This window comes from Thiocystis minor, assembly GCF_016653465.1.
Lineage (GTDB): Bacteria > Pseudomonadota > Gammaproteobacteria > Chromatiales > Chromatiaceae > Chromatium > Chromatium minus.
In genome coordinates this window covers 1-57371 of the sequence record NZ_NHSQ01000047.1, presented here as the reverse complement: position 1 = coordinate 57371, position 57371 = coordinate 1, and the positions used below count along the sequence as shown (strand labels likewise).

The window sequence follows — 57371 nt, the reverse complement described above, 5'->3', positions numbered from 1 at the left end:
CTTGCACTCCACCCTCGGGTACACCTCACCGGTTCAGTTCCTGAAAGACTGGATCAGCACCCAGCGGGGAGAAAAACAGGTCGCATGAGCACACTCCCTTGGAAGACGAAAAACCGAGGGAACCTCAGATCGAGAATTTCCGGATTCACGATCTACGGCACACCTGCGCCGCATGGTTAGTGACGGCGGGCGTACCGTTGGCGGAAATTCGAGACATTCTCGGTCATAGCACGATCCTAATGACGGAGAAATACGCGCATCTGGCGCCGGACAACCTGCGCAGCGCAATCGCTCGCCTCGATACACCGCGTCACGTTTGTGTCACGTCGCCGTCTGACGGCAGACAGAAAAGCCGGTAAGTCATTGGTGCGCGAGGGGGGACTCGAACCCCCACGGATTGCTCCACTGGAACCTAAATCCAGCGCGTCTACCAGTTCCGCCACCCGCGCAAGTCGGGGAATATTACAATGGATTGCTGAAAAGCGGTATGTCTTGTGATCGGTCGTCGACCTGATTCTTGCGGCGTCAGGCGCCGATTCTTCGCCGCAACACCGTCGGCGCGATGCGATCAACCGTCGGTGTTTCATGCCTTGCCGAGCATCCTGCCGAAGACATACCATTCAGGCATTCCCTCATCACGGGCGATCTGATGGACGGACCCCGCCCGCGCTCCGGCTATCGGCCATGCCATGTCCTCTCCAGGGATGTGGATTTCGATCCTCAATCTCAGGGGAAGACGATGGCCGGAACCGTGATCGAGGAGATTCTGGAACGCTTGCGAGCGACCCAGCAGGAATTGGATCAGGAAATCGATCGTCTGCTCACGGAAAGCCGCGAGCAGTTTCGTTATTCGCTGCACTATGGGAAAGTCGTCTTCGCGCACGGCGTGCGGCTTTTGCATCTACGCCAGCGCACTGGTGTCTGGCGGTATCTCAGGCGGGCTCCGGTCGCCTATCTTCTGTCGGCCCCGCTGATCTACGGCATGATCGTGCCCTGGCGATCATGGATGTCTCTTTTACGCTGTTTCAGCATGTCTGCTTTCGTCTCTACGGCATCCCGCGGGTGCGCCGCTCCGATGACCTGATCATCGATCGGCATCACTTGGCGTATCTCAACTGGATCGAAAAGCTGAACTGCGTCTACTGCGGTTACGGCAACCAATTGATCGAATACGTTCGCGAGATCGCCGCTCGAACCGAACAATACTGGTGTCCGATCAAGCATGCGCGGCGCACCCTGGATCCGCATCGGCGCACGTTGCAATTCTTCGAATACGGCGATGCTCAAGCGTATCGTCAGAAACTGCATACCTTGCGCGACGAGTGGCAAACGACTGACAAGAGGATCGAATAAACCAGAAATTGGGACGGGGCCAACAGCCCCGTTCAATTTCCCGCGAACCGATCCGAACCGCTCAGGGCGTGATGGTGGTGAGCCCCACGCTAACCCAGTCCTGCATGCCGCCGCGATACCACTTCAGTTTGTGCACGGGATAGCCGATGCCGACCAGGGTCTTGAGGTTGGCGGTGGATTGCGGGCACCAGATACCGTTGCAGAAGAGCACTAGCGTCTTGGCGTCGCTGAAGTTCCAGCCTCCGGTGGCGGGGTTCCGGCTGACGCCGAATTCGTCTTCCAGGATGTGATGAAAGCTGTCCGACTCGGCCGGGGTCTCGAAGGTGCCGGCGGTGTCTCGATTGATCTTGTTCCAGGGGATGTTGACCGAGCCTGGAATGGTGCCGCGCATGACCCAGTCCGGGGTGCGCGAGTCGATGATCAGGATGTCGGACTCGCCTTGGTTGATCCGGTGCAAAAAATCGAGAACTTCAAGCTCGCCCACGGTTTCGATTCCGGGGGCGGCGAGCATGGGCTCCACGCAGAATGGGGGGCAGCCGCGATCGGTCTTCTGGAAGATCTCCGGCAGGGTGGCGTTGCGGTCATGACCGCGCTTGATGGTCACGGTCGCGCCATTATGGACGACATCGACGCTTTCGAGGGTCGGGGTGATCTTGTTCTCCGCGGCAATGGCGCTGGAAGCACTGGCCAAAAAGATAATCAGCGTGACGGCGGCCAACGGCGTTTTGAGTTGCATGATGCGGTTCTCCTGAGCGAGGTGATGGGGGAGTTCAAGGGCTCGATGACGCTGGGCGGTCACGGCTTCTTCGCGACATAGGATGGAAAGCTCGCGCCTTTTTCTTTCAGCGCCTGCTCATACCCCAGTGCGCCTTGCCGTGCCGCCTGATTGGCCAGTTGGATGGCCTCGTTATATTGGCCTGACTTGGCGAGTCCCTCGGCGTCCTTGATCATCTGCGCGGTATCGCGCCATTCGCCGCCCACGGAATCGGCTTTCTTGCGCGCCGCCTCCGCCGCAGCGATCGCTTCCTTGGCTTTGCTGGCTGCGCCGGCGTCCGCAACCTTGCCGCTGGATGCCTGTTCGTAGGCGAAGCGATCCTGTATTTTCGCCTTGTCGGCGATTTCGACCGCCTTGGTGTATTGGCGCGAGGGGAGCAGCCCCTCGGCTTCCTCGATCATCGCGGCGGTGTCGGGCGAGGCTGCCTGGACGGACGCCGCCTGCTCATGGGCGGCTCTGGCCGCGGCGATGGCCTGCTCGGCCTCGGAACGGTGGGTTGCCCAGGCGGCGGGTATGACCATCATCAAGGCCGCGATCAGTGCGCCCACTGAAAGACTACGATTTTTCATCTGGTTCAAACTCCTCTCTCGTCTCTTATGCGTACGGGAGGAACGCAAGCGCCTCCCGGCGAAGGTGGACTGGCCGAATTATTTACGCGCGGCGGGGCCGTTGAGTTCCAGCCCATTGTTGACATAGGTCAGGAAAAATTCGAGGTTGCGATATTCCTCGCCCTGCGCTTCGAATGCCTTGGCGCGCACCTGTTCGTTACAGCCGGAGAAGCGACGGTGCAAGGTGCCCATCTCGCCCCATTTTGACCGATAGACCGGCCAGTGTGTCGTGTGGCCGAGGGCCGGGCTGAGGATCTCGGTGCGCAGCGTGGTGCCCGAGTTGCCGAAGTGACAGTGGGCACAGGAAAAGTTCAACTGACCACGACGGGCGAAGTAGAATTCACGGCCTTTTTCATAGGCGGCGATGGCGCGAGGATCGTCGCTCGGGATCTCGACGTTGGTGATCTGGCCGCGCGACTCGAAGGCCATGTACGCAAGCAAGTCGGCGATCGGACCCTTCTTGTAGGATAACGGTTTCTCGCTATTGGCCTCGCGGCACTGGTTGATCGCCAGCGGCAGGGTCATGACCTGGCCCGCTTGCCGATCCCAATGCGGGTATTTGTTTGCGATCGCCGGGCCATCCGGGAAACAGTCCTGATAACTCTTGCCATTTGCGAAGGGCGTGTTCCACAGGGTTTCGCCACTGCTGATGGCGTTCTCGTAGGGCGGAAATTCCTCGATCGCTTCCCAGTTTTCGCGCCCGATTGCATCAATGGCATAGGCGCCGTTCTTGAAGTCATCTTCCGGGACATTCGGAAAGCGTTGCTTGAAATAGGACTGGAAGGTGGCCTTGTCCTCTTCCGGAGTGGTGGCGATGGCGGGAGTTGCGATGGCGCCGATCAACGCTGCGGCGATCAGCGAAAGATGGATCTTTTTCATTGTGCTGCCTCCGGTGGCGATGGCTTAGAGAGACCAGATGTACTCGACGACATCGACGAACTCTTTTCGGGTCAGGATCTCATGCTTGCCAAAGGGCGGCATGACCACTTCCGGGGTTTTCGCGGTGGCGTCCCAGATCTGGGTCGCGAGCGCCGTTTTGCTCGGATAACGGGTCTGCATCGCGATCAGTACCGGTCCGATCGCGCCGGGTTCCTTGGCGCCCGGCATCGCGTGGCAGGCGACGCAATTGCCCTTGGCGCGGTCGTTCGCCACGAGTTTTCCGGCGGCGGCATCGCCGGAGAGTTCCAGGTCCGCGGGCAGTTGCGCGAATGCCCCGCCGCTCGTCAGGGTCGAGAGCCCCAGCGACAGGGCGAGCAGGCGCGGACGGGATAACGACATCAAAGACATGAGAATAGCCTCCTTAAGTTCTAGCGAGAGCAAAGCCGTGGGAGCGGATGGCTCCGATCCCCGGCGATTGTTATTGGTTTACAGCCGGTCCAGGATGGCGTGACACCGGTATTGGTTCACATGATCCATGGAATCGTCGTGGCCGAATCCTAGCACGGGCTCAGGTGAATGCACGACTCCGGCGATGGGGCTTTTGCCCTGAAAATCGCGCTGCGGCCGATCCTCCTGTCCCTCTCCCCCTGGGAGAGGGCCGGGGTGAGGGGGCGCACTTGGCGAGCCGGCGCTTTCAATGCCCGGGGTCGCGGCTCGCCATGCGCGGTTAGCGCGGACTGCGCCCACCTTGACGTCATCCGACCAGGCCGTCTCTGGTATTTCGGGCGCGAGTCCAGACATACTGGCATGGCTGGCCCGCAGACTGGCGCAATGCCTTCATCCCTAAACGATCCATCGGAGGAATCGATCCAATGTCACTTTCCCGACGTGAATTCATCAGACTCATGGGGCTGGCCGGCGCGGCTGGCATGCTGCCCACATCCGCGTTTGCCGCCAGGCGCCTGCCCGCGGATCTCTACGAAGTGCCCAAATTCGGCAACCTGACGCTCCTGCACATCACCGATACGCATGCCCAACTGAATCCGATCCATTTCCGTGAACCGAATGTGAATATCGGAATCGGTGGCGCCTTCGGCAAGGCGCCCCATCTGGTCGGCGAGGCGTTTCTGAAACACTTCGGCATCGAGTCCGGCGGGATCGAGGCGCACGCCTTTACCTACCTGAACTTCGACGAGGGTGCCGCGAAATTCGGCAGCGTCGGCGGTTTCGCGCATCTGAAAACGCTGGTGGATCGTCTGCGCGCCGAGCGGGGCGACGGCAACAGCCTGCTGCTCGATGGCGGCGACACCTGGCAGGGCTCGGGCACCGCCTACTGGACGCGCGGCATGGACATGGTCGGCGCGACGAATCTGCTCGGCGTCGATGTCATGACCGGGCACTGGGAGTTCACCTATCGGGATGACGAGGTCATCCGCAACATCGGCGCCTTCAAGGGCGATTTCGTGGCGCAGAACGTCAAGGTTCGCGAGGAGGCGCTGTTCGATTATCGCTTTGCCGACTTCGGCGGCTTCGACGAGGATCTGGGGTTGGCCTTCAAGCCTTACACGGTCAAGGAGGTCGGCGGGGTCAAGGTCGCCATCATCGGTCAGGCGTTCCCCTATACCCCGATCGCCAATCCGCAGCGGTTCATCCCGGACTGGACCTTCGGCATCGAGGACGGACGGATACAGGAAATGGTCGACAAGGTGCGCGAGGAGGAGACGCCGGATCTGGTGGTGGTCCTCTCGCACAACGGCATGGATGTGGATCTGAAGATGGCCTCGCGGGTCACCGGGATCGATGTCATTTTCGGCGGACACACCCACGACGGCATGCCGGCGCCGACCCTGGTCGAGAACGCGGGCGGCAAGACGCTGGTGACCAATGCCGGGTCCAATGGCAAATTCCTGGGCGTGATGGATCTGGACGTGAAGAACGGCAAGCTGCGCGACTTCCGTTATCGACTGCTGCCCGTCTTCTCGAATCTGCTCAAGCCCGATCAGGGGATGCTCGACTACATCGCCGGAGTGCGCGCGCCCTACCGGGACAAACTCGAAGAGAAACTCGCCACCGCGGGCGAGACGCTGTTCCGGCGCGGCAATTTCAACGGCACCTTCGATCAGGTCATTTGCGATGCGCTCATCAAGGTGCATGACGCCCAGATCAGCCTCTCGCCCGGCTTTCGCTGGGGCACGACCGTGCTGCCCGGTCAGGCGATCACCATGGACAACGTCATGGACCAAACCTGCATCACCTATCCCGAAACCTACCGTCGGGAGATGACCGGCGCCGAGATCAAGATGATCCTGGAGGACGTGGGCGATAACCTGTTCAATCCCGATCCCTACGTCCAGCAGGGCGGCGACATGGTGCGGGTCGGCGGTCTGGACTATGTCTGCGATCCCACGGCGAGCATGGGCGAGCGGATTCAGGAAATGACGCTGAACGACGGAACCCGCATCGAGGCCGAAAAAAAATACGTTGTCGCCGGCTGGGCCACGGTCGGCAGTCAGGCACCAGGAGAGCCGATCTGGGAGACGGTCGCGACCTATCTGAGGGATGTCAAGACGGTCAAAATCGCGCGGCTGAATACGCCGAAGCTCAAGAATGTCGCGGGGAATCCGGGGATTTCCAGCTATCCATCAATGGCTTGATGGCGTTGATCCGCCGGCTGGGTGACAGGGAGCGTAACCCGGCTGGGCTGACGCGCACAAGGCGTTGGGACGCCGCGTCAGGCGCGGCGATTCATCGCGCTCATAAATAGCTTGCAGACTCAATTCGCCGCCAACCGATGTCAGGATCAGAGTCTCGTCTGGACGCTGATATTCCGTCAGTAACCAGCGGTGATCCACTTGGCGAGCGTAATGCTCGATCCGGCATTCGTTTTTGGCGACCAGCAGATAATCCTGTAGGGATGACAGTGTGCGGTAATGCAGAAATTTGACGCCGCGATCATAGCCTTCGGTGGAATCCGAAAGCACCTCAACGATCAGCACCGGATTGAGCAGCGTGTCGATCTGCGCATCCTCGAACTCCGGCTTGCCACAGGCCGCGACGATGTCGGAATGGACAGGATTAACAGGATTGCTCAGGATGGACAGGATTTCGTCAAAAGCTGTTTTCAATCCTGTGAATCTTGAAAAATCCTGTTAATCCTGTCCATTTTGCAGCCTTGGGCATTGGTATGAGCTTTCCCGGAAATCGCCTAACCACTAACCACTAACCACTAACCGCTGCCCAGGGACATCCCTGTCCCGAATAGTCTCAGCCGTTAGTGACTCGCGCCTCCCTCGGCACCAATACCCGTCTCGCAACGGATCCGCTGCGCATCGAACGCGGCCCGATCGATCTTGGCACGCTCGGAATTATCGAGGATCGAGAACAGCCAGATGCAGGCGAATGAGATCGGGATCGAGACGATTGCCGGGTTGTTCAGCATGATCAGGCCGACCGACTTGCCGTCCTCGCCCACGTTGCCGAGCACGTCGCCCCACACCGCCTTCGACATGACGGTCAACACAAAGGCGCTGATGAGTCCGGCGAAACCGCCGATCAGCGCGCCGCGCGTAGTCATCTTGCTCCAGAAGATGGAGGCGACCAGCACCGGGAAGTTGGCGCTCGCCGCGATCGCGAAGGCCAGACCCACCATGAAGGCGACGTTCTGACTCTCGAAGGCGATGCCAAGTCCAATGGCGACCAGTCCCAGACCGAAGGTGGCGAACTTGGAGACGCGGATTTCGGTGGTTTCGTTGCTGCGACCGCGCGCGATGACGCTGGCGTAAAGGTCATGCGAGATGGCGGAGGCGCCGGCCAGGGTCAGACCCGAGACCACGGCAAGGATGGTGGCGAAGGCCACGGCCGAGATGAAGCCGAGGAAGAGATCGCCGCCGACCGCTTTGGCCAGATGGATGGCGACCATATTGGTTCCGCCATTGATGCCGCTGACAAGCTGACCCTGGATGACCGAGCCATCTGCCGCCAGCGCCGCCGGCTTGAAGAACTCGGGGTTTTGAGCCAGCAGCACGATAGCCGCGAAGCCGATGATGAAGGTCAGGATGTAGAAATAGCCGATGAAACCGGTGGCGTAGAAGACCGATTTACGCGCCTCCTTGGCATCCGGCACGGTGAAGAAGCGCATCAGGATATGCGGCAGACCGGCGGTGCCGAACATGAGCGCCAGACCGAGCGAGATGGCGTTGATCGGGTCCGTCACCAGCGATCCGGGCGACATGATGGCGCCAGCCTTGGGATGCGTCTCGACCGCCTGCCGGAACATCTCCTCGGGCGAAAAATTGAAGGCTGAGAGCGCCGCGATGGCCATGAAGGTCGCGCCGCACAGCAGCAGCACCGCCTTGATGATCTGTACCCAGGTGGTGGCGGTCATGCCGCCGAAGATGACATAGACCATCATCAGGACGCCGACGATGACCACCGCCATCCAATATTCCAGGCCGAACAGGAGCTGGATTAGCTTACCGGCGCCGACCATCTGCGCAATCAGGTAGAAGGCGACCACGACCAGCGAGGAGATCGCCGCCATGGTGCGGATCTGGGTCTGACCGAAGCGGTAGGAGGACACGTCGGCGAAGGTGAACTTGCCCAGGTTACGGATCTGCTCGGCGATCAGGAACATGATGATCGGCCAGCCGACCAGGAAGCCGATGGAATAGATCAGACCGTCGTAGCCGGAGGCGAACACCAGGCCGGAGATGCCCAGGAAGGAGGCGGCGGACATGTAGTCGCCGGCGATGGCCAGACCGTTCTGGAAGCCGGTGATGCCGCCGCCCGCGGTATAGAACTCCTTGGCGGTACGGGTGCGCTTGGCCGCCCAGTAGGTGATGCCCAGGGTTGCCGCGACGAACGCGACGAACATGTAGATGGCCGTCATGTTCACCGACTGTTGCTCGACGGCGCCGGAGAGTGCCGGCGCGGCCACGAGCATGAAGGGGGTCAGCAGGGCGAGCAGGACGCCCCAGATCGCGAAGCGCTTCATTGGAGATCCTCGCGGATGGCTTTGGTCAGGGCATCGAACTTGCCGTTGGCCTTGGAGACGTAGAGTCCGGTCAGGATGAACGAGGCAACGATGATGATGACGCCGACCGGGATGCCGACCGTGGTCACGGCGCCCTCGGAGATCGGGGTGCCCAGCAGGCTAGGCGCGAAGGCGATGACCAGGATAAAACCGTAATACATCGCCAACATGAGGACCGTCAGGTTCCAGGCGAAACACTTGCGTGAACACACCAGCTCCTGATAGCGAGGATGCGCCTTGATGGCGTCGACCGAGGCTTGCTGCATTGGGTAGTCCTAAAATGAAGTGAATGGGATGATCGAGAGTCAGGCGGCGCAGCGGAATCCCGGCCCGGGATTCCGCTGAAAAACACGCGCGCGCAGTGTCGCCCCGCGTACTCGTGAGACGAGTACGACGCCTCTCTGTGATGTTATTGTTGATTGCGCACGCGCGATCCGGGCAGGGGGCGATTGTGTTGGTGCGTCGTGCAAAGAGTCAATGGGTGGAGCGCTTCTATTTATCTATCCGTTGTATTGGTTTCGTCGCGCGCGCCGGGATCGGCGCTTGGCAACTGCTCATTTTCCGTTCCCGATTTCTGAGCAGCATCGTTGTCGTTGTCGAACTGATTCTTCAATCGTCACTTTCGTCCCCTTGGGAGCGGGGCGTTCCGCCTTCGCTCCCAAAGCGATGAGTCTCTAAACCCGCACGCCCGATGAGATGCTGTAGCTGTCCAGGACGTTGAGATAATTGGCGCGCTCGAATTCGGCCGGATTGGGCACCGTCAGCGCGCTGACACGGCCACGGAAATCGTCGACGGACTCGAACCCCTGTTCGGTCATCCAGTCCTGGATTCCGGTCAGAATCAGGGCGGTATACGCCGGCCCCTTCTGCAGCAGGACGCTACACAGATGCACCACATCGGCGCCGGCGAGCAGCAGCTTGATGGCGTCCTCGGCGGTATGGACGCCACCGGTGGCGCCGAGCGAAAGACCTTCGTGACGTCCGTGGAGGATGGCGATCCAGCGCATCGCGAGCAGGATCTCCGCCGAGGTCGAGGGCCGCAGGGTCGATTGCAGCCGCAAACCCTGAATGTCGATATCCGGCTGATAGAAGCGGTTGAAGAGCGCAACGCCGTTGGCGCCGGCCGCGGCCAGTCGGCTGACCATGTTGCCGACCGAGCTGAAGGCGGAGGAGAGTTTCATGTTGATCGGGATCTGGACATGGCCGCGCAGCTCGCGCAGCAGGCTCAGATAACGCTCCTCGACCTGGGCGCCGGTCTGTCCGATATCGCCGGCGACATAGTAGACATTCAATTCCAGCGCGTCGGCCCCGGCCTGCTGAAGGTCGGTGGCGTGCTTGATCCAGCCGCTGGGGGTGACGCCGTTGAGACTGGCGATGACCGGAATCTCCAGCGCTTCCTTGAGCTTGCGGATGTGCTCCAGATATTGGTCGAGCGCGTTGTCGAAGTCCTGATGCGCGGGCAGGAAACCATCGCTGATCTCGGCGAAACCCGTATCCTGTTGATGCAGAAAGCGCACCATGGATTCGGATTCGGCGGTGATGGCCTCCTCGAACAGCGACCACATGATGATGGCCGCCGCGCCGTTGTCCTCCAGTTCGCGCGCGATGCTGACGCTTTTCGACAGCGGGGAGGCGGAGGGGACCAGCGGATTCTTGATCGTCAGTCCGAGATACTTGGTCGTCAGGTTCATGGCTGGCTAAACCTCATGGTTCCGTGAATTAGCGTGAGCGAAAAAGCGTGCGGCGGGCGCTCCAGGCTCCCATGGCCCTAGGGGAGGGCGGGGGAGGCTGAGCGCGTCCGACCAGCCGCCGACAGGGAGTCGGCGTCACGGCTGGCCGGGTGCCTGAACGTGTCTTGGCCAGGATCGACTGGCCATTCATCGGGCAGCCCGCCTATTCGGTCGGGGGCACGGACGACTTTTGGACCGCCAGATGCGCCAACTGCTCGTAGAGCGTGAAGTGCGTCTGCACATGCTTCTGCGCCAGTTGCAGATAGCGTTCGGCGGCCTCGGGATGGGTCCGGTTCAGCAGGCTGAAACGGGTCTCCGAGGCGACGAAATCCCGATAGGGAATGCTCGGCGGCTTGCTGTCCATCAGCAGCGGATTCTCGCCCTTCGCGGCGCGGCGCGGGTCGTAACGGAACAGCGACCAGTGACCGGAGTTCACCGCCATGTCCTGCTGGCGCAGGTTGTTGGACAGATCCACGCCGTGGGCAATACAGGGCGAGTAGGCGATGATGACCGAGGGTCCGTCATAGGACTCGGCCTCCAGGAAGGCGCGCACGGTCTGCACGTCTTTGGCTCCAAAGGACACCTGGGCGACATAGGCGTTCTCGTAGGCCATGGCCATCATGGCCAGATCCTTCTTGAAGGTCGGCTTGCCGCCGGCGGCGAACTTGGCGACCGCGCCCATCGGGGTGGCCTTGGACTTCTGTCCGCCGGTGTTGGAATAGACCTCGGTGTCGAGGATCAGCAGGTTGACGTTGCGTCCGCTGGCGAGCACATGGTCGACGCCGCCATACCCGATGTCGTAGGCCCAGCCGTCGCCGCCGATGATCCAGACGCTGCGCTTGACCAGTTGCTCGCAGATTGCCGCCAGGGTGCGTGCTTCCGGGGTATCAAGACCCTTGATTTTCTCTTTCAGCGCCGCGACCCGTTCGCGCTGGTCATGGATGCCGGCCTCGCTCGACTGATCGGCGCTCAGCAGCCCCTCGACCAGTTCGCCGCCGATCTGGCTCGCCAGTTGGGTCAGCAGTTCGCGCGCCTGTTCGGTCTGTTTGTCTACGGCCAGACGGATGCCGAGCCCGAATTCGGCGTTGTCCTCGAACAGCGAATTGTTCCAGCTCGGACCGCGCCCCTCGGGGTTGGTGGTGTAAGGCGTCGTCGGCAGATTGCCGCCATAGATGGAGGAACAGCCGGTGGCGTTGGCGACCAGCATGCGATCGCCGAACAACTGGGTGGCGAGCTTGATATAGGGTGTCTCGCCGCAGCCCACGCAAGCCCCGGAGAACTCGAACAGCGGCTGCATCATCATCGCGTGCTTGATCTTGCTCGGGTCAAGGCTGGCGCGGTCGAACTCGGGCAGGGTCAGGAAGAAGTCCCAGTTGGCCTGTTCCGCGTCGTGGATCTCGGTCGCCTCCACCATGTCGAGCGCCTTGTGACTCGGATCGGTGCGATCGCGGATCGGGCAGACATCCGCGCAGAGTCCGCAACCGGTGCAGTCGTCGGGGGCGATCTGATAGGCGATGCGATGGCCTTCGGGGAAATCCTTGCCTTTCATCGCGACGTGCCGGAAGCCCGCCGGGGCGTTCGCGGCGAGTTCGGCTGGAAACACCTTGGCGCGGATCGCCGCGTGCGGGCAGACCAGCGGGCATTTGCCGCACTGACTGCAAAGCGCCTCGTCCCAGAGCGGCAGCTTGAGCGCCAGGTTGCGCTTCTCGAAGCGGGTGGTGCCGGTGGGCCAGGTGCCGTCGACCGGCATCAGGCTGACCGGGAGCTGATTGCCGAGCCCCGCCAGCAGGGTCGCCGTGACCTTGTGTACGAACTCGGGCGCATCGTCCGGCACGACCGGCGGGCGGTCGAAGGTGCTGGTGACGGTGCCGTTGAGGGTGACCTGATGCAGTCCGGCCAGGGTGGCGTCGATCGCCTGATTGTTGCGTTCCAGCAGCGCCTGACCCTTTTTGCCGTAGGTCTTCTTGACCGCGGTCTTGATGTGGGCGATCGCCTCGTCGCGCGGCAGGATGCCGGAGATGGCGAAGAAACAGGTCTGCATGATGGTATTGATGCGCCGGCCCATGCCGGTCGCCGCCGCGATGCCGTAGGCGTCGATCACGTAGAAGGACAATTCCTTCTCGATCATGGTCTGCTGCATCTTCCGCGGCAGTTCGTTCCAGACCTGGTCGGATGGAGTGGCCGAGTTCAGCAGGAAGACGCCGCCCTTGCGCGCCTTGTCGAGCATGTCGTAGCGTGTCAGGAAGGTCGGCTGATGACAGGCGACGAAACTCGCCTCGTCGTTGCCGATCAGATAGGTACTGTTGATCGGATGGGCGCCGAAACGCAGATGGCTGATGGTCATTGCGCCGGCCTTCTTCGAGTCGTACTCGAAATAGCCCTGACCGTAGTTCGGCGTTTCCTCGGCGATGATCTTGATGGAATTCTTATTGGCCGACACGGTGCCGTCCGAGCCCAGGCCGTAGAAGACGCAGGCGGTGACGCCCTTGGTCACGTCAGGCCGGAAGGTCGGATCCCAGTCCAGGCTGGTGTGCGTGAGATCGTCGATGATCCCGATCGTGAACTGATTTTTCGGTTTGTCCCTGGTCAGTTCGTCGAAGACGCCCTTGACCATGCCGGGCGTGAATTCCTTCGAGGACAGACCGTAGCGACCGCCGATCACGCGCGGCATGGTCGCCAGATCGCCCCCGGCATGCGCCTGGGCGAGCGCGGTGAGCACATCCTTATAGAGCGGTTCGCCGTCGGAACCCGGCTCCTTGGTGCGATCGAGCACCGCGATCCGGGTCGCGGTGACCGGCAGCGCGGCGAGCAGATAACTGGGATCGAAGGGGCGGAAGAGCCGGACCTTGAGCATGCCGACCTTCTCGCCATGGGCGACCAGATGATCGACGGTCTCCTCGGCGGCGCCGATGCCCGAGCCCATCAGCAGGATCACCCGCTCGGCATCCGGCGCGCCGACATACTCGAAGAGTCCGTACTGACGTCCGGTCAACTTGGCGAAGCGGTCCATCACGCCCTGCACGATGGCGGGAGTTCGACTGTAATGGAGATTGACCGTTTCGCGTCCCTGGAAATAGACATCCGGGTTCTGCGAGGTGCCGCGCAGAATAGGATGATCCGGGTTGAGCGCGCGGGTCCGGCAGGCCTTGACTAGGTCATCGTCGATCATGGCGCGGATCGTCTCGACCGGCAGCCGCTCGATCTTCGCGACCTCGTGCGAGGTACGGAACCCATCGAAAAAGTGCAGGAAGGGCAGCCGGCTCTCCAGGGTCGCGGCCTGGGCGATCAGGGCGAAATCCATCGCCTCCTGAACCGAGGCGCCGCAGAGCATGGCGTACCCGGTCGCCCGGCAGGCCATCACGTCGGCGTGGTCGCCGAAGATCGACAGACCTTGCGCCGCCAGCGAACGCGCCGAGACATGGAAGACCACCGGCGAGAGTTCGCCGGCGATCTTGTACATGTTCGGGATCATCAGCAGCAGACCCTGGGAGGCGGTGAAGGTGGTCGCCAGCGAACCGCCCTGCAAGGCGCCATGAATGGCCCCGGCGGCGCCCGCCTCGCTCTGCATCTCGACCACGTCGGGGACCGTGCCCCAAAGGTTTTTGACCCCCAGCGAGGACCACTCATCCGCCCATTCGCCCATGTTCGAGGAGGGCGTGATGGGATAAATGGCGATGACCTCGTTGGTCATGTGAGCGACATAGGCGGCTGCTTCATTGCCGTCGAGGGTGGCCATACTCGTGTGCGACATCGATCTGTCCCGCAAAAAGTGAAAAAAGGAATCCCGGCGAGGCGTAAATGCCGCGCGACACAGCGTAAGGTGGCATTGCCCGAACGCGGTCGAGGGTGGTTTGAGCAACTCAGGCCAGGCGGGAATCAAGGAATCCCGACAACTATAGCCCGAAATCATTTCAGGTGGGTGATGCGCGTACCGGGCTTGCGCGAGAAATCGACCATGGCATGATGCGGGTCATCATTTCGCGCGCGCGACCGCGGTGCCGATTTCGACCAGAGGGGTCAATCTCAAGATGTCGATGCTGGAGTGCCATCCTGGGTTTTCGCTCAGACCCATGCGCGGCGAGGATCTCGCCGCGGTCGGGGCCGTCGAGCGCGCGGCCTACGCGCACCCCTGGAGCGACGAGATTTTCCAGGACTGCCTGCGGGTCGGTTACTGCTGCTGGGTCGGCGAGATCGATCAGGACATCGTCGCGCACGGCATCATGTCGGTCGCCGTCGGCGAATGTCACATTTTCAACCTCTGCGTGCATCCGCGCTGTCAGCGCCAGGGCCTGGGGCGCGCCCTGTTGCGTCACCTGCTGTCGCTCGCGCTCAAGCGCAAGGCCGATACCGCCTTTCTGGAAGTGCGAGCTTCCAACGGCTGCGCGCGCGCGCTCTATGCTTCGGAGGGATTCTGCGAAATCGGCACCCGGCGGAATTATTATCCGGCGGGCAAGGGGCGCGAGGATGCCACGGTGCTAGCGCGCGAACTGAGAGGACTGGACGCGACGGGATGCGTTTAGACCATGTTCGGAATTGGCGATCACCGCCGGACAACGTCTTTCCGCACATCTCGACAGACGCGAGGCCGCTCTCCCGTTATCCCTGTCCGAGTCATTCCGCATCGGTATAATCCCTGGATTTCCCAGCGCAGGCCGTCTCCGACCAGTCCCCATGACCGAACTTCAAGAACAACTCGCTAAACGCCGTACCTTCGCGATCATCTCCCACCCCGACGCGGGCAAGACCACGCTGACCGAAAAGCTGCTGCTGTTCGGCGGCGCGATCCAGCTCGCCGGCACGGTCAAGGGGCGCAAGGCGGCGCGTCACGCGACCTCGGACTGGATGGCGCTGGAGAAGGAGCGCGGGATCTCGGTGACCTCTTCGGTCATGCAGTTTCCCTATGGCGAGGCCATCATCAACCTGCTCGACACGCCGGGACACGAGGATTTCTCCGAGGACACCTATCGCACCCTGACGGCGGTCGATTCGGCGCTGATGGTGATCGACATCGCCAAGGGCGTCGAGGATCGCACCATCAAGCTGATGGATGTCTGCCGGCTGCGCGACACGCCGATCCTGACCTTCGTCAACAAGCTCGACCGCGAGGGCCGCGACGCCATCGAGGTGCTGGACGAGATCGAGAATATCCTCAAGATCAAATGCGCGCCCGTCACCTGGCCGATCGGCATGGGCAAGCGCTTCAAGGGGGTTTTCGATCTGCGTTCCGGGCGCACCCATCTGTTTAGCGCCCAGCATGGCGGACGCATCACCCAGGGCGAGATTATCGAGGGAATCGACAATCCGCGCATGGACGCGGTACTCGGCGATCAGGCCCAGGAATTGCGCGACGAGATGGAACTGGTGCAGGGTGCCAGTCATCCGCTGAATCTCGCGGACTATATGGCGGGCAAGCAAACGCCGGTGTTTTTCGGCTCGGCCATCAACAATTTCGGCGTGCGCGAACTGCTGGATGCCTTTGTGGAATACGCCCCGCCGCCGCGTCCGCGTCAGACGCGTCAGCGTCTGGTCGACCCAGCCGAGGAGACCTTTAGCGGATTCGTGTTCAAGATCCAGGCGAACATGGACCCGGCCCATCGCGATCGGGTCGCCTTTCTGCGGGTCTGCTCGGGTAGCTATCAAAAGGGCATGAAGATGCGTCATGTGCGCATCGGCAAGACGGTTCAGGTCGCCAATGCCATCACTTTCCAGGCCGACGAGCGCCGTCAGGTGGAAGACGCCTGGCCCGGCGACATCATCGGTCTGCACAACCACGGCACCATCCAGATCGGCGATACCTTCACCGAGACCGAGGATCTGAAATACGAGGGCGTCCCTTATTTCGCGCCAGAATTGTTTCGCCGCGTCGTGCTCCGCGATCCGCTGCGCACCAAGGCGCTGCAGAAGGGCGTCGTGCAGCTCGCCGAGGAGGGCGCGACCCAGGTGTTCCGGCCGCTGAAGAATAACGATCTGATTCTCGGGGCGGTCGGAATTCTGCAATTCGACGTGGCGGCCTATCGGCTCAAGGACGAATATGGCGTCGATGCCTTCGTCGAACCGGTGAGCGTCAAGACCGCCCGTTGGGTGACCTGCACGGACGCCAAGATGCTGGAGCGCTTCAAGGAAAAGAACTATGAGAATCTGGCGCTTGACGGCGACGATCAACTCGTCTATCTGGCGCCGACACGGGTCAATCTGAGCCTGGCGGAAGAGCGTTGGCCAGAGGTGCGGTTTCTGGCGACGCGCGAGCTTTGAGATCCGGTTGATGCGGTCGTGGTCTTGAGTCAAGCGGTGATTTGATCACGATCGCGCGTCTTGGAATCCAAGGCAATGGCCCAAGGGTTCGGACGGATCGAGACACCCCAGTTCTGTTCAGAAGCAATTGATGAATCTGAAGAGCTTTTTAAAATCAGGAGTCTAGCTTGGAAACCGAAGCAGTCGCCCAACTTATCCGCGCGGGTATCCCGAATGCCGAGGTCCAGGTCTCCGGCGATGGCAGTCACTTCGAGGCGCTGATCGTCAGCGAGGTCTTCGAGGGACTGACGCCGATCAAGCGCCAGCGCCTGGTGATGGAGACCGTCAAGACCCAGATCGCCAGCGGCGAACTGCATGCCCTGTCGATCAAGACCCGGACGCCGGCGCAGCATGCTGGGCCGGGTGTTTGCTAAGGCGATTTCCGGGAAAGTCCGTACCAGAATCAACGCTTCAAATGGACAGGATTAACAGGATTGCGCAGGATGGACAGGATTTCGTAATAACGGTTCTTTGAATCCTGTCAATCTTGAAAATTCCTGTTCATCCTGTCCATTTTCCCGTTCAAGCCGCCTCAGACCAAGACTCAACCATTAGGGACGGAAAACCATGACGACGACCGACACCGCCACTGCCGCCGCCACTGCCAACGCGACCGCCATCGCCGCCGCGACCCCGATGCAGTATCTGGACAAGGCCATGAATGGCCTGCACGACCTGGGACTCCTGCCGACCGATGGGGATAAACAGGTCGAGCCGATCATCGCCCTGCTGAATCAAATCTCGGTGCTCGACGAAGGGCGCGTGACCGCCATCGCCCGCACCCTCAACGAGGCGTCGCTGTTCAACGACGTGGTCCGCCAGCAGGTGCAGGCCATGGAGATCGGCAGCCGCTACGAGGAGATCACCAACGCTTTCAATAGCATTCGTGACGATGCCAAGACGATGGTGGACCAGATCGAAGACGGCAAGCTGGACACCTTCGAGCGTCTCGGCAATGTCTGGATGAAGGTCTCGCGCGGGGACATCGCCGACCGCTTCGATAAGATCAAGGGCACCTATCTGGAGGTGACCGCGTCCACCAACGATCAGATCCAGCGGGAGCAGAAGATTCTGGAGGCGTATCAGGATTTCCGTGGGGCGCTGAAGCAGTCCGAGGTGCTGGCTCTGGAAGTGCTCAAGACCGCCCAGGGCAAGCTCGACGAAGCCAAGGCCGGAGTCGCGGCGGCCATGCGGGAAGTCGAGGCTAACACCTCACAGGAGCCCGCCGTGCGCGCCCGCTTCGAGATGGCCAGGGACGAGAAGGTCCGCGCGCTTCAGCAGGAAGAAAAGCGTTATCAGATCGCCAAGGATCTGTCGGACAACCTCACGATCTCCTACAACACCTCTGAGGTCGTCATGGCGCGTCTGCTGCAGACCACCAACGCCAAGGAACGGGTCTATGCGCAGGCCGTGAGCTTTTTCAGCACCAATGAAGTGGTCCTGACCGCGCTCACGGCTTCCTTTACGGGCATGTTCGGTCTGCACGAGGGCACGCAGACCGTCAATGCGATGAAGGAAGGGATGAGCCAGTCGCTGGAGGTGCTGGCGGACATCGGCGGCAAGGTGCAGGAGGCGGCGGTCGAGGCAGGCTATGGCCCCACGGTGCGCGCGGACTCGGTCAAGAAGCTGGTGGATTCGGTGGTCTCCTGGCAGGTGAGATCCCATGAGATCATCGAGGAGATGCGCAAGCAGAGTACCGCGAACGCCAACGAGATCCGCGATGCGGTGGAGGAGGGCAAGCGCAAGCTGGCCCGGCTCGCCGATCAGGGCAAGGGTCTGGAAATGCCTACGGCGCCTGCCCAATTATGAACGCGGCGGCCACTCTGACGCCGGGTTCTGCTCCGGTACCGGCAAGCAAACCGCCCCTGGACGACGTGATGCTTGCCATGGATGTGGTCGATACGCTGCGTCGACGCGAGCGGATCGTGCAAAAGGAGCTGGACGAGGTTGGCCGCGAGGAGGATCTGAAGGAGCGTCTGCATCGGATCTACGCTGCCCAGGGGATCGAGGTTCCGGACTCGGTCATCGAGCAGGGCGTCGCCGCGCTCAAGGAGGATCGCTTCACCTACCAGTCGCCGCCGGATTCATTCGCCATCAAGCTCGCTCGGATCTATGTCAACCGGGGTGTTTGGGGGACATGGCTGGGCGGTATTGTGGGAGTCGGCGCGCTGGCCGGCGCGCTCTATTACTTCGCGGTGCTGGCGCCCAATGCGGCCCTGCCGGACAGGCTGGAGGAGGTTTACGTGGAGGCCGTCACCCTGGCCAAGTCCGATCAGGCGCGGGAGACCCTGGAGCGTTCCTTCAGCGCGGGTCGGGCCGCGCTGCGCGGTGATGACAAGGCCGCCGTCCGGGAGGCCATCCGGCAGATCGAAGAGGCGCGCGACATTCTGGAGCAGGAATATCGGCTGCGCATTGTCAATCGGCCCGACGAGAGGACGGGTGTTTGGCGGATTCCGGACATCAATACCGGGGCGCGCAACTTCTATCTTCTGGTCGAGGCCGTCGATCCCGCCGGGCGGGTGCTGACGGTACCGATCGAGAACGAGGAGACCCGCAAGACCGAGCGGGTGCAACGCTGGGGTTTACGAGTCGACGAGCGGACCTTTCGGGCGGTCGCCGCGGATAAGCAGGATGATGGCATCATCGAGCGCGATGGTTTCGGCGAGAAGGCGCGGGGCGAGTTGGTGCCCCGTTATGAGATGAAGACGACTGGCGGGGCGATTACGCGGTGGTGAGTGGATTGCTTCGGCGTCTGGGGGGATTGCTGCCGAGAACATGTCGGCTGCCCCAGGGCCGACAACATGTCGGCGCTCCCAGCGGCGTCGCCCGTCGCGCGTTGTTAGGTGCCGTTACACGCGAATTCCGAGGGGGAGATGCATGATTTCCGGACGACAGACCCTGTCCAACATCGATCAGACGGTGACCGATGCGCGCGCCCGGATCGCCGCCATCGAGTCGCAGATCGAGGGCGTGAACCGCCGCCTGGCCGAGCTGCAACAGGCGCTGACCCAGGATTATAAAGATCTGGCCCAGGTGCGCGTCGGTATGATGACGGACCCGGAGACGCTGCGCCATCTGGATCAGGCGGAACGGCAGGCGCTGGCGCTCCTGTCCCAGCGCGAATCCGCCCTGCGCGAACTGGAGACCCAACTCCAGTCCGCCGATACGCTCCGGCAGACCCTGGAGCGCGAGCGCTCCGCCCAGGCCGCGCGCCTGGATGCCGCAGACGCGGCAGTGGATGCCGCCGCGGCCCGGACCCAGGCCCGCCTGGACGCGGATCCCGACTACCGAAGGCAGCGCGAGAAGGCTACGGAGGCCGAGCGACTGGCCATGCACGCCAGCGAAAAGGCGACCCGAAGCGAGGAGGAACGAGAACAAAAGGGCGCGGCCTTCCGGGGCGATCCGCTGTTCCTCTATCTCTGGGAGCGGAACCATGGCACGCCCGAGGACAAGTCATGGGGCCTGTTCCGAGCGTTGGATGGCTGGGTCGCGAAGCGGATCGGATTTGCGGATGCCCGCGCTAACTACAGCCGCTTGAACGAAATCCCGGAACGGTTGCGCGAGCATGCCAGAGGTCTCCAGGCCGGCGCCGAGAGCGAGTTTGCCGCGCTCAAGGCGCTCGACGAGGCCGCACGGGCGGAGGACGGCATCCCGGCCCTGGAACGGATCGTCGCCGACGAACAGGCGCGTCTCGACGCCATCGACGCGCGGATTGCCAAGGCCGAGTCGGACCAGCAGATTCTGATGGCGCGCAGGGCGCTCTTCGCCGCCGGCGAGGACGAGCACACCAAACAGGCGGTGAACTTCATGGCCGCCGAGTTCCAGCGGGAGGATCTGATGGAACTGCGGCGGGAGGCGCTCGCGACCCCCTATCCCGAGGACGATCTGATTGTCAGCCGGATGCTCCAGCGCGAAGACGAGCGCCGCCAGTTGGCGGCCAGCATCCAGGGACTCAAGGACGCCATCCTCCAGCAGCAGAAGCGGCTGACCGAACTCGAAGCCCTGCGGTCGGATTTCAAGCGCAGCCGCTACGATCGGACCGGTTCGACCTTTGGCGACGGGGACATGATCGCCATGCTGCTTGGCCAGTTCGTCAACGGTATGCTCGACCGCGATAACCTCTGGCGCATCCTGCGCGAGCAGCAGCGCTACCGGCCCCAACAGTCCGATCCCACCTTCGGCTCCGGCGGTTATGGCCGCGGTACCGTGTGGGGCGGCGGATCGGGCGGTCTGAGCGATATCGTCGGCAGCTTTGGACGGGGCAGCGGTGGCGGTCGTGGAGGTGGCGGCGGTTTCCGCACGGGCGGCGGATTTTAGGGCGCGTCATCGATTGTATTCGTATGGAATGATCGCCGCCCCGCGAATGAATTCGCCCCTAGATGCGCTCAACCCTGTACCGCCACCCCCCCTTTTTCCGGAGTTTCACGGCCTCCGTTCAGGATTGCGTAAACCCTGGGTATCAAGCGATTGAGCAGGATCGCGGCGAGTCCGATCAAGGCGAGCGTCAAGCCGATACTGGCGACATAGTTCAGCAGCAAGCCCGCTTCGCCGCTGGGCGGCGCCACAGACGCAAGCATTTTTTTCACATACATAATCAGCGGATAGTGTGCGCAAAAGATGAAAAACGCCATGCCGCTATAGCGGCGCAGCATCTCGCCCAGCCCCGTTAACGCAAGGCGGCCGGCAAGGCTCCAGAGCGCCATGACGCCGACTAAACGGAGCAGGGAGGACATCAGTTCAAGGGTGCGCTCGGACTCCGCCCCGATCAGCACGGGCGCCACAGTGCGCAGCGCGACAACCAGAAGAAATCCGGCAAACAGAGGGAGCGCCCAGCGGTCGAGGCGGGTCAGATCGAGACGATAGATCGCCATCATGGCGCCGATGTTGAAGAACATGAAAATGTCGAGCCTGATGAAGAGGCCAAACGTCTGTTCCGTCAGCCAGGACAGGGTGAGAAAGCCAGTCCAAAGCAAGGGGATGCGCGTGACCGCTAACCAGATGAGCGGCGCCAGTGCCATGGTCACGATCAGGTCGCGTAGAAACCAGAACTGAATCGCAAACGGCGTGTCGGTCAGCGCGAAGGCAGCGTCCAGCAAGGTCAACGCCGTCGCGCCCGCCTCACTCGAAAACAGCGCGGCAAACAGGCTGGGGCGGATCAGATGAGCCAGATAAGCCGCGGCCACATAGCCCCCGCTCCAGAGCACGAAGGGCAGAACGACCGATTTCAGTCGTTTGCGCCAGAGCCTGGAGAAATCGGGCCGGACCTCGGAATGCGCGGAGCGAAAGAACAGAAAACCCGAGATCGCGCTGAGCAGAGGGACGGCCGCGAAGGCAAAGAACAGCACGTAGGAAATGACGATTGCCGCAATCGGATTTTCCTGTCCCACATAACCCATGAAGGGTGAGATGTCAGAGCCGACGACAGATCCGTAGTGTAGAAAAACCAGCGCCAGGATCAACAGGATACGCAAGAAGTCGATCCGGGTACTGGTCGATGCGACAGACGCATGCGACAGACGTCGAGCATACGAAAATATCATGAGAAAGGCCCCAAGCGTTCGGCAAAAACAGCGTTCGGACTCCCCGCGTTGTGTTGAGCGACCCCCTTCTCGCGACGGCTAACGGCAATCGGCGGAATGCTGTTTTCGTGACCATGGAAAAACATGCGTCAACCGACGAAGCTCCAACGCCAGGAGGGTGACGCGAGGCTGAACCGATACCCGAACGATGCAGGCCATGCCGGACAGGGTTAGGACGAAGCTGGCCTGTACATGATAATTGACCATACCTTGATGATGTCGCGCAGCGGATCTTTCAAGGCATCTTTTAACCTATAAAGAACTGTCAGCTTCCAGCCTTCAGCGGCCAGCTTTTTTGAATCAGGTACTTGGCCATCGCGCCTCGCTTGCTGCGATTTCCCCATCGGTTTGTCCAAATCTGTCTGACCCAGACGTGATTCCGGTGACGACCAGCCGCAACCGCGCAAACTTGGAATTGCTGTTTTGCCTGACGCAAGCTTGCCGCGGTTTTATGCTAGCTTTGTCATGGCCAATTCAATCAGCACATTAATTGTCAGCGGAGGCCATCATGGGACTGTTCGACTTTTTGAAAGGTAATGGCAAGAAGGTTTTCGGCAACGATGCCGAGGCGAGCGACAAAATCAAGGAAGAAATCGAACGCGACAACCCCGGCGTCAAGGATCTGTCCGTCACCTTCGACAATGGTGTCGTGGCGCTCTCCGGCACGGCAGACACTCCGGACGCCATGGAGAAAGCGGTGCTTATGGCCGGCAACATCCAGGGAGTGGAGCAAGTCAAGGCGGACCGGTTGAATGCCCCCCCGCAGGCGGCCGAAATCGAATTCTATGTCATCGCGAAAGGCGATTCGTTATCGGCCATCGCAAAGAAATTCTATGGCGACGGCAACGCCTATCCGCGCATCTTTGAAGCGAATCGAGAAGTCATCAAGGATCCCGACCTCATCTACCCCGGCCAGAAAATCAGGATCCCAAAATCCTGAACTGCAGGCGCTAGACGTCTTCCAGAGAACCCGGAACCGGCTGACTCGCGACACCGCGGAGCGGTGTCGCGAGATCCAAGCTTCAGGCTCCGTCTCGCCGAGTCCTGGGAAGCCGAACACGAATACGGCATTCGTCTCATGACGTGGGGCCAATGACCCGACCATGCCGCGGCAATCGTCGCGGCCGTTTCGCACCAAGAGTCTCTGGACATGCCATGATCCGATCTGACCGCCAAGGTGAAGCAAGGGGGTGTTTTCACCGAGGTGAAGTCTAAGGTTACCCCGCCAACTGCTCCACCACCGCGCCGACCGCCAGCAACCGCTGTCGCGGCTCGGCCATGTCCCGAAAGAACTTGAGCCTGTCGCCGCCGTCGAGCTTGAACTCCTTGGGTCGGGTCTGAATCAGCCGGATCAGGTTGGCGGGGTCGATCTGGGGCGCGTCGTTGAAGAGGATGCGCCCGCTCGCCGGTCCGGCCTCGATCTTGCGGATCCCGAGCGGCTGCACTCGGAGCTTGAGTTCGGTGATCTCCAGCAGGTTCTTGGCCGGTTCGGGAAGCAGGCCGAAGCGGTCGATCATCTCGACCTGAAGTTCGCGCAGTTCGTCGCCGTCACGGGCGCTGGCGATGCGTTTGTACATCACCAGTCGGGCGTGGACATCGGGCAGATAATCGCTCGGCAGCAGGGCGGGGAGTCCCAGGTCGATCTCGGCGCCATGGTCGAGCGGACGGTCGAGTTCGGGCGTGCGACCGGCCTTGAGCGCCGCGACGGCGCGTTCCAGCAGATCCATATAGAGCGTGAAACCGATCTCGGTAATCTGACCCGATTGCTCGTCGCCCAGCAATTCGCCCGCGCCGCGAATCTCCAGATCATGAGTCGCGAGCGTGAAACCGGCGCCCAGGTCTTCCATCGACTCGATCGCCTCCAGACGCTTTTTGGCGTCCGCCGTCATGGCCTTGGCGGGCGGGGTGATGAGATAGGCATAGGCGCGATGGTGCGAACGCCCGACCCGTCCGCGGAGCTGGTGCAGTTGCGCTAGTCCCAGCTTGTCGGCGCGGTTGATGACGATGGTGTTGGCGCTCGGCACGTCGATGCCGCTTTCGATGATGGTGGTGCAGACCAGCAGGTTGAAGCGCTGATGGTAGAAGTCGCGCATGACCCGCTCCAGATCGCGTTCGCGTAACTGGCCGTGAGCGACCTGGATGCGCGCCTCCGGGATCAGCGCCGTAAGCTTCTGGGCCTGATTCTCGATGGTCTCGACCTCGTTGTGGAGGAAATAGACCTGCCCGCCGCGTTTCAGCTCGCGCAGCACCGCCTCCTGGATCAGCCCGTCGTTCCAGGGACTGACGAAGGTTTTGATCGGGTGACGCTCGACCGGCGGGGTGGCGATGATCGAGAGATCGCGCATCCCGGACATGGCCATGTTCAACGTGCGCGGAATCGGGGTGGCGGTGAGCGTGAGGATGTCCACCTCGCTGCGCAGATTCTTCAACTGCTCCTTGTGACGCACCCCGAAACGGTGCTCCTCATCGATGATCGCCAGCCCCAGATTTTTAAACTTGATGCTCGGCTGAAGGAGTTTGTGGGTGCCGACCACAATGTCGAGCGTGCCGTTTTCCAGTCCTTCCAGGATCTTTTTTTGTTCCTTGGCGGTGCGAAAGCGCGACAGGCTCTCGACCTTGACCGGCCAGTCGGCGAAGCGGTCGGAGAAATTCTCGAAATGCTGCTGGGCGAGCAGGGTGGTGGGCACCAGCACCACCACCTGACGCCCGCCATGGACCGCCATGAAGGCGGCGCGCATGGCGACCTCGGTCTTGCCGAAACCGACATCGCCGCAGACCACCCGGTCCATCGGCTTGGGGTCGGCCATGTCGGCCAGCACGCTCTCGATGGCGCGCATCTGGTCCGGGGTTTCCTCGAAGGCGAAGGCGGCGGCGAAGGCGGCGTACTCGTCGCCGCCGTCCGGGAAGGCGACGCCCTCGCGCGCGGCGCGGCGGGCATAGATGTCCAGCAATTCGGCGGCCACGTCGTGCGCCTTTTGCGCCGCCTTGCGCTTGATCCGATCCCACTGATCGCCGCCCAGGCGATGCAGCGGGGCGTGCTCGGGCGAGGCGCCGGTGTAGCGCGAGATCAGGTGCAGCGAGCTGACCGGGACATAGAGCTTGTCGCCGTGGGCGTATTCCAGCGTTAGGAACTCGGTGGTCAGGCCGCCGACCTCCAGCGTTTGCAGGCCCAGATAACGCCCGACGCCATGCTGCTCATGGACCACCGGCGCGCCCTCGGTCAGCTCGGTGAGGTTTCGCACAATGGCGTCGCTGTCGCGCTCGCTGGCACGGCGGCGGCGTTCCTGACGTACCCGCTCGCCATAGAGCTGGGTTTCCGTGACCAGCGCGAGGCCGGCCTGTTCCAGCAGCAGACCCTGTTCCAGCGGTGCGACCGTTAATCCGATCCCTTGATCGCTGTCGAGGAATGCCTTCCAGCCGGCGACCTGTCTGGCGCGGATGTCGAAGCCGTGGAGGTGTTCGGCCAGCATCTCGCGTCGCCCGGTGCTCTCGGCGACGAACAGCACCCGTCGCTCCGGCGTGGCGAGAAACTCCTTGAGCGCCTGCGCCGGTTGGGTGGCGCGGGCCTGGATGGCGAGCGGGGGCAGGGTGGCGGTGGCGAAGTTGCAGGCAGCGGCGTAACCCTTGCGTCGGTCTGGAATCTCTGGCGACTGGTAGAGCGCACCGGACAGCCGGTTGAGCGCGCCCGCGAGTTCGTCGGGCATCAGATAGAGTCGGTTGGGCGGCAGCAGCGGGCGTTCGCGATCATGGCGGCGTTGCTCGTACCGCTGACCGACCGCCGCGAAGAAGCTCGCCGCCGTCTCGCGGCAGGTCTCCGGTTCCAGGGCCAGTACCCGTTCGGGCAGATAGTCGAACAGGGTTGCGGTCCGCTCGAAAAAAAGCGGTAGATAGGATTCCAGTCCGCCGGGGGTGTGCCCCTCCGAGACCTCGCGATAGATCAGACTGTTCTGCGGATCGCCCTCGATGCTGGCGCGATAGCGTTGACGGAAACCGGCGATGGCCTCTTCCGTGAGCGGAAACTCACGGGCAGGCAGGAGCCGGATACGCTCCAGCTTCTCCTTCGAGCGCTGGCTTTCGGGGTCGAAGATGCGGATGCTCTCCACTTCCTCGTCAAAGAGGTCGATGCGCAGCGGCACCTCGCTGCCCATGGGGAAAACATCCAGCAGCGCGCCGCGCACCGCGTACTCGCCGTGTCCGATCACCTGGGAGACGCAGGAATAGCCGGCCCGTTCCAGGCGTCGGCGCGTCGTGTTCAGATCCAGCCGGTCGCCGACCGCGAGCACCAGCGACTGACCGTCCACATAGTCGCGCGGCGGCAGACGCTGCATCAGCGTCCCGACCGGCACCACCAGCACCCCCGCGCGCAAATCGGGTAGGCGATGCAGTGTCAGCAGGCGTTCGGAGACCAGTTCGGGCAGGGGCGAGAAGACATCGTAGGGCAGGGTCTCCCAATCCGGAAAGCCGAGCACCGGGCGGTCGCTCCCGGCGAGGAAAAAGCCGAGTTCCGCGCGCAGGCGGGCGGCAGCCTGGACATCCTCGGTCAGGGTCAGGATCAACCCCGAGAACTGACGCGCGGCATTGGCGATCGCCAGCGCCGCGCCGGCACCATAGAGTCGGCCCCAGAGCAGACGCTCGCCGGGACGTTCCGGCAGCGGCGGGGCGAGCGGAGAGAAGCGGGTGGACGGAACCTCCTGATGCATGGACGGTAAAACCTCGGAATCGACGGCTGGGCGGCGATTTTCGCATAGATGGGGCCAGCTCGCTGCTTTGGGGCGAGATGAGCCGGTACAAGGGGGGTGGCGCCATCGCTGCCGAATTTACGCGACCTCTCGGGATCGAGGGTCGAGGAGTCAAAAGAGGACGAGTGACGCAATCAATGATCCGTGTCGCGGTCGCGTTTAACCGGCGGCGCGATGCAGCGGGCGGGACTGTTACGGAGTTCAGGTCCGTCTGGGTCAGCGAACGCGTGTACAATATCGCCGGGCGCGAGGGCTTGATCGGGCGGCAGTTGAACCTTGAAACCGCAGTTGCCAGTCGCGTGAAGACCGCGTTCCAGTATATCGGGGCGGGGCTGGTCCGCCAACACGCGGAGCACCCGGTCACCGTTAATCCGCAGGAGAACCTTCAAGGGTTGCTCCAGGCCCGGTTGACTGATCCAGCCCGAGATGCGCCGGGGCGTTACCCGATCGAGATGTCCGCGGGCTTTGGGCGGGGCTGAAGACGCTTCAGCCGCGGGTGCCGGTGCCGCGCTGGGCAGGATGGCTTCCAGCCCCTGCATGGCGGCGGCGATCCGCAGGGCGAGAAAGACGGCCTGAGGAGAGGACGTTTCGGCAAACCAGCGCTCGGCCTCCGCTAGGGTTTCGGGTAAGGCCAGGGCGGCAATCGAGAGCTCCAACTGATTCGTTTGCTGGTTCAGCGCTCGCAGATCCCGCAACCATGAATCCAGGGACGCGATTTCCTGTGGGGTGCAGCTTTCGCGTAGGTCCGACGGTACCAAATAACCACGCGCATTGACTCGCTTGATGTCTTCAATTAATTGGAACTGCCTGATGGTCCCTAGCAATTCGAATTTGTTCCGCTCCTTGTCTTCGTCTCCGTTCGAACGGCTGACCTGGATGCCGTCATCGGCTAATCTGAAAACCAGCATGTCAAACCTCGCGATGCCGGAAAGCGTGAATTATTGACGCGACGGATAGCCATAAATATCCCTTTCGGTTTGAACCAGCGCATCGAGCCGCTCGCAAACCAGGGTGCTGAAGAAACTGGTTCTTTCGAGCCCGGTTCCGGACTGAAGGAGTGTGGCCAGCTCGCCGATTCCCAGTGTCTCGGCCCCTTGGCGCTCGATTTTTCGAGCGAGCCTGGTATTGTGCGATGCATTGCGTATCCCCCTATCCTGTTGGAGAAACCCGTCCACGGCTTCTAGGAGCGCGGGCCGAACGTCGGCATAAAAGGCGCGAATATCGGTTTCGAGCGATTCGACCCGTGCGATTCGTACCCCTGGCCGATAGATAGGCTGTGGCCAGAAATGTTCGTCTCCAGGGTACGGACATTCGGTCAGGTAGGCCAGGAAGTCCAGAAAGGTCAGCTCGGGGTAACGCGCCTCGTCCGCTCCAAATCGCCAACGCAGGATGGGGCGGGCGCGGCTAATTTTAGGGTTGTAGGCCCAGGAGGCCACCTTGTCCAGAAAACTGGAAAGCAGTCGCTCGGCCGGGTCACGGACCAGGGCCAGGGCCGCCGAGGGAAAGGCGCTGGAATCCAGGGGAAAGGCTGGCGGCAGATTGTGCGGATCGAGCGGCAGTCGCGCTTCTTCCTGGTGCAGGAATGCGAACAGGCTGCGGAGCCAGGTACAGGCCGATTTGGCGCTGTAGTAGATCAGATAGTCATGGCGAGGCGAATAGAGCGCCTGCGTCGTTTCCTGCGCATTGACGATGCGCGGGCTGCCCTTCAGCGGCTCGCCGGTTTCGACGATACGTCCCTGGACGGTGTCGCCGGGATCAAGGCCCTGGCGCAAATGACAGGCGAATCGGTGCGGTCCGATGCGTCCAGCGGTCGGCAGATTGGCGCGCAGGCACACGCGCAGACCACCCGAGGCGTTTTCAAGTTCCACGCTCAACTTGCGGCCCGGTCGGGATGGATCGCGCGCCCAGCCGCAGAGTACGTGGCGCGTGGCGGGATTCAGAAAACTGCCCGGAAGTGGCGGAATGACTGGTGGCGGAAGGACCGGTTTCGTCATGCGATGTTTGATATCAGCGTGGATCCCGAGGGCGTGGCGGCAGGGCCAATCCCTCGAAGGGCGGCTGGCGCGCGTAGAGCGACAGAGCCGGATGATAATACGGATCCGCCGCCAGTTGGTCCGTCCAACGCCTTTGTAATGCGGCGATTTCCCGGCGGGCGCGAACCTGTTTTTCCGGCATTGCGTGATCCAACCCCCGGCTTTTGGATTCCAGATGGAACAATGGCGCGAAGGGAGTCCAGACGATGCGCCGGCCGGTTTCCCGCACCCTCAAACAGTAGTCCACGTCGTTAAAGGCCACCGGATACTGGTCTGGATTGAGACCGCCCAGGTCGCGATAGAGTTGACGGTCGGTCAGCAGGCAGGCGGCGGTGACGGCCGAGGCGCAGCGGGCCAGTTGATTCAGATGGCGATAACCGGGATCCGTCTCCATCCAGAGGTTGCCGATGTGTCCCGCCACGCCGCCCACACCAAGCACGATTCCGGCATGCTGCACCATGCGGTTGGCCCAGAGCAACTTGGCGCCGACCGCGCCAACCCCCGGCTGGAGCAGTTTGCTCACCATGTCGCGCAGCCAGTGACCGGATGTCTCGGGAACCAGGGTGTCGTTGTTCAGCAGGCACAGCAGTTCGCCGTCGCATTGCCGCGAGGCATCGTTGTTGATGCGCGAATAATTGAAGGGGCCGGGGCAGGGGAGTACGCGGCAGCGGGGTTCTTCGGCCAGCTCCGCCAGCCAGTCCAGGGTTTCGGGCTCCCGTGACTCGTTGTCCAGGATCAGGATCTCGACATTCGGATAATCCGTGTAGGCGAGCAGGCTGCCCACGCAAGGTTTGATCAAATCCAGGCGATCGCGCGTGGGGATGAGAATACTCACCCGGGGCGCACGCAGGAGAGGCCAGCGTACTTGCCGTAAAGCGGGTGCTCCGCTCGGATGGGGTAAAACCTCGGGCGGGTTTTCTGGAAAATGTTGACCCAGTAATGCCTGAAGACGCGCGCGCCGGCGCTCTCCCATTTTGACGCCGAAGGCCGCCCGATAGCGGCGATGGTAGAGCACGCGGGGCAGATGCCAAGGCCGGGCTTGAGGCGATCGGTTAAGTAGCGTGATGACCGCCAGATAGGGGAGGTCGGTTAGCCAGGACAATTCGACGCCCTTGAGCAGACCCGCGCGGACGACAAACAGATGATGGAGATAGTCCATCCCCTGGAAGAGTTCGAAATCCCAGGCCGGTTTGAACCAAGGGTTGCTACGTTCGCCGAGGGCATCGTCCTCGTCGCAATCGGTGTAAAGGGCGTCGATGGGATGTTCGTGGAATGTCCGCGCGACCCAGGCCAGCGCCTGCGATGGCAGATGGTCTCCAGCTTCGATAAAGGTCAGCAGCGCGTCGTCGGCGAGCCGATCCGGCTCCACCGTCACTGCGGTGTCTGGTTGTCCCTGGATTCTTGGGTCGTCGGGAAGCGTTGCGTCGTCGGGCAGGCCGATGACCAGGACGCGCCAGTTCTGATGCGTTTGGGAAAGGAGGCTGGCCAGCGTTCGCGCGAGTCCTTGACCGTGTCGTATCAGCACGCGGATCAGTCCGCCGGTCAGTCGGCGAGGATGCTCCGGAGCCTCAAAAGCGTTGAACCAGGCTTGGTAATCGGCGATGGCCACCCCTTGAGGGTGACGGATTTCGACCTCCTGGAGCAGCCGATCCAGCACAGCAATCTCGCCTGCGAGTGCAGGTGGCGGCGTGCCAGAATCCAGCCGCTCCAGCAGATCCCGCAGTAAGCGCCGGGGCCCGCGCCGATGGATAAGAATGCGCGCTGGACTCCCTGGCAGCGCACGTCCATTGGCGAAGAGGTGAACCTTGCGCTCCACGCCGTCGGCGAGGTCGAGCGGCAGCGCGATGGTGAAGCGCTGCTGTTTGTCGGTCGTGGCGCGGCACAGTTCCCGTTGATCGCAAGAGCAGATCAGGGTCGCGCTTTGGCCCGGTTGAGCAGGGTCGTTGACCCATCCGTGCAGATGTAATCCGCCGTCGCCGATCACCAATTGCCCATCCAGGGGGATCGTTTCGGGCAAGGCGTTCTTGTCGATGTCGACCGGCTCGCCGAGTTCGTAAGTGCCGGGCAAGCTCCGCAGGGTATTGGCGAGCCGTGCGCTGAGACGGCCCGACTCGGTCCAGACCGCCTCGGGCAGGGCGAAACAGAAGGCATGGCAGCCATCGCCGATCCCTGCCTCGGCCAACCTGGACCGATAGAGTCGCGCCTCGACGACCGCAAGGGTGATGTCCTCAAGGAGGATCTCCACCCACCAGCGGCGCTGGGGCGCTCCGGAGTGCCAGACCCAGCCATGGAGCAGATTGCCGTACGGCGGATGCAATGCGCCCTGCAAGCCAGGGAGCGAGGGCGCCGTACTCATGATCCATCCTCTTCGTCTTGTGCGAGAAGCGTCAAAATCGCGTTCAGAAACGCCTCGGGGGTGGATCCTTTGGGAACACCATGTGTTTTAGGCTCGGTGAGGTAGGCGACGCCATCGCCGACCTGCAAACCCACGTAGGGAAGACCGAGACGGCGGCTGATCAGAAAGGCGCTGGGATCCGGTCCCGGCGGCTCTCGCAGATTCAGGACGCCACGGCAGCCGATCCATGTCAACTGCTCCAGCAGGCTTTCGACGGATGGGTTGCGCAACCATTCGCAGCGGCCAGTGGAAAGCAGGGCAGGGGGGTCGATGAGCTCGCCAAGCGCTAACCAACGAACTCGCGACTGATTGATCCGGACGAGCGCGAGCAGGCGCCGATGGTCTGCGGCGGCGAAACCCTGGCACGGCACAACAATCCAGGCTGGGTCGGAAGACGTCGCGCCTCCCCAGCGTAGGTCGGCGGTATGATCGAGCGGGATCGGCGGAGATCGAATCCAGCCCCGCTTCGTCCATCTGGCCATGCGATAACGGTTGTGTCCGCGCGGGACATGGTTGGCGGGCAGGCGAGCCAAGGAGGCGGAGTTTCTTGCAAGCGAGTCGTCCAGGCAAATCAGGTCGAAGGTATCGGGCGCACTGGCGAGCAGATCGAACACTACCGGGGGAAACTCTCGGTCATGAAAGACCGTTATGGTTCCGTCGATTCGCAATGCCTGGAATGCGCGGGCAAGATTGGCCTGTTGCAAGGGCAGTCGATAACGGAGATTGCAGGGGGGGCAGTCCAGGGTTCCCTCAAGCCGCACGACCAGGCCGTCCTCATCCTTTAGGCAGCGCAGTTGCAGATCCCTCGCGCCAGACTGATGGCGTCGTTGCAGGGTGTCAAAGACATAAAAGCGTTGCGCCGCCGCGGCCGAGAACAGGAAGAGTCCATCCCATTGGTTCGATTCCGTCAGCCAGCGTCGCTCCAGACGAGCGCGCGCGGCCGATAGCGGATCGCTGCGCAGGAAATCGCCAATTTCGGCGCGTCCTTGCGGATAACGCTGCTGAATGATCATGTCATTGTTCTTGGCCAGACGGGTCTTGTCCGCCTGGAAGGAAACGCCGCCCTGATGTGCCACGTAAACATCGGTGGCGCAAAGATGGCGCCATCCGGCGGCATTCAGCCGCAGGCAATAGTCGACCTCCTCGGCATAACCCAACCGGTAGGCACGATCGTCGAGCGGCCCGGCGGCGGCCAGCGCCTCGGCCTTGAGGTACAGACAGAAGCCGACGCCGGTCGGCACGGACGGATAGTGTCCGGAATTGACTATCCCCGCCAGCCGATGCAGATGGGCCGTGCCTTGCGCGTCGGGCATCGGGTTGTCCGCCATCACCCGCGGATGGCTGAAGAGCTGGGCGTTATTGGACAGCGGCGTGACCGTTGCGACATCCGCGGCACAATGGGCCGCGGCATGCAGACGGTCCAGCCAGTCGCCCGCCACCAGGGTGTCGGAATTGAGCCAGACCATGTTCCGGCAGCGGCAGACCGCCAGAGCCAGATTGATGGCGCCGATGAAGCCAAGGTTCCGGGGCGTTTCCAGGTAAACGCAATGAGCATCCTGGGCCAGCGAGCGCAGCCAGGTTTTCATGCCGGGCTCGGGCGAGCAATCGTTGATCAGGACTAGGCGGAAATGCTGTCGATTGCAGCGTCGACTAGCCAGAACCGAATCGAGGCAGCGGGTTGCGGACGCGCGATCCCGGTAGACGGGAACCACCAGATCGATCCCGCGTCCCGGACGTAGGGCGGGATCGCCTGGCGACCGTGCAATCCAGGAGGGCGGAGGGGCACCGAGAAGAAGCGGCGCGCCCGCCAGGCGAGCGCCAGTGTCGGTCAGCGCATCGATGACGATTCCACCCTCGCATACCGCGGCTGGCAGATCGAACTGGAAGCTCCTCCCAACTGGAAACCTCCCTGCGGGGGTCAGGCGTGGTCCCGTTTGGCCATTGAGATAGACCAGAATTTCGAGGCGACGAGTCGGGTATACTTGATCGAGCGCCCAGCCCTTGAGACGGCGTTCCTCCAGCCAGACGGCACCGATCGTTCCATGCTGCTCGTTCAGCGCCCGGACGCTGCGATGCAGGGCAGGGCGCTGATGGGCTCGCAGATGGGGCAATTGGGCGCGACAGAGCCCCTGGGCGCTGGGCAAGGCGAGGTCGCCGAGCCGCTGGGTCAGCTCCAGCGCCTGCTCCAATGGGCCGGGTTGGCGCGGATCGGCGGCGACCAACTTGAGCCACTGTTCCAGCGCTGCCTCGGGAAGACCCGCCCGATCCAGGACTTGGGACAGGGCGTGGATCAGCTCGGACTGCTCGGGAAGGGTTTGGGCGGCGCAGAGAAAACGCGCAATGGCCAGGCTGAAGTCGCCGGTCCGCAGTGCGTTGACGGCTCGTAAAACAGCCAACTCCGCGTCTGGCGCGAAAGCCCCGGTCGCTAGATCGAGCCAGTGCTTCGCGCGGGCCGGATGCACGCGGGTTTCATGACTGAGCAGGCTCAGGGAGTGGGACATGTGGCGCGGGAAAGCCGAGGGCGTGCAAGCCAGCAAAATGAGGCGGCCATGAAGGCCGCCCGGGAGAGATCAGCGAATGGAATCTCGATTAGAGATCGTCGTCGTCGTCTTCCGTCGTATCGGTTTGGGATGGCGAGTTGGGCACGTTGTCGAACTCGAACTCGAAGGTCTCCACGCCGACTGTCGTCACGGTCTGACCCGTGGTCGCGTTTGTCCAAGTCGTGACGCCGTCGACGTCTACCCGAGCCCAGTCTTCCGCGGAACCGTTCAGTATGAGCGTATCTTTCTCGCCGTCTCCGCCATCGATATAGTCGTTGCCATAGTCGCCGTTGAATCCGCCGAGACGGATCGTGTCGTCGCCCGCTCCCATGTAAATCGTGTCGTCGCCCGCTCCGGTGACGACCGAGTCGTTTCCGTCACCCAGATCCACCGCCAGGTTGGCCTGTCCGCCGATGACTTGGTCGGCGTGATCGGAGCCGAGAATCGCCCGTGTCTCGGGTAGGGTTTCATCCTCCGCGTTCTCAGACTTCAGATCGACCTGGATGCCGACATCTGCGTTGCGGCCGTCGAGGATCGGAGTGTCGCCCAGGTTCTCAAGATTGATCTCTATCGGATCCTCGCCCAATCCCTCGGGAACGATTAGGACATCCGTGTTACCGGGGGGCGGGGAATCTGGGTCGAAAACCTCGACTTGATTTTTCCCATTCGAGTCGCTGAGATCCTTAAGAAGGTCGCCCAGTAAAATTTGCATGCCACCCGATACATCACTGCCCTGCTCGACATTGGAAATCAAGATGCTAGTGTAAATATCCACTATGGTTTCTCCTTAATGCAAATCTGAATCACAGCAAATGGAAAAAAGAAGTAGCGAGTACTGCCTGAGTAAGAGTACTGCCTGATAGCCTAACAGGCGCAATCGATATGTCAATTCCGGGTAACTACTCAGGTGTTCTGAGCAGGCATGGAGCGGAAGTCACGTCAAACGCGGCTGAGGTGGTGTCCCCTGAAAGGTCAGAATCAGGGTATCGAACAGATTGATGCCTTGTTTCTGGAGGGTGGCGAGGTAGGAACGAATCGTGCAGAAGGTCTCCAGTCCAGGTCAGGCTGTTCGTGGCCACTAGGTGCAGCCAGAACCATTTGCCCGCGACGCGCAGGCCGGTTTCATCGGCGTGGGCCACGGGAACCGTTTTCAGAGCCTCGCCGATCGCGTTAACGGTGGGGCAAGACGCTCGCCCGCCTCCGCTTGAAACGCCAGCACGGTCCCATCGGACAGCGGGAGACCGAACAGGTCGCCCATCAGCGCCCCGGTGCGAGAGACTGGCAGCATGTGATGATGGGGCAGATGGACGACAGTCGCCTTGAGACGAGGCCCATACTGCACCGAAGCCGACATCTCAACCGGTAACGTCCCGCGGTGCGCCTGACCACAGGCACAGGTGGCTTCCAGCGTCTGATGCTCGATGACCTCGTGACGCGGCGGCGGCACCTCGAACACCTGGCGGGTCTCGACGACCGTCGCCTCGGGCAGGAGCAGAGCACAGGTGTCGCAGTGACTCGGTGGGGCATGCGTTTCGATCCGATCGGCCTGCGCCACGCACTTGAGGGTCTGCCCTGGATGGCCCGCTTGACCGCCCGTGTGGCGCCAATTGGCTCAAGCCCGGTTAGATTGTTGCTCGTTCGGCACACCTGAGTAGTTACCTTCCAGGGATATGTCCATCCCGGATCTTGCCTGGTTTTGCCTATTGACGTTCGCTGGATCAAAGTTCAGTGCGCCGGACACCATCGTTTGCGAGTGGGTTGGCGTCCCTGGACGGAAACTCAATCTACATTGGCATGGACTCTCGTCGGCGTGCAAAATGCGACTCACGTTGTAACGGCGGCCTGAGCCAGAACTTGGCCTCCGGGAGCTGTTATTATTCCGCAAGAGCCATGTTCACACGCCATGAAGCGCGCCAGCTCCGACGATCATGTTTGCGATGCCAGCCCGGCCGAGTGCTCGAAACGGCGCATGCCGTCAAGGGCGCGATGCAATCTCGTCCGATAGGGATATTCCGAATCCTGCCAATACCTATGTGTAACACCTCACGCATACCTGCTCCGCCGTCCAGCAAGACGCCCGTCAGCCTGCCATGAAATCCGCACCCAAAGGTGAACTGCGCCAGGTGCGCAAGCGTTTATCGGGCGGCTTGGGCGCGGTGAGCCTTTTTTCGCTTCTGATCGCGCTCGGCGCGCTCGTGCCCGCCCTGTACACCATGCAGATGATGGATCGGGTGCTGAACAGCCGCAGCGAGTCGACGCTGTACGCGCTGACCGGGCTGGTTTTGTTCCTGTTGGTTCTGCTCGGGATCTTGATGTTCGCCCGGGCGCGTTTGATGACGCGCCTGGCGAATCGTCTGGATAACGAGCTTGGCCCGCGGGTCTTCGATCTGGTGTTCCGGGTCGGCCTGGAGCAGCCAGCCAGAACCTCGCTGCAACCGACCGAGGATCTGACCGCGCTGCGGAATCTGCTTGGCGGCGGCGCCCTCCTGGCCTTGATGGATGCGCCATTCATTCCACTCTTTTTTTTCGCTTTATACATTATTCATCCATGGGTCGGCACCACGGCGCTAGGTTTTGGTATCGTGATCGCCGTGTTGGCCCTGCTCAATAGCGGGCGCAGCCGGGGGGCCATCCGTGACGCCCAGCAGCAGGGACGTCAGTCGAGGGATTTCCTGCTCAACAGCCTGCGCAACGCGGATGCCGTGCAGTCCATGGGGATGCTGGAATTCTTGCGTCTCAAGTGGCTCAGCAGCCATTTGGGAGAAACCGCGGAGCAAACCCGCGGCAACGATCTGGGTAGCATCTATGGCACCGCCGCCTCGGTCATGCGCAATATGGCGCGCGTGGTGGTCACTGCCGTGTCGGCTTATCTGATCCTGCAACTCGAAATGTCGCCCGGATTGCTGATTGCCTCCATGATCTTGACCGGGCGCGCACTCGGGCCGCTCCAAGCACTGATCAGCGGTTGGCCGCAACTCATGGAAGGGCGCCTGGCCTACCAGCGGCTGGGCGAGATGCTGGACCGGTTCCCGCCCCGCGAGCGGCAGATCCGTCTGCCGGAACTGGTCGGCGAGATCCGTGTGGAAGGGGTCTTCGCCGGCACCGGCAATCCGAGCGGTAGCGGCGATCCGCCGATTCTGCGCGGGATTAACGTCCTGGTGAAGGCGGGGCAAACGCTGGCGATCATCGGTCCCAGTGGCTCGGGCAAGACGACGCTGGCTCGAGTGATTCTAGGACTCTGGCCCACGCTGTCCGGTCGGGTCCGATTCGACGGGGCGGATGTGCGCCATTGGGATCCGCTCCAATTCGGTCGTTATGTCGGCTACCTGCCGCAGGATGTCCAACTGTTCGCGGGGACGATCGCCGATAACATCGCCCGCTTTGGCCGCATTCGCTCGGAGAAGGTCGTCACGGCCGCCAAGTTGGCCGGAGTGCATGCGGTGGTGCTCAATCTGAACAAGGGTTACCTGACGGAGGTCGGGCCAGGGGGCATGATGCTGTCGGCCGGGCAGCGGCAGCGGATCGGTCTGGCCAGGGCGCTCTACAACAATCCGCGCGTGGTCGTCATGGATGAGCCCAACTCCAATCTGGACGAGGATGGCCAGGCCGCGCTCATGTCCGCGGTGGAGACGCTGAAACGGCAAGGTTCCACGGTGGTCTTCATCAGCCACCGGCGTAGCATCCTCGAAAAAGCCGATCAGGTGCTCATTCTCGCGAACGGTCAGGTGCGTTTTTTCGGGAGCCGGGACGATTTCTATGCCGCGACTGCGGCCAATGCCGATGACGCGCAGGTTGCCGTCGCCCTGCCGAAGCGATCCGAACGTCCTGCCGACGCGCCTTCGCTGGCGTTGCCCGCGACAGCGCCGGTCTCGGCCAAACCCGTGCCCGTACCGGAACCGTTGGACGATTACGACGCCCAAGCCGTGCTTCATCAATGGAGACCGATTCGTGTCCACTGAAATCTCCCTCCGTTCGGAACAGTTCAAACGCTCGGATCTGATTCCCCGCGGCGAAGGTGAAGCCGACGACGATCTGGAATTGCCCAATATCGCCCTGCCCAAGGTTCCCATGGATGCCTGGGCTTACAAGGGACTGGGGTATCTGGCGTTACTCGTTGCCGTGGTTGGCATGATTGGCTGGTCCGCCTACGCGCCGCTGGAAAGTGCGGTGATTGCGACCGGCAATGTGCGGGTCGAGGACAAAAGCAAGCAAGTGCAGCATCTTGAAGGCGGTATCGTGGCCAAGATCCAGGTTCGCGAAGGCGATCTGGTGCAGGCCGGTCAAATCCTGTTGATGCTCAGCGATGTGCGCGCCCGCACCGAGCTGCGCTCCACGCAACTCCAGCTTGCCGGCTACCAGGCCGCCAAATCCCGGCTCGACGCCGAACGCTCAGGGCTTGCGGACATCGTCTTTCCTGCGCATCTGATTGCCCAGGGCGAACAAGACCGCGAATTGGCGAAAGTCATGGAGCGGCAGGTGAGTTTGTTCGAATCCCGTCGGAATGCGCGGGAAAACGAAAAGACCATCCTGGAAAAAACCATTCAGGAACAGAACGCCCGCATCGCCGGCATGCAGAACCGGATCGCCACCGCGCGACAACGGATCGACTCTTACGACAAGGAACTGGCCAATCTGCGGAGCCTGTTCGCAAGAAAGCTGGTCGACAATACCCGCATCACCGCCATGGAGCGGGATCGCGCGGAGGCGGAGGATTCGCTTTTCTCCTATGAATCGGAGGTGGTCAACTCCCGGGTCAAAATCAACGAGGCCGAGGCCCAGTTGCTGCAGACCGATTTTCTGTTCCAAAAAGAAGTGGAGACCGATTCGCGCGAGACCGAGCAGGCGGTCGCCGAATTCGCCAACAGCATTGCCAGCCTGGAAGACACGCAGCAGCGCACCTTGATTCGTGCGCCGGTCGAGGGGATCGTCACCGGTCTTGCGGTCACGACCATCGGCGAGGTCATCGCCCCCGGCGACACTCTGATGGAAATCGTTCCGACGAATAAAAAATATGTCATTGAGGCCATGGTTTCGCCGACCGATATTGACGAAGTGCAGATTGGACTCCCCGCCGACATCCGCTTTGGCGCGTTCACCCGGATCAACACCCAGATTATTCCGGGTCAGGTCGTCAAGGTGTCGGCCGACGCCTTCACCGACCCGAATCAGCAGTTCAAATATTACGTGGCCGAAGTGAGCATCAATGATCTTGGCGTTGCGATTCTGAGCGACAATCAGCTTAATATTATTCCGGGGATGCCGGCGGACGTGGCGATCAAAACCGGCGAGCGCACCTTCCTGCGCTATCTGGCGGGTCCGGTCTTCGAGATCCTGATGAAAGCCTTCCGAGAAAAATAGCCCTTGATCCAATGGACGGCGTCAGGAATAAGGCAGGCATGAGCCGACCCTCCGGCGACTTTCCGCCCGGTTCACCACTTGACGATCCTCTAAAAGCGATGCAATTTCAATTTCACGGCCACGAGGTTCATGTTTTCCGTCTCAGTCTCGACCCGGCAACCGGCCAGCGGCAGCGCACGAATCTTGGCATGATCGACAAGACGGCCCTCACCGTCTCCGCGACCCTGAAAGCCAATTGCAGCCCCGCCGAGCTGGCCGAGATCGATCGCTGGCTGGCCAACCGTCAGCGGCTCGCCCAGCTCCGGGCGGAATTGGCGGCGCGGACACTGCCGGAGCAGATCCAGCAAGTCGCGCAATGGCTGTCCACCACGGAGCCCGACGAACAGACGCGCAGGCTGGCCGAGGACATTCGCGCCAATTGGCAGCGTTTGCGGACCGCCCTTCAGCAACGCGATCTACTCTAATGAACATCCGCCGAGGACTCCTTCTGCTGTTTCTGCTCGGCCAGATTGCCGGAGTTCTCGCCGATGGCATGGGCATCGACGAGGCGCGCCATCTCCTGGCGCGAACCGGATTTGGCCCGACCTGGACGGAGATCCAGCGGTTTGCGGCCCTCTCCCGGAGCGACGGCGTCGAGCGCCTGCTCGCCGACACCCGGATTCAGGCCAGCACCTCGCCCCCCGATTGGGCGGCCATCTATCCGCCGCCAGCGGCGACGCGCGATCTGACCGAGGATCAGCGGCGACTGAGACAGGAAACCCGGCGCCAGCAGGAAGCCGCGCTCCGCCAATGGTGGCTGACTGAAATGCGCGTGACGCCGTCGCCGCTGACCGAACGCATGACGCTCTTCTGGCACGGCCACTTTGTCTCCGCGCTGAACAAGGTCCGCTCCCCGGTGTTGATGTACCGTCAAAATACCCTGCTGCGCGCTCACGCACTGGGGCGCTTCGATGCCTTACTGCATGAAATCGCCAAGGATCCGGCGATGCTGATCTATCTGGATGGCGCGGTGAGCCGCAAAGCGCGACCGAATGAAAATTTCGCGCGTGAAGTCATGGAGTTATTCACGCTGGGAGAGGGTTATTACAGTGAAACCGACATCAAGGAAGCCGCGCGCGCCTTCACCGGCTGGAGCCTCGACCGGAAACTCGGCACTCTGCACTTTAAGCCCGCCTGGCACGACAACGGCGTCAAGACCCTGTTCGGTCAGCGCGGACGCTTCGACGGCGATCAGGTGCTCGATCTGTTGCTGGAGCATCCGGAAACGGCCCGGCAGATCACCCGCAAGCTCTGGCGCGAATTCGTCTCGCCACAGCCCGACGAAACCGAAGTCAAGCGCATCGCCGATCTGTTTCGACAGAGTCGCTACGAGATCAAATCGCTCATGCGCTCGCTGCTGAATTCAACGTCCTTTTGGGCACCCGCCACTCGTGGCGTCTTGATCAAATCGCCGGTGGAGTTCCTGACGGGCATCCAGCGTCAACTCGACATCACCCCCATCGATCCAGCGCAGGTCGCCAAGGTATCCGCCCAACTGGGACAGACTCTTTTCTCGCCCCCCACGGTGAAAGGCTGGCCGGGCGGCGAGACCTGGCTCGACGCCCGCACCTTATTGCTGCGTCAGGGGATCGCGCGGGAATGGTCGCGGGCGCAGCGTCCGGATCTCGAGGCGATCCGCATCGCGCGCCAGAGCGGCGGGGGCGTGAGCCTGCCGGAGCGCCCCTTGGATTTCAAGATTCAACGCTGGGTCGAACAATTCGGGACCGGAGACGACTGGCGCGAGCAGGTCAAGGAACTGCTGCTACCATTGCCGCCCATCCGGCAACCCGCAACGAGTCTGCCGCCGATCCAATTCGTCCAGGGGCTGTTGCTGGATCCCGTCCATCAATTGAAATAAGCGCGAGAGGCCGAACGATGCAACGTCGCACCTTTCTGCAGGTCAGCCTGGCGGCCGGCACGCTGGGATGGGTGTTGCCGGCCTGGAGTCAGACCGCCCGCCCCCGTGATTCGCGGCTGCTCATCCTGATTGCGCTGCAAGGCGGCAACGATGGACTCAACACCCTGATTCCCTTTGCCGATCCCAACTATCGCGCCCTCCGCCCGAATCTTGCCATTCACCGCGACCAGATCGTCAAACTCACCGAACAGGAAGGTCTGCATCCTCAGTTGGCGCCACTGCTGAAGATCTGGGACGCGCGCGAACTCGCCCTCGTGCGCGGGCTCGGCTATCCCGCTCCCAACCTCTCCCATTTCCGCTCGATGGACATCTGGGAAACCGCCTCGGGCAGCGACGAATACCTCGCCAGCGGCTGGTTAGACCGAGCCTTTGCCGCGCATCCCCGCGCTGGCGCCGGGCATATTGATGGTCTCGTCGTCGGTGGCGATGAAGCGGGCGCCTTGAGGGGTGGACACGCGAGTGTGATCACGCTGGCCAATCTCGCGCAATTTCAACGCCAGGTTCAACGCCTGGGAGCGCCATTGTCGGCCTCGCCGGCGCCGCCGTCGTTACGTCATCTCGTCGAATTGGAAAACGGCATTCGTCGCGCGGCAGGCCAGCTACAGTCAGGACAGCGCTTGCAGACCGCTTTTCCTGATAGCCCCTTTGGTCGGTCGATCCGCACGGCCTGCGAAATTATCGCCAACCGGAGCCGGATTGGTCTGAGCATGGTCCACCTGAGCCTGGGCGGATTCGACACCCACGTCCAGCAGGGACCGACCCAGGCCCGACGACTCAAGGAACTGGCCGCCGGTCTCCTGAGTCTGCGAAACGCTTTGCAGGAACTGGATGCCTGGAACGACAGCTTGATCCTGACCTACTCCGAATTCGGACGCCGCCCCCAGCAGAATGCCAATGGCGGCACCGATCACGGCACGGCGAGCGTTCAATTCGTGCTGGGCGGGCGGGTCAAGGGCGGCCTTCATGGCACCGCGCCGAATCTGGCCGACCTGGACGGCAACGGCAACCCGCGCCACACCCTGGATTTTCGCAGCCTCTACGCCACCGTCCTGGAACGCTGGTGGGGGATGGAGAGCCAGGCGGTGCTTGGCGGGCGGTTCAGTATCTTGAGCATGCTGTGAACGAGTTGGTGCGGATAGGCTAACTGGTTTTTCACATCAATTGATGCTTTCGAGCGACCCGCCGAAAATCCTGGGCCGCCAACAGCACCTCCGCCACCACTTCCCTACCGAGATCCTCATCCATGTCGGGAAGCAGTTTAGCGGCGGACGTCATGGTCTCCGCCAAACTCAGTATCTCAACTTCAGCTTTTTTCCGGTTCAGGATCTGGCGTCTTTCAAGCCACTTGGTTACCTGTGCCTTTTCTTCGTCGGACAAGGCCGCTTCCGCTTTTTCGCTCAGCTGACCAGTTAATAAATTGGCTGATCCGACGAGCGTCGGCTTGGTTCTGCCGGCCTCTTCGTTGAGGACTGGCTTGATCAGTTGTACGTTATTGCCACGAATGCGGAAATGCATGCGGTCTCTCCAGCTATAATGTGATGATCATACATTAGCATAAATCCTGTAAATTAAAAAAAATAATAAATCAGCCGGCTTTTTATGAGTGACGGTAGAAGTTTGATATAGCCACCGAACGTGATCATCGGACAAGGGGCGGGTTGCAAACCCGCCCCGACGCCAAGGCCATGTCTGGACCCGCTTTTCGCGTCCGAAATCCTCGATCGCCTCCCAGCCGTCCGCCCCGCTGACGACGAAACTCTGATCGTCGTTTCTCGCTCGCATCCGTCAACTACCCGAAAACGGAATGTTTAAGCGCGCTCGCCCTGTGGACGGATGTGGCGAGGATGGTTTTCTGCTGCGGCAGCGTTATGATGCCCGACGCCTGTCCGATAATGTCATCGTGGACTAGGGGCTGCTCCCGGCGCTACAGCGTCTCCAGTCTTTGCCGGTCGGCGGCGAGGTTCTTTCCCCGGTGCATATCCGTCGTGCCTTGGCGCAGTTGAAGATTGGTGCGGCGAGACCGAGTACCAGGCCCCGCGTACCGGCACCGAACGGCGCCTGGCCGAGTTGCTGGGAGTCGAGCGCATTGGTCGAGAGGACCATTTCTTTGACCTAGGTGGACATTCACTGCGGGCGACTCACTGAGTCGCCCGCATCGAGCGCCAGGTGGAATGCCGTCTGCCTCTGAGCACCCTGTTCGACGCATCGACACTCGCCGCCCTGGCGACCTATTATTGACAACCTCCTGTGGCTTCGCCTAGAGCCGCGCGCGCGGGATCATGACGAAATCGAATGATGATCCTCACAAAACCGCAAGTTGCAACTTTGAATCGAGATGAATTTCGGCATGGCATTATTGAGTCAACAGGCGGATGTCGTCTCTATCATACTGGCGACACGGAAAGTTTACGCGCGGATGGTCAACTGGAATTCCTCGGACGCATCGACCATCAGATCAAACTGCGGGGTATTCGCATCGAATTGGGCGAGATCGAAGCGGCTCTCGCGCGTCAGGAAGCCGTCACGAACGCCGTTGTGATCCTGCATGAACAGGGTGGCCACAAACGTCTCGCCGCCTATGTCGTCCTTGATGCGTCCGCTGTCATGGATACCCCCGCAGAAATCCTGCGCGTTTGGCTCAAGTCGATGTTACCCAACTATATGATCCCCGCGAGCTTCACGGTGCTGGACAGGCTTCCGCTGACCCCGAGCGGCAAGATCGACCGCGCCGCGCTGCACGCGCCCACGCCCGCGGAGACCGATCGGCGCGCTGGGCTGGAATACGAAGCCCCCCGAACCGAGGCCGAGCGGCGCCTGGCCGCGATCTGGACCGAGGTGCTAGGAGTGGAGCGGATTGGCCGGCATGACCACTTTTTCGACATGGGTGGCCATTCGCTGCTGGCGACCCAATTGGTGGCCCGCATCGAGCGGGCGTTTCACTGTCGCCTGTCCTTGCGCGTCGTCTTCGACACCTCGACACTCGCCGCGCTGGCGGCGTACATTGAGACTTTCCAGTGGCTTCGTGGCGGCGCCAACGATGAGCAGCGCGTGGAGATCGAACTATGAGTCAGGCACGAGAGCCCGAGCTACGTTACCGTGATCTGCTCTCCGCAGTCTTGGTCGGCGAATCCGTCGCGACAGTGCCCGTGTCCGCCTGGCGGCATTACCCCATCCTGGATCAGGACGCGGATACGCTGACCGAGGTCACGCTCGCCCATCAGGCACGGTTCGATTGCGATTTCGTCAAGCTCATGCCGGCCTCTACCTGGCAGTCGCGTGATCACGGGCTGAACGATCGCTGGGCCGGCGATGCCATCGGACGGCGCGAGGTTACCACGACGGTCATCCAGACACCGGACGACTGGCAGCGTTTGCGACGCTTGGATCCCTGGAACGGCTTCAGCGGGCACATCCTGCGCGCGGCACGCCAGGTTCGCCGCACCTTGGCGCCTGAGATCCCGGTGCTTACCACGGTCTTCAATCCGCTCTTCCAAGCGGTGCAATTGGCTGGCCTGGCACGCGTGCGCGAGCATGCCCAGCATCACCCTGGAGCCTTGGCGCAAGGTTTGGCAACCCTACTAGCCAATACCCTTGCTGCCATCGAGCAACTGGCGGATCTGCGGCTCGATGGCATCTTCCTGGTCACTCAGCACGCCGGACGTGCCATGCTGGCCCCCGAGCCCTATGTCTCGCTGGCCCTTGACTCCGATCGCGCCTGTCTGACGGCGGCACCACTGCCCTTCAATCTTCTCCATCTGCATGGCTCCGACCTGTGCTGGGAGCTGTTCCTCGACCTGGACTCAGTGGTGATCCACTATGATGCCGTCGCGGGCAATCCCGATCCGGTCCGACTGTCGAAGCGGCTGGCCGGCGGACTCGCGACCGGACCGCATCCGCAGGGCGCCATGCTCAACGGCTCGCCCGCTGAGCTGATGGCTGAGGTCACCGGCTTACGTCGGCGCATGCGTGGACGTCCATTCATGCTCGCCCCAGGCTGCGCGCTACCGCTGGCGGTTCCCGATCATCAGGTTGACGCCCTGATCCAGGCCGCGCGCGCACCCTTGTCCGAGTCGGATGCATGACCATCCTGCCCCTGGATTTTGGCGGTCCAACGGACCGGCCTTTCACCCCCTTTCCCGCCTCCGCGTTGGAGGACTCCATCCTCGATCGCTTCCGCGCGATCGCCCTTCGTCATGCCGGGCGCCTAGCCATCGACGACGGGCATCAGCGCCTCACCTACGGCGAGGTTCGGGCTCGCGTCGAGCGGCTCGCCGGACTGCTCATGACCGGCTTGCCGCCGGGGGCGGATCCGGTGGCCATCTTTCTCGATCATTACGCGTCCTTTCCGATCGCCATGCTCGCCGTGCTCGCCGCCGGGCGCGCCTATGTTCCCTTGGATGTCAGCTTTCCGCTGGAGCGCAACCGACGCATCCTGCAACATGCCAGCAGCGCGGCCATCGTCACCGATCATGCCAATGCCCTGCTCGCGGCCAAGCTTTGTCTGCCCGGCACACCTCTGATCGACATGGATGCGCTGGATGCTATCGAGACGCCTATTCCTCAGATGCCAACCGCGGACAGCCTGGCCTATATCCTCTACACCTCGGGCTCGACCGGTGAGCCCAAGGGGGTCTATCAGAACCATCGCAACCTCTTGCACGATGTTCTGCAATATACCAACTCCATCCATCTGAGCACCGAAGACCGGCTGACCATGCTCTATTCCGGTTGTGTCGGTGGCGCCATTCGCGACATCTATGGCGCCCTGCTGAATGGGGCCTCGTTGCATATCCTCCCGTTCAGACAACTCGGAGCCATGGGTCTGGTCGCTGCCATCGCCGAGCATGGGATCACCATCTACCATTCCGTGCCCACGGTCTTCCGGCAGTTGGTAGCGGCCCTGCGGACGCACCAGCGACTCAGCGATATCCGGCTCGCCTACCTGGCCGGCGACCGGCTGGATCGCGCCGATGTCGATGCCCTCCGCCGTCATTTCCCGCGCGATGCCCTGCTCTATACCGGCATCGGCTCCACCGAGAACGCGACCCTTTACCGCCACTGGTTCATCGCCTCAGACACGCCCATGGAGGGTCCGCGCGTGCCGGTGGGTCGGGCGATCCCCGATCGCGACATGGCGCTCCTGGACGAGCGCGGCACTCCCGTTCCCGAGGGGGAAACGGGCGAGATCCAAGTCACCAGCCGCTACCTGGCACTGGGCTATTGGCGCGCGCCCGAGTTGACCCGCATGGCCTTCTCGGAGGCCCCCCACGACCCGCGCGCGCGGGTGTTCAGGACCGGCGATCTGGGACGCCTGCGCCCCGACGGTCTGCTGGAATTCATGGGGCGCAAGGATCATCAGGTGAAGATCCGGGGCTTTCGCGTCGAACTGGGGGCTATCGAGGCGGCCCTGAAGCAGGCGTCCTGGATCAGGGATGCGGCGGTTATGGCACACGAAGACCGTTCCGGCGATCAGCGGTTGGTGGCCTATGTGGTTGCCGATCCGACGCACTACGCCAGCCTCCAGTCTCTGCGTCAAGCACTCAAGCTTCAATTGCCCGATCACATGATCCCCACGACCGTCAAGGTGCTGGAGTGTCTGCCGCTGACCCCCAACGGCAAGCTCGACCGCCACGCTTTGCCGATCCCAGCGGGTCCGAATCGCATGCCACAAGACCCGCTGTCCGCCGCCCCGCGCACCCCCCTGGAAGCCCGTCTCGTCAGCTTCTGGCAGGACGTGCTTGGCCTCGTCGACCCACCTGGCATCCACGACGATTTTTTCGACCTGGGCGGTCATTCGCTCTTGGCCGCCCGCCTGGTTCAGGTCATCGAAACGGACTTGCGGATGCGCCTCCCGCTGGCGGCGCTGTTTCGCTTCAGCACCATTGCCCAACTGGCCGAGCGCTTCTCCGAACAGGCGCCCGAGTCAGCGCCAACAGAGCAAAGACCGCCGAGCGTTCTCGCCACCACGCTGCAAGAAACGGTCTATCGCGCACTCTTGACCTTCCGCGCGGGGCGCAAGCACCCGCGACTTGCCCCCGACTCTTTGCTGATGCGCCTCAATCCAGAGGCCAGTGGCACACCGCTCTACTTTTGCGGCATCTTCGAGGCGTTGGCGGCGGCCCTACCTCATCGCCCGATCATCGCCATGGACAGTGGGCTTTACGCCATGGCCATCACGGACGCAAATGTCCAGGCCCTGGCGCAGCACTATTTCGAGGAGATCCAGGCTCGGCAATTAATCGGACCATTCGTACTCATCGGTTTCAGTCTGGGCGCCCAGGTTGCCTTTAAACTGGCGCGGCTTCTGATTTCCGGAGGTCATGCCGTGACTCTGCTTGGCCTGATCGACAAGTCCATCGAGCACCCCTACCCGGGGCGGGTGGCTCAATTTATCGCAGACCAAGGCCCCTTTCGCCATCTGCCCGATTCGGACACTTGGCGTCAAGACTGCGCGCAACGCTTTCCGGGCGGGATGAGCCTCGACCGCATTCCCGGCAATCACACCTCGATTCTGCGGCAGGGCGCGGTGGCGCACCTGCTCGCGGAACGGATCGAGGCACGCCTGGCGCAGTTGACGGCAACCGCAGTTCCGCTTTCCGCCGAGGCCCGCCGGCTGACTTGGCAGGCGCCTGCCAAGCTCGTGTATGCCATGGACGAAACCGCTTCGCTCCTCCTGGTTCTAACCAACGCCAGCCCGCTGGCCTGGGGGAACGATCATGCCCTGTCCGTGGGCTACCATTGGTACGACGACTACGCGCGCCTGGTCCAGTGGGCCGTTGATACCGTGCCACTTTCCTTGCCCATCAATGCGGGCCAATCGATATCGCTGAGCATTCCTGTCGCCGCGCCGGGCCGCCCTGGACGCTATCGTCTCGTCGTCGATCTCCTGGACCGAGCCGAATCCTGGGGTATGCTCAGCGGCTTGGAAACCGCCGCCGTCGCGGTCGAGATTCTCCCTGCAAGCCAACCAAAATGCTCGCGTGCCACCGATCTGGACGAGGCCCGTCTTGCCTGGCAAGAGGGGCGCGACCAGGACACCATGCGCCTCTGTCAGCCGCTACTGACAGCGCATGATCAAGCGCCGTTGCAGGTATTCCAGCAACTGGCGCTTGCTCTTCAACGTTGGGGACGCCTGGAGGCATCGCTCGACGTGTGTCAACGTGGCCTGACCGCTTACCCCAATGACGCGCAGTTACGCCACCTCTGCGCCGAGGTGGCGTTGGGGCTCGACCAACCCAACCTCGCCGTCGAGCATGCCTGCCGCGCGACGGAGCTCGAGCCCGCGCGTCCAGTGCATTGGGCTCTGCTGGGTCAAGCCTGCGCGAAACGGGGTGACGATGCGCAAGCCATCGATGCCTACCGCCGCGCCCTGGCGCAACGCGCCGACATCGACTGGCGAAAGGGATTGGCGGAGTGTCTGGAGCGCACCGGGCACTTCTCGGAAGCGGCAACCGAGTGGCGTCACGCCATCGCGCTCCGGCCGGGGCAATTGACGTTTTCGGTCCGATTGGCACGCGCACTGCGGCAGGCGGGACAGCCGGACGCGGCCCTTGATGTCTGCCGGCAGCTTCTCGACCAGGATCCCGGTCATCTTGAAAGCCATCTCTTCATCATGGACGGGCTGCGCGAGCTGGGCCGTGCCGCTGAAGCACTCGCGCTTTACGACGCCGCTTCACCAAGGCTCAAACCGTCCGCTCGACTGCAACAGGCATACGGCGACTGCCTGATAGCGCTTGAGCGAACCGAGGAGGCGCTCGCCGCTTTCCGGCGAGGAACGGAGATCGACCCGGCGTTTGCGGGCAATTGGCTGAAGCTGGCGGATACCTGGCTCCAGCAACCATCGATCGAGGCCGCCGAACACGTCCTCGATTCCGCTCTAGGGCATCATCCAGACGACGTCCGATTCCTGTTCAGGCGCGGGCAATTACTCCTGGATCAGGGACATGAGGCATCCGAGGCGCTGGCAATGTTTGACCGTGTCATCGCCCAGCAACCGACGCACTTCCGCGCCCACTGGCGACGCGCCGAGGCGCTCGTGAAGCTCAAACGCTGGACCGAGGCGGAAGCCGCCTATCGCTGCGCGGCGGTCATCAATCCGCGTCACGGGCCAGTGCGACAAGGTCTTGTCAGGGTTGGCGAGCAACTCAATGCCTTGGAAACCGCTCGTTAAGAGCGGCTGGAGTCGGCATCCGCGGATGCTTGAAGGCGATTTTCCGTTCTTTCGCTGCCTTTGTGCTGGACGGCCTTGCCCAAGGCTGGCAACTCCAACACGGACGAGCGCTGTGCGTTGTTGACGCGCTGGCAACAGACCTTTCCCACGCGGCGGGTCGCCTCTCTGTTGGCGGACCGGAAATTCGTCGGGCGCGACTGGATCCGCTATCTGTTGACACACCGCCTCCCCTTTCGCCTGCGTCTCAAAGCCAATGTGCAACTGACGGGAACCCGCGGCACCGATCCTCTGTTGCCGGCATTCCAGGATCGGCGCGTGGAGCTGGAGAGCCAGGCGGTGCTTGGCGGGCGGTTCAGTACCTTGAGCATGCTGTGAACGAGTTGGTGCGGATAGGCTAACTGGTTTTTCACATCAATTGATGCTTTCGCGCGACCCGCCGAAAATCCTGGGCCGCCAACAGCACCTCCGCCACCACCTCCCTACCGAGATCCTCATCCATGTCGGGAAGCAGTTTTGCGGCGGCCGTCATGGTCTCCGCCAAACTCAGTATCTCAACTTCGGCTTTTTTCCGGTTCAGGATCTGGCGTCTTTCAAGCCACTTGGCGACCAGTGCCTTTTCTTCGTCGGACAAGGCCGCCTCAGCTTTTTCGTTCAGATGACCAGTTAACAAATTGGCTGATCCGACGAGCGTCGGCTTGGTTCTGCCGGCATCTTCGTTAAGGACTGACTTGATCAGTTGTACGTTATTGCCACGAATGCGGAAATGCATGCAGTTTCTCCAGCTATGATGTGATGACCATACAATAGCACGACTTTCAGAAATCTATCGATATTTTAGGGAGCATGCGCGTCAATTTCAGTCTGCGCGAGCGCACAGCCGCGTTGTCAAAGTTCGAGGCTGGCAAGCAGTTTGGCTAATTGTTCCAGATCATTGGCGTCGCCGAATTCCAGATCGGGCGCATGGTCACTCAAGCGTGATCGCGGTTGGGCATGGCCCAGCTTCTCGATGACTGGCCCGAAAATCGGTATCAATGCCGAGGGATCGATTCGCGCAGGCTCCTCGATCTCTGGATAGTGCGAAAAGTCCTCGTTGAACAACGCTCGGTCATCGAACCATTCACGCGCCACGGCGGCGTTTGACTCGGCAAATTGTCGATAAAAGGTCACTGCCGACTCCCGGGAAGGTCTGCGCCTTGGGCCCGGATGCCATTGCTCGAAATACCGGATATAGCGTCGGCGGAGCGCCTGGATTGCCGCCACTGGAGTGTCGGCCGGCACCAGTTGGTTGAAGATCCGCAAAATCTCCAGCGCGGTTGCCGACAGGGAGCAGTTTCGATCCTCGGTCAGCTTAAGCATGCTTAGATCCAGGCCCGCTGCCGTCGCAAAATCATGGATGATGCTGCCTTCGGTCAACCGCTGACGGTCGAAGACGCGGGGCCTCAGAGCCTCGCGGCCGAAGACGGCGGACCAGTGATCGAGCAGGCGCCGATAATCATAATAGGGACTCTTGGCATCCCGCGGGTAGAATACATCCGAGCAAATCTGGCCGCTCTTGATCCGGGTATTGTAGCGGCTGACAGCCAATTCATCCTGCCGGCGCAGATAGACGAGGATCTCGATCCGATCAAAGTAGGGGTGGAGCAGATCGTGGAGTCGCTGGATTTCCGAGATGCTAACCAGCCGTGACTGACAATGTTCGGACGACAGGATGACCTTGCTGACTCGGTGGTCGAGTCGCGCCAGTTCGGTGCCGAAAATCTCCCGGAATTCGACGCGCCACTGTGCCCGCCTGAATGATTCTTGCAGACCAGCGGCGCGAATGGCATCGTCTACCCGGTCACCGGCCATGGCGTAGATCGCCAACGCGCGGTGGTTGGTCAAGCCCGGTGATCGTGGGTAGGCAATGCCCTGCCGTTCGAGCGGCGCCCGATTGACATGCAGAAATCGCTGCAAGGTCGTCGTGCCGGTCTTCTCGGTTCCAATACACAGGAGGAGCGTCTTCATGCGATGTCCGATGTCCGATGTCGGATTTGGTGTAACTGCCAGTTTACCCGGTATGGCCAGTTTGCCCTATCGCGTCACGCTGATGGTGCCTGGTGCTGGTGCCTGGTGCCAGGCGCGTTCCGGACAGGCCGCTAATGAACGCATGGTTGGTCGCCATGACGACAAGCTGCATGAGCGCATAAGGCGCTCGGGGGATTCGCGATGCGTCGCTGTATTATCCATTTCGGCATACATAAGACAGGGAGCTCATCGATTCAGCAAAGCCTGTTTTGTCAGACGTACGTTTTGGTGGGAGTGCATTATCCGCATGCGGGAGGTGCCAATTCAAGCGGTGCCATCGCGACGGCCTTTGGCGATCAGCCCCACAAATATCACGCCAATCGTAAACGGGGGTTCTCGATCGCAGAAGTGGAGGTAATCGGCCAGGTGGCGAAGACACGTCTAAGCAGCCAACTGACCGACGCGCGCCGGGACCGATCTTCCTCCTGTCCGCCGAGGGAACCTCACGATACAGGTGATCACCGTCAGCGGCTGCCGTACAACGCCAGATGTGCGCCAACCACATCTTCAGGGGCTGGAGGCTTGGGCAAATCGGCAACCAATCGCTCCCATAAGCCTGGCTCGGTCGCCGCACGCCGAACAGTTTCTGCAAGATCCAGCGGGTCGCGGGCACGAAAGTGTAAACCGGACACTTCGTGCGCGACCTTCTCAGCCATGCCACCCAAATTGGGACAGATCACCGGACGCCCCAGGCGAAAGGCCTCCTGTATCACCAGCGGTGAGTTTTCCCACCAGATCGAACCCATGACCACCCAATCGATCGATGCCATCAGGCCAGGCAGTTCCTCCGGTGAATAAATGCCATGCCAACGCACTCGTCTTGGGTTGGCGTCGAACAGTTCCTGCATGCGTCGCCTGAACTTTTCGTCGAAATGCTCTAGTCCGCCACCGTAAATATCCAACGACACTCCTTTTAGTGACTTGGGTAATCGGCTGAAGGCGTCGATCAGCAGATCCACGCCCTTGTAGGGCGTCAATTGACCGAAATAGGCAAACCGGCCGCGGGTTTCTCCCTCGGTCAAGGGGCGGTCTGGCAAGCGTGGCATGTCGGCGATCAGGTTTTCCTGCTCATGGAGGCGTTCTGCCGGGAGCCCCCAGTCGACATAGCGCCGGGCAAGAAAGTGACTGGGGGCGATGAAACAGTCGACCTGAGCGAAAAAACTCTTGATGTAGCGTTCGCGCAGAAACAATTCGTTCACTGGGTGCTCGGGAAAGCATTGGTGACAATCCAGTGGATTGGAGTGAAAGCAGAGGCTGTGGTTGGTTTTGATCATCTGACCGTTGTGGACGCATAAAGCCATGAATTCATGCAGAGTCAGGACAATTTTGGCATGCGGGCAAAGGCGCCGCGCCACGCGAATGAGTTCCAGGCCCAAGTGCAGGTAGTGATGAAAGTGGATCGCGTCGGGATTGATTGTTCGCAGCAGGGTGGCAAAGTCGCCGCCATCGTCCAGCCGGATGCCGGTTTGTAGTCCCATGGCGTCGGTTTGTCCGGCGATAAGATATTCCCGAGGGGCGATCGCCATCACCTCGCTGCCGGCAGCGAGGAACGCAGTCGGCGCGCGACCGATGAAAAAAGCCTCCTCCCCGACTCGGGCATCGATGCCTCGATATAAGGCATAGGCGGCGAATTCTCCGCCGCCCTTGCTGAAACGTGGGTGGCCATGACTCAGAATCAGGACGCGCATCGATTCAAGCCTCCATCGCGAGACGCGGGTCAGGGAATCGCCCCGCACGAATTTTGTCGCCAAAGCGCCAGGCGTTGTAGAGGGTCAGCAGCATCCGTCGGTCTCCTTGCTCCGCGAGTTGTTGCGATTGGCGTTCCAGATGGCAGAGTTTGGCGGCTGGCGCCAGATACAGGCGTCTGCCGCGCTGGCGCAGAACCAGGCACAGATCGCTATCCTCGAAATCGCCGACACGATAGCCCTCGTCCAGTCCGCCGCAGGCTAGATAATCGGCCGTGCGCAGCAGCAGGCAGGCGGCGCTCAGCATGATCTGTTCCGAGGGTGTTTCGGGGCCATTCCACGCCTGCCCCTTGCCAGGATGCAGGTTAAACAGAAAACCGGGGAATGCCGGATGCTCGCCCGCGACCATGCCGGCATGCTGCACCGCTCCTTCGGGAAAGAGCAGCAGCGGCGCGACCGCGCCCGCCTCTGGCAGGTGCTCCAGCGCATCGAGCAGCGTGGCGAGCCAGCCGGGATGAAGCGGGAGGATGTCGGAGTTGAGCAGCAGTAGGGTATCGGCCCGAGCGAACCGCGCACCAAGATTGTTGATCGCCGCATAGCCCAGATTGGCCCCGGCGTGAGCGACTCGGAAGGAGACGCCAAACAGCGGCTGCACGGCGGAGGCCAGTTCCAGCGTCTCGGTCAGAATACGGGGGTCATCGACCAGATAGAGCAAATCCACGGCTTGGAAATCCGGATCGTCGGCGAACTGAGCCAATTGATGACGCAGAAAATCGTAGCGTCCGTAGAGCGGAACCAGGATGCTGACCCGTGGAGCCTCCGGCGGTACGCCAAAGGCGTGCGTTGCGATATCTTCGGTTGCCGGTGGCGACCTGGGCTCAATGGCGTCGAGGGTTGGCCCTAGATGATCGTTGAACAACGCATAAAGACGGCGTCGCATTCTTTGCGGCTGAGGTACCCAGCTCAAAATATCGTTGATCAGCGACGTATCCGAGCGCGCGACGCGGGTATCCGGCAGCCGCAGCCAACGGGACTGTCCCGGTGCGCGGCGCAGCTCGATGAGTCGCGTGTCGCCTGGATTCGTGGGGAATGGCACCCGGCAGAGAAAGCCCGTGTCTTCGGTCATCTCGGGGAAATGATCGCGGTGAACGTCGGCCACATCTGGACGAGGGACAGGAAACAGACAATCGGTGATCTCCAGGGATTGACCCGCGGGCGAATGAAAAAATATGCGCGGCTTTGTCCCGTAGGGATCGAAACGCCAACCCGTCAGCAGGCATCCGCCCGCGCCTAGCGCCCAGGCCCGATCGAGGGCAATCATTCCGTGTTCGGCAGGCGCGCTGACGCTCAGCGGCAGATCGGCATGATGGGTTTCGACCAGACTTGTTGCGAGATGAGTAAGCCGCTTGGTTAGACGGGACTTCTTCAGTGTGCGACAGTGCCCAAGTAATGTCGGCAGGTCGCTCATCGCGTGGCACCAGAGAGAGCGCATAAAAACCGCAAATTCCGTCCATTCGACAACCTTCGGTTTCAGAAAGAGGGTGGTACGATGGCCGTCCTGCATCTCCAAGTGCAGCCTGGCGCCAGAGAGCTGTTTCGGCGCGAGCGCTAGCAAGCCGAAAAAACCATACTCTCCGTCTCGCAATTCAGGGAAGATCTCGGTCAGGTCGGGGCGCGGCAGCCGGTGAATTCGCTCGGTCAGCTCGATCTGCGTCTCCGGGGCGAGCAGGAAGAGCCGACGGATCGAATGGGCGGGGCTGGCGCTCCAGCCATACAGACACAGCAGAGCGGACTCGGTGTAAAGGGCGTGATCAATGCACAACCCCGGCATGCCATCCACCGCTTGACGCGACTCCTTACGCAAGGCGGCCGTGAAACCATGGTTCGGATCCAGCACCGATTCGGCCAGCTCCAGCAAGCCATCTTCGCTGTGCAGGCCAAGCTGGGTCAGGTGCGTTGCGTTCAGCGCTGAATACGCGACCGTCGGATAGGCTTGGACCAGGGTTTCGCCATTGCGCAACCGAACAGCCAGGTGCACCCGCATACCCGCCTTAGCGGTCAGGAAAGCGACAAATTCGTTCTGGTTGACATCCTCTGGCGAAGCGTTGTCCATGGGCACGGGGCGCAACCGTGTCTGAATTCTCAGGGCTGGGTGTGGCGGGGAGAACGGAATCAGTGTGTCCAATTGTCCCGACGCGAGCAGACCGAAGGTTTCCACTTCATGGTCCGGATCGTACAATCCGCCAATAAAAAACAGCCCGGTTTCGACTCGAACGATCACATCGATCGCCAGACGGACAGCGCGCTGTGAAGGCGGCTTGGTCGTGGGCGTTTGCGGGTGCGTGGCGGGGGCTTCCTGAAGAGAGGGACTTGGCGCGGGCTGTTTCAGGATGTGCTCGGAACTCACGGGCTGGTTTGACATTTGAGGATCCATTGAGAAGGAGCGGACTGCCGGATCTGGTCAGACATGCAGCTGTTCCGGTTCGTTGCTGTCGACAGGCATTGCATGCTAACCCAACTTGCCACCTTGAGGTTCTCTCGGTTTTTGGTCTTCCAGGGGGACGTCGAATGCCCGATGACCGCCACGCAATTCCTTCGAACTCTCGTACAATCAACCACGGGCGTGCGCGATGCCGAGATCGACAGCCATCAAATGATCAGGAATAGATGATGAATCAAGGGTCAATACCAGCTCCTGTCGATGTAACCGATCCGGTTGAAGGACCTAGTAAAAAACGACTGGTTGGCCATATCGACCTCTATAGCGGTGGACAACTGTTTGGCTGGGCGTTCGATAATCAAACGCCAATTCGAGCAATGAAAGTTCGCGTCTACGACGGGCAGGATCTCGTCGGCGAGGGAGTCGCGGAACAACTGCGCGAGGATCTAAAGGAAGCGGGAATCGGCAATGGTCAGCATGGATTTAAGATCCGTCTCCTGAAGCCACTTGAAGATGGTCAACCGCATCATCTCACACTGACGGACGCGGAAACCGGCTCTTTGATTCGTACCCCCAAGTTTAGCGTCCAAACTCAACCGGTCTGGCAAGCCATTATCCATTCCGTGGATGCTTATGTGCTGAGCGGCGAGTTTCGCAGCGACATGCTCTCGCCCTCGACATTATCGTTTGCGGTCTTCGTCGATGGCCTGAAAGTTGGCGAATCCGAGACGAAAAAAGACGACGAGAGGGGAGGCTACTCTTTCCAGTTCAGCCTTCCTGCGGACTCTTGCGACGGCATGCCCCATGTCATTTCCGTGGCGACACTCGATCATCAGGGAGGCACTGCATCCTATGTCGGCGTGCTGCGCCCGATGATGACGCCCTGGCAATATCTGGCCATGGATATCGAAGCCGCCGATTCGCTCTACGCCGGACTTCCTGGCACGATGACCCGTCGCCTGGCGATCTTCCACGCCCATCTTCGATCAGTCATGGAGACAGGAAGCAGTCCGACCAAACAGATCAAGAACATCATGACGGCACTTCAGGTGCTGAATGAAGGCCATGAGCAACGTAAACAATTTCCCGCGCTTACGTTACCCAAGGTCACCAATCCGGAGATCTCGATCATCATTCCGGTACATAATAAATTCGAGCTAACCTACCATTGCATTGCATCCATTATCCTCAGCGATAGCCGATGTCAGTACGAAGTCATCATCGTCGACGACGGTTCCACCGACAAGACGACCGAGATCAATGCCGTCATCGCCAATGCGCGAACCATCGTCAACGCGGAGAATCTCGGCTTTCTTCGCAGTTGCAACAAGGCGGCACAACTCGCGCGGGGGCGCTATCTCGTCCTGCTCAACAACGATACCGAAGTAGGCCATCGCTGGCTGGATGAAATGATCGCAGTCTTCGATCATTTCGACCGCGTCGGTCTGGTTGGCGCCAAACTCATCTATCCCGATGGCAAGTTGCAGGACGCCGGCGGAATTGTGTGGGACAACGGCCAGCCCTGGAACCTCGGAAACGGCGATAATCCTTTCGATCCGCAATGGAACTATGTCCGTCAAGTGGACTATCTTGCCGGCGCCGCGCTAGCGCTTCCCTTAGCCGTCTGGAACGACGTGGGCGGACTGAGCGACGAATACGCCCCGGCCTATTACGAAGACACCGACCTCGCCTTCAAGGTACGCGCCGCCGGCTATCGTACCCTCTATTGCCCTCACGCCGAAG

Annotated in this window: 45 protein-coding genes, 1 tRNA gene and 1 pseudogene; 21 read left to right on the top strand and 26 right to left on the bottom strand. The window is 61.6% G+C overall.

Going from position 1 to position 57371, the window contains the following annotated elements; all coding sequences use genetic code 11:
* Positions 1-98: 98 nt before the first annotated feature.
* Positions 99-359, top strand: coding sequence for a tyrosine-type recombinase/integrase (locus tag CCR95_RS04805; RefSeq protein WP_201092342.1), 261 nt, complete (start codon positions 99-101; stop codon positions 357-359).
* A gap of 5 nt (positions 360-364) precedes the next feature.
* Here the strand turns inward: CCR95_RS04805 and CCR95_RS04800 are convergent.
* A tRNA-Leu gene (locus CCR95_RS04800) sits at positions 365-449 on the bottom strand.
* A gap of 134 nt (positions 450-583) precedes the next feature.
* Positions 584-901 (bottom strand): hypothetical protein, encoded by a 318-nt coding sequence (locus CCR95_RS25160; RefSeq protein ID WP_242523059.1) that lies wholly within the window; start codon positions 899-901, stop codon positions 584-586.
* A gap of 101 nt (positions 902-1002) precedes the next feature.
* Between CCR95_RS25160 and CCR95_RS25155 the strand changes: the two genes are divergently transcribed.
* Complete coding sequence (locus tag CCR95_RS25155; RefSeq protein WP_242523058.1) at positions 1003-1353, top strand: hypothetical protein; 351 nt, start codon at positions 1003-1005, stop codon at positions 1351-1353.
* A 61-nt stretch (positions 1354-1414) separates the two neighbouring features.
* Here CCR95_RS25155 and CCR95_RS04790 read toward each other — a convergent pair whose 3' ends face one another.
* The 4 genes from CCR95_RS04790 to soxX form a co-directional block, all read right to left on the bottom strand.
* Complete coding sequence (locus CCR95_RS04790; protein WP_201092339.1) at positions 1415-2089, bottom strand: rhodanese-like domain-containing protein; 675 nt, start codon at positions 2087-2089, stop codon at positions 1415-1417.
* Positions 2090-2148: 59 nt separating this feature from the next.
* Positions 2149-2697 carry a hypothetical protein gene (locus CCR95_RS04785; RefSeq protein ID WP_201092337.1) on the bottom strand — a complete coding sequence of 183 codons (549 nt, stop codon included), beginning with the start codon at positions 2695-2697 and terminating at the stop codon, positions 2149-2151.
* 78 nt (positions 2698-2775) lie between these two features.
* On the bottom strand, positions 2776-3615 hold the full coding sequence (soxA, locus tag CCR95_RS04780; RefSeq protein ID WP_201092335.1) for a sulfur oxidation c-type cytochrome SoxA: 840 nt from the start codon (positions 3613-3615) through the stop codon (positions 2776-2778).
* A gap of 24 nt (positions 3616-3639) precedes the next feature.
* A complete protein-coding gene (gene soxX, locus CCR95_RS04775; protein WP_201092333.1) occupies positions 3640-4023 on the bottom strand; it encodes a sulfur oxidation c-type cytochrome SoxX in 384 nt (127 codons plus the stop codon).
* A 464-nt stretch (positions 4024-4487) separates the two neighbouring features.
* On the opposite strand from soxX, the gene soxB reads away from it, so the two are divergent.
* Positions 4488-6269, top strand: coding sequence for a thiosulfohydrolase SoxB (gene soxB, locus CCR95_RS04770; protein WP_201092332.1), 1782 nt, complete (start codon positions 4488-4490; stop codon positions 6267-6269).
* On the opposite strand, the gene CCR95_RS04765 is transcribed toward soxB, so the two are convergent.
* The 5 genes from CCR95_RS04765 to nifJ all read right to left on the bottom strand — a co-directional run bounded on the left by CCR95_RS04765 (position 6258) and on the right by nifJ (position 14128).
* Positions 6258-6740 (bottom strand): Uma2 family endonuclease, encoded by a 483-nt coding sequence (locus tag CCR95_RS04765; protein WP_201092330.1) that lies wholly within the window; start codon positions 6738-6740, stop codon positions 6258-6260. The two genes, soxB and CCR95_RS04765, sit on opposite strands and share 12 nt — an antisense overlap.
* 146 nt (positions 6741-6886) lie before the next feature.
* Positions 6887-8608 (bottom strand): cation acetate symporter, encoded by a 1722-nt coding sequence (locus CCR95_RS04760; RefSeq protein WP_201092328.1) that lies wholly within the window; start codon positions 8606-8608, stop codon positions 6887-6889.
* A complete protein-coding gene (locus CCR95_RS04755; RefSeq protein ID WP_014780044.1) occupies positions 8605-8913 on the bottom strand; it encodes a DUF485 domain-containing protein in 309 nt (102 codons plus the stop codon). The genes CCR95_RS04760 and CCR95_RS04755 overlap by 4 nt, the downstream gene beginning before the upstream one ends.
* A 408-nt stretch (positions 8914-9321) precedes the next feature.
* Positions 9322-10338: a dihydroorotate dehydrogenase-like protein gene (locus CCR95_RS04750; RefSeq protein WP_201092325.1), complete on the bottom strand. Its 1017-nt coding sequence runs from the start codon at positions 10336-10338 to the stop codon at positions 9322-9324.
* A gap of 202 nt (positions 10339-10540) precedes the next feature.
* Entirely contained in the window at positions 10541-14128 is a 3588-nt protein-coding gene (gene nifJ / locus CCR95_RS04745; protein ID WP_201092323.1) for a pyruvate:ferredoxin (flavodoxin) oxidoreductase, read from the bottom strand.
* A 277-nt stretch (positions 14129-14405) separates the two neighbouring features.
* Between nifJ and rimI the strand changes: the two genes are divergently transcribed.
* The 6 genes from rimI (at position 14406) to CCR95_RS04715 (ending at position 20985) form a co-directional block, all read left to right on the top strand.
* Complete coding sequence (rimI, locus tag CCR95_RS04740) at positions 14406-14897, top strand: ribosomal protein S18-alanine N-acetyltransferase (RefSeq protein ID WP_201092349.1); 492 nt, start codon at positions 14406-14408, stop codon at positions 14895-14897.
* A gap of 151 nt (positions 14898-15048) precedes the next feature.
* Complete coding sequence (locus CCR95_RS04735) at positions 15049-16629, top strand: peptide chain release factor 3 (RefSeq protein WP_201092322.1); 1581 nt, start codon at positions 15049-15051, stop codon at positions 16627-16629.
* A gap of 167 nt (positions 16630-16796) precedes the next feature.
* The gene (locus CCR95_RS04730; protein ID WP_201092321.1) at positions 16797-17042 is read left to right on the top strand and encodes a BolA family protein; all 246 of its coding nucleotides are present in this window, start codon (positions 16797-16799) and stop codon (positions 17040-17042) included.
* Positions 17043-17235: 193 nt separating this feature from the next.
* On the top strand, positions 17236-18477 hold the full coding sequence (locus CCR95_RS04725; protein WP_201092318.1) for a cell surface protein: 1242 nt from the start codon (positions 17236-17238) through the stop codon (positions 18475-18477).
* Complete coding sequence (locus tag CCR95_RS04720) at positions 18474-19403, top strand: DUF6384 family protein (RefSeq protein WP_201092317.1); 930 nt, start codon at positions 18474-18476, stop codon at positions 19401-19403. The genes CCR95_RS04725 and CCR95_RS04720 overlap by 4 nt, the downstream gene beginning before the upstream one ends.
* A gap of 142 nt (positions 19404-19545) precedes the next feature.
* On the top strand, positions 19546-20985 hold the full coding sequence (locus CCR95_RS04715) for a coiled-coil domain-containing protein (RefSeq protein WP_201092316.1): 1440 nt from the start codon (positions 19546-19548) through the stop codon (positions 20983-20985).
* 68 nt (positions 20986-21053) lie between these two features.
* Here the strand turns inward: CCR95_RS04715 and CCR95_RS04710 are convergent, their stop codons facing one another.
* Together CCR95_RS04710 and CCR95_RS04705 are read right to left on the bottom strand one after the other, a co-directional pair.
* Entirely contained in the window at positions 21054-22139 is a 1086-nt protein-coding gene (locus CCR95_RS04710) for an acyltransferase family protein (RefSeq protein ID WP_201092315.1), read from the bottom strand.
* A 278-nt stretch (positions 22140-22417) separates the two neighbouring features.
* On the bottom strand, positions 22418-22591 hold the full coding sequence (locus CCR95_RS04705) for a hypothetical protein (protein ID WP_201092314.1): 174 nt from the start codon (positions 22589-22591) through the stop codon (positions 22418-22420).
* A 164-nt stretch (positions 22592-22755) separates the two neighbouring features.
* Between CCR95_RS04705 and lysM the strand changes: the two genes are divergently transcribed.
* Positions 22756-23187 (top strand): peptidoglycan-binding protein LysM, encoded by a 432-nt coding sequence (gene lysM, locus CCR95_RS04700; RefSeq protein ID WP_201092313.1) that lies wholly within the window; start codon positions 22756-22758, stop codon positions 23185-23187.
* Between the two features lie 277 nt (positions 23188-23464).
* On the opposite strand, the gene mfd is transcribed toward lysM, so the two are convergent.
* From mfd to CCR95_RS04665, 7 genes are all read right to left on the bottom strand, one after another.
* Positions 23465-26947: a transcription-repair coupling factor gene (gene mfd / locus CCR95_RS04695; RefSeq protein ID WP_201092311.1), complete on the bottom strand. Its 3483-nt coding sequence runs from the start codon at positions 26945-26947 to the stop codon at positions 23465-23467.
* A gap of 173 nt (positions 26948-27120) precedes the next feature.
* Positions 27121-27681, bottom strand: coding sequence for a hypothetical protein (locus CCR95_RS04690; protein ID WP_201092309.1), 561 nt, complete (start codon positions 27679-27681; stop codon positions 27121-27123).
* 243 nt (positions 27682-27924) lie between these two features.
* The gene (locus CCR95_RS04685) at positions 27925-28980 is read right to left on the bottom strand and encodes a sulfotransferase family 2 domain-containing protein (RefSeq protein ID WP_201092307.1); all 1056 of its coding nucleotides are present in this window, start codon (positions 28978-28980) and stop codon (positions 27925-27927) included.
* A gap of 13 nt (positions 28981-28993) precedes the next feature.
* A complete protein-coding gene (locus CCR95_RS04680; protein ID WP_201092302.1) occupies positions 28994-31375 on the bottom strand; it encodes a glycosyltransferase family 2 protein in 2382 nt (793 codons plus the stop codon).
* Positions 31372-33915 (bottom strand): glycosyltransferase, encoded by a 2544-nt coding sequence (locus tag CCR95_RS04675; protein ID WP_201092300.1) that lies wholly within the window; start codon positions 33913-33915, stop codon positions 31372-31374. Before CCR95_RS04675 ends, CCR95_RS04680 begins: the two co-directional genes overlap by 4 nt.
* Before the next feature lie 88 nt (positions 33916-34003).
* Complete coding sequence (locus CCR95_RS04670) at positions 34004-34666, bottom strand: hypothetical protein (RefSeq protein ID WP_201092298.1); 663 nt, start codon at positions 34664-34666, stop codon at positions 34004-34006.
* Between the two features lie 438 nt (positions 34667-35104).
* Complete coding sequence (locus tag CCR95_RS04665; RefSeq protein WP_201092296.1) at positions 35105-35509, bottom strand: IS66 family transposase zinc-finger binding domain-containing protein; 405 nt, start codon at positions 35507-35509, stop codon at positions 35105-35107.
* A gap of 535 nt (positions 35510-36044) precedes the next feature.
* On the opposite strand from CCR95_RS04665, the gene CCR95_RS04660 reads away from it, so the two are divergent.
* From CCR95_RS04660 to CCR95_RS04640, 5 genes are all read left to right on the top strand, one after another.
* The gene (locus tag CCR95_RS04660) at positions 36045-37913 is read left to right on the top strand and encodes a type I secretion system permease/ATPase (protein ID WP_201092293.1); all 1869 of its coding nucleotides are present in this window, start codon (positions 36045-36047) and stop codon (positions 37911-37913) included.
* Positions 37903-39312: an HlyD family type I secretion periplasmic adaptor subunit gene (locus CCR95_RS04655; protein WP_201092292.1), complete on the top strand. Its 1410-nt coding sequence runs from the start codon at positions 37903-37905 to the stop codon at positions 39310-39312. Before CCR95_RS04660 ends, CCR95_RS04655 begins: the two co-directional genes overlap by 11 nt.
* Positions 39313-39410: 98 nt before the next feature.
* A complete protein-coding gene (locus CCR95_RS04650) occupies positions 39411-39776 on the top strand; it encodes a hypothetical protein (protein WP_201092291.1) in 366 nt (121 codons plus the stop codon).
* Positions 39776-41209 carry a DUF1800 domain-containing protein gene (locus CCR95_RS04645; RefSeq protein WP_201092290.1) on the top strand — a complete coding sequence of 478 codons (1434 nt, stop codon included), beginning with the start codon at positions 39776-39778 and terminating at the stop codon, positions 41207-41209. The genes CCR95_RS04650 and CCR95_RS04645 overlap by 1 nt, the downstream gene beginning before the upstream one ends.
* A 17-nt stretch (positions 41210-41226) precedes the next feature.
* Complete coding sequence (locus tag CCR95_RS04640; protein WP_201092289.1) at positions 41227-42390, top strand: DUF1501 domain-containing protein; 1164 nt, start codon at positions 41227-41229, stop codon at positions 42388-42390.
* A gap of 31 nt (positions 42391-42421) precedes the next feature.
* Here the strand turns inward: CCR95_RS04640 and CCR95_RS04635 are convergent, their stop codons facing one another.
* Positions 42422-42784, bottom strand: coding sequence for a hypothetical protein (locus CCR95_RS04635; protein ID WP_201092288.1), 363 nt, complete (start codon positions 42782-42784; stop codon positions 42422-42424).
* A 552-nt stretch (positions 42785-43336) separates the two neighbouring features.
* Here CCR95_RS04635 and CCR95_RS26260 point away from each other — a divergent pair.
* Positions 43337-43507 (top strand): annotated as a pseudogene (locus CCR95_RS26260) (phosphopantetheine-binding protein).
* Between the two features lie 168 nt (positions 43508-43675).
* Here the strand turns inward: CCR95_RS26260 and CCR95_RS25150 are convergent.
* Complete coding sequence (locus CCR95_RS25150) at positions 43676-43816, bottom strand: hypothetical protein (RefSeq protein WP_242523057.1); 141 nt, start codon at positions 43814-43816, stop codon at positions 43676-43678.
* On the opposite strand from CCR95_RS25150, the gene CCR95_RS04625 reads away from it, so the two are divergent.
* The 4 genes from CCR95_RS04625 to CCR95_RS04610 all read left to right on the top strand — a co-directional run bounded on the left by CCR95_RS04625 (position 43805) and on the right by CCR95_RS04610 (position 49814).
* A complete protein-coding gene (locus CCR95_RS04625) occupies positions 43805-44335 on the top strand; it encodes a phosphopantetheine-binding protein (RefSeq protein ID WP_338115351.1) in 531 nt (176 codons plus the stop codon). The genes CCR95_RS25150 and CCR95_RS04625 overlap by 12 nt on opposite strands.
* On the top strand, positions 44332-45351 hold the full coding sequence (locus CCR95_RS04620; RefSeq protein ID WP_201092284.1) for a uroporphyrinogen decarboxylase family protein: 1020 nt from the start codon (positions 44332-44334) through the stop codon (positions 45349-45351). Before CCR95_RS04625 ends, CCR95_RS04620 begins: the two co-directional genes overlap by 4 nt.
* The gene (locus tag CCR95_RS04615; RefSeq protein WP_201092282.1) at positions 45348-49439 is read left to right on the top strand and encodes an amino acid adenylation domain-containing protein; all 4092 of its coding nucleotides are present in this window, start codon (positions 45348-45350) and stop codon (positions 49437-49439) included. Before CCR95_RS04620 ends, CCR95_RS04615 begins: the two co-directional genes overlap by 4 nt.
* Before the next feature lie 75 nt (positions 49440-49514).
* The gene (locus CCR95_RS04610; protein WP_201092279.1) at positions 49515-49814 is read left to right on the top strand and encodes a hypothetical protein; all 300 of its coding nucleotides are present in this window, start codon (positions 49515-49517) and stop codon (positions 49812-49814) included.
* 31 nt (positions 49815-49845) lie between these two features.
* Here CCR95_RS04610 and CCR95_RS04605 read toward each other — a convergent pair whose 3' ends face one another.
* From CCR95_RS04605 to CCR95_RS04590, 4 genes are all read right to left on the bottom strand, one after another.
* Positions 49846-50208, bottom strand: a complete 363-nt coding sequence (locus CCR95_RS04605; RefSeq protein WP_201092278.1) for a hypothetical protein — start codon at positions 50206-50208, stop codon at positions 49846-49848.
* Positions 50209-50324: 116 nt separating this feature from the next.
* Positions 50325-51443 (bottom strand): hypothetical protein, encoded by a 1119-nt coding sequence (locus CCR95_RS04600; RefSeq protein WP_201092276.1) that lies wholly within the window; start codon positions 51441-51443, stop codon positions 50325-50327.
* Between the two features lie 524 nt (positions 51444-51967).
* Complete coding sequence (locus CCR95_RS04595) at positions 51968-53029, bottom strand: glycosyltransferase family 4 protein (RefSeq protein ID WP_242523060.1); 1062 nt, start codon at positions 53027-53029, stop codon at positions 51968-51970.
* A 166-nt stretch (positions 53030-53195) separates the two neighbouring features.
* On the bottom strand, positions 53196-55610 hold the full coding sequence (locus CCR95_RS04590) for a glycosyltransferase (RefSeq protein WP_201092274.1): 2415 nt from the start codon (positions 55608-55610) through the stop codon (positions 53196-53198).
* A 245-nt stretch (positions 55611-55855) separates the two neighbouring features.
* Here CCR95_RS04590 and CCR95_RS04585 point away from each other — a divergent pair.
* The coding region (locus tag CCR95_RS04585; protein ID WP_242523056.1) for a glycosyltransferase family 2 protein at positions 55856-57371 on the top strand (1516 nt) is incomplete at its 3' end.

Bases quoted from the DNA above. Each gene is read 5' to 3' on its own strand.
- CCR95_RS04685 (WP_201092307.1), bottom strand. From the start codon at position 28,980: ATGACGAAACCGGTCCTTCCGCCACCAGTCATTCCGCCACTTCCGGGC.
- CCR95_RS04650 (WP_201092291.1), top strand. From the start codon at position 39,411: ATGCAATTTCAATTTCACGGCCACGAGGTTCATGTTTTCCGTCTCAGT.
- CCR95_RS04790 (WP_201092339.1), bottom strand. From the start codon at position 2,089: ATGCAACTCAAAACGCCGTTGGCCGCCGTCACGCTGATTATCTTTTTG.
- CCR95_RS25155 (WP_242523058.1), top strand. From the start codon at position 1,003: ATGGATGTCTCTTTTACGCTGTTTCAGCATGTCTGCTTTCGTCTCTAC.
- CCR95_RS25150 (WP_242523057.1), bottom strand. From the start codon at position 43,816: ATGCAGGATCACAACGGCGTTCGTGACGGCTTCCTGACGCGCGAGAGC.
- soxB (WP_201092332.1), top strand. From the start codon at position 4,488: ATGTCACTTTCCCGACGTGAATTCATCAGACTCATGGGGCTGGCCGGC.
- CCR95_RS04615 (WP_201092282.1), top strand. From the start codon at position 45,348: ATGACCATCCTGCCCCTGGATTTTGGCGGTCCAACGGACCGGCCTTTC.
- CCR95_RS04680 (WP_201092302.1), bottom strand. From the start codon at position 31,375: ATGAGTACGGCGCCCTCGCTCCCTGGCTTGCAGGGCGCATTGCATCCG.
- CCR95_RS04705 (WP_201092314.1), bottom strand. From the start codon at position 22,591: ATGGGGAAATCGCAGCAAGCGAGGCGCGATGGCCAAGTACCTGATTCA.
- mfd (WP_201092311.1), bottom strand. From the start codon at position 26,947: ATGCATCAGGAGGTTCCGTCCACCCGCTTCTCTCCGCTCGCCCCGCCG.
- lysM (WP_201092313.1), top strand. From the start codon at position 22,756: ATGGGACTGTTCGACTTTTTGAAAGGTAATGGCAAGAAGGTTTTCGGC.
- CCR95_RS04635 (WP_201092288.1), bottom strand. From the start codon at position 42,784: ATGCATTTCCGCATTCGTGGCAATAACGTACAACTGATCAAGCCAGTC.
- CCR95_RS04600 (WP_201092276.1), bottom strand. From the start codon at position 51,443: ATGAAGACGCTCCTCCTGTGTATTGGAACCGAGAAGACCGGCACGACG.
- CCR95_RS04670 (WP_201092298.1), bottom strand. From the start codon at position 34,666: ATGCAAATTTTACTGGGCGACCTTCTTAAGGATCTCAGCGACTCGAAT.
- CCR95_RS04715 (WP_201092316.1), top strand. From the start codon at position 19,546: ATGATTTCCGGACGACAGACCCTGTCCAACATCGATCAGACGGTGACC.
- CCR95_RS04620 (WP_201092284.1), top strand. From the start codon at position 44,332: ATGAGTCAGGCACGAGAGCCCGAGCTACGTTACCGTGATCTGCTCTCC.
- soxA (WP_201092335.1), bottom strand. From the start codon at position 3,615: ATGAAAAAGATCCATCTTTCGCTGATCGCCGCAGCGTTGATCGGCGCC.
- CCR95_RS04675 (WP_201092300.1), bottom strand. From the start codon at position 33,915: ATGTCCCACTCCCTGAGCCTGCTCAGTCATGAAACCCGCGTGCATCCG.
- CCR95_RS04725 (WP_201092318.1), top strand. From the start codon at position 17,236: ATGACGACGACCGACACCGCCACTGCCGCCGCCACTGCCAACGCGACC.
- CCR95_RS04735 (WP_201092322.1), top strand. From the start codon at position 15,049: ATGACCGAACTTCAAGAACAACTCGCTAAACGCCGTACCTTCGCGATC.
- nifJ (WP_201092323.1), bottom strand. From the start codon at position 14,128: ATGTCGCACACGAGTATGGCCACCCTCGACGGCAATGAAGCAGCCGCC.
- CCR95_RS04760 (WP_201092328.1), bottom strand. From the start codon at position 8,608: ATGAAGCGCTTCGCGATCTGGGGCGTCCTGCTCGCCCTGCTGACCCCC.
- CCR95_RS04590 (WP_201092274.1), bottom strand. From the start codon at position 55,610: ATGTCAAACCAGCCCGTGAGTTCCGAGCACATCCTGAAACAGCCCGCG.
- CCR95_RS04605 (WP_201092278.1), bottom strand. From the start codon at position 50,208: ATGCATTTCCGCATTCGTGGCAATAACGTACAACTGATCAAGTCAGTC.
- rimI (WP_201092349.1), top strand. From the start codon at position 14,406: ATGTCGATGCTGGAGTGCCATCCTGGGTTTTCGCTCAGACCCATGCGC.
- CCR95_RS25160 (WP_242523059.1), bottom strand. From the start codon at position 901: ATGCAAAAGCCGCACGCCGTGCGCGAAGACGACTTTCCCATAGTGCAG.
- soxX (WP_201092333.1), bottom strand. From the start codon at position 4,023: ATGTCTTTGATGTCGTTATCCCGTCCGCGCCTGCTCGCCCTGTCGCTG.
- CCR95_RS04755 (WP_014780044.1), bottom strand. From the start codon at position 8,913: ATGCAGCAAGCCTCGGTCGACGCCATCAAGGCGCATCCTCGCTATCAG.
- CCR95_RS04750 (WP_201092325.1), bottom strand. From the start codon at position 10,338: ATGAACCTGACGACCAAGTATCTCGGACTGACGATCAAGAATCCGCTG.
- CCR95_RS04660 (WP_201092293.1), top strand. From the start codon at position 36,045: ATGAAATCCGCACCCAAAGGTGAACTGCGCCAGGTGCGCAAGCGTTTA.
- CCR95_RS04720 (WP_201092317.1), top strand. From the start codon at position 18,474: ATGAACGCGGCGGCCACTCTGACGCCGGGTTCTGCTCCGGTACCGGCA.
- CCR95_RS04785 (WP_201092337.1), bottom strand. From the start codon at position 2,697: ATGAAAAATCGTAGTCTTTCAGTGGGCGCACTGATCGCGGCCTTGATG.
- CCR95_RS04595 (WP_242523060.1), bottom strand. From the start codon at position 53,029: ATGGCGATCGCCCCTCGGGAATATCTTATCGCCGGACAAACCGACGCC.
- CCR95_RS04645 (WP_201092290.1), top strand. From the start codon at position 39,776: ATGAACATCCGCCGAGGACTCCTTCTGCTGTTTCTGCTCGGCCAGATT.
- CCR95_RS04640 (WP_201092289.1), top strand. From the start codon at position 41,227: ATGCAACGTCGCACCTTTCTGCAGGTCAGCCTGGCGGCCGGCACGCTG.